The 55,428-nt window shown below is 72.4% G+C and carries 56 protein-coding genes (1 of these 56 only partly in view); 6 read left to right on the forward strand and 50 right to left on the reverse strand.

Annotated elements, in window-relative coordinates; all coding sequences use genetic code 11:
* Positions 1-428: 428 nt before the first annotated feature.
* The 17 genes from tyrS to infC form a co-directional block, all read right to left on the reverse strand.
* Positions 429-1,727 carry a tyrosine--tRNA ligase gene (tyrS, locus tag ABD106_RS13120; RefSeq protein ID WP_343921097.1) on the reverse strand — a complete coding sequence of 433 codons (1,299 nt, stop codon included), beginning with the start codon at positions 1,725-1,727 and terminating at the stop codon, positions 429-431.
* A gap of 19 nt (positions 1,728-1,746) precedes the next feature.
* On the reverse strand, positions 1,747-3,162 hold the full coding sequence (gene argH, locus ABD106_RS13125; RefSeq protein WP_343921099.1) for an argininosuccinate lyase: 1,416 nt from the start codon (positions 3,160-3,162) through the stop codon (positions 1,747-1,749).
* Complete coding sequence (gene argF, locus ABD106_RS13130; RefSeq protein WP_343921101.1) at positions 3,159-4,103, reverse strand: ornithine carbamoyltransferase; 945 nt, start codon at positions 4,101-4,103, stop codon at positions 3,159-3,161. The genes argH and argF overlap by 4 nt, the downstream gene beginning before the upstream one ends.
* The gene (gene argB / locus ABD106_RS13135) at positions 4,100-5,020 is read right to left on the reverse strand and encodes an acetylglutamate kinase (protein WP_343921103.1); all 921 of its coding nucleotides are present in this window, start codon (positions 5,018-5,020) and stop codon (positions 4,100-4,102) included. The genes argF and argB overlap by 4 nt, the downstream gene beginning before the upstream one ends.
* The gene (gene argJ, locus ABD106_RS13140) at positions 5,010-6,173 is read right to left on the reverse strand and encodes a bifunctional glutamate N-acetyltransferase/amino-acid acetyltransferase ArgJ (protein ID WP_343921105.1); all 1,164 of its coding nucleotides are present in this window, start codon (positions 6,171-6,173) and stop codon (positions 5,010-5,012) included. Before argJ ends, argB begins: the two co-directional genes overlap by 11 nt.
* A complete protein-coding gene (argC, locus tag ABD106_RS13145) occupies positions 6,170-7,216 on the reverse strand; it encodes an N-acetyl-gamma-glutamyl-phosphate reductase (protein ID WP_343921107.1) in 1,047 nt (348 codons plus the stop codon). Before argC ends, argJ begins: the two co-directional genes overlap by 4 nt.
* A gap of 9 nt (positions 7,217-7,225) precedes the next feature.
* Positions 7,226-7,909 (reverse strand): SIMPL domain-containing protein, encoded by a 684-nt coding sequence (locus ABD106_RS13150; protein WP_343921109.1) that lies wholly within the window; start codon positions 7,907-7,909, stop codon positions 7,226-7,228.
* A gap of 26 nt (positions 7,910-7,935) precedes the next feature.
* Complete coding sequence (pheT, locus tag ABD106_RS13155) at positions 7,936-10,419, reverse strand: phenylalanine--tRNA ligase subunit beta (protein ID WP_343921111.1); 2,484 nt, start codon at positions 10,417-10,419, stop codon at positions 7,936-7,938.
* Positions 10,419-11,465, reverse strand: coding sequence for a phenylalanine--tRNA ligase subunit alpha (gene pheS, locus ABD106_RS13160; protein ID WP_343921113.1), 1,047 nt, complete (start codon positions 11,463-11,465; stop codon positions 10,419-10,421). The genes pheT and pheS overlap by 1 nt, the downstream gene beginning before the upstream one ends.
* 26 nt (positions 11,466-11,491) lie before the next feature.
* Positions 11,492-12,436 carry an amino acid ABC transporter permease gene (locus tag ABD106_RS13165; RefSeq protein WP_343921115.1) on the reverse strand — a complete coding sequence of 315 codons (945 nt, stop codon included), beginning with the start codon at positions 12,434-12,436 and terminating at the stop codon, positions 11,492-11,494.
* Positions 12,433-13,080 carry an amino acid ABC transporter permease gene (locus tag ABD106_RS13170; RefSeq protein ID WP_343921117.1) on the reverse strand — a complete coding sequence of 216 codons (648 nt, stop codon included), beginning with the start codon at positions 13,078-13,080 and terminating at the stop codon, positions 12,433-12,435. Before ABD106_RS13170 ends, ABD106_RS13165 begins: the two co-directional genes overlap by 4 nt.
* 63 nt (positions 13,081-13,143) lie before the next feature.
* The gene (locus ABD106_RS13175; protein WP_343921119.1) at positions 13,144-14,070 is read right to left on the reverse strand and encodes a glutamate ABC transporter substrate-binding protein; all 927 of its coding nucleotides are present in this window, start codon (positions 14,068-14,070) and stop codon (positions 13,144-13,146) included.
* A gap of 37 nt (positions 14,071-14,107) precedes the next feature.
* Positions 14,108-14,845 (reverse strand): amino acid ABC transporter ATP-binding protein, encoded by a 738-nt coding sequence (locus ABD106_RS13180; RefSeq protein WP_343921121.1) that lies wholly within the window; start codon positions 14,843-14,845, stop codon positions 14,108-14,110.
* A gap of 74 nt (positions 14,846-14,919) precedes the next feature.
* A complete protein-coding gene (locus ABD106_RS13185) occupies positions 14,920-15,735 on the reverse strand; it encodes a TrmH family RNA methyltransferase (RefSeq protein WP_343921123.1) in 816 nt (271 codons plus the stop codon).
* Position 15,736: 1 nt separating this feature from the next.
* Positions 15,737-16,123, reverse strand: coding sequence for a 50S ribosomal protein L20 (rplT, locus tag ABD106_RS13190; protein ID WP_343921125.1), 387 nt, complete (start codon positions 16,121-16,123; stop codon positions 15,737-15,739).
* 33 nt (positions 16,124-16,156) lie between these two features.
* A complete protein-coding gene (gene rpmI, locus ABD106_RS13195) occupies positions 16,157-16,351 on the reverse strand; it encodes a 50S ribosomal protein L35 (RefSeq protein ID WP_306233565.1) in 195 nt (64 codons plus the stop codon).
* Positions 16,352-16,361: 10 nt separating this feature from the next.
* On the reverse strand, positions 16,362-17,567 hold the full coding sequence (gene infC / locus ABD106_RS13200; protein WP_425545759.1) for a translation initiation factor IF-3: 1,206 nt from the start codon (positions 17,565-17,567) through the stop codon (positions 16,362-16,364).
* Positions 17,568-17,708: 141 nt separating this feature from the next.
* Between infC and ABD106_RS13205 the strand changes: the two genes are divergently transcribed.
* Complete coding sequence (locus ABD106_RS13205) at positions 17,709-18,071, forward strand: DUF1844 domain-containing protein (RefSeq protein ID WP_343921131.1); 363 nt, start codon at positions 17,709-17,711, stop codon at positions 18,069-18,071.
* Here ABD106_RS13205 and ABD106_RS13210 read toward each other — a convergent pair.
* From ABD106_RS13210 to ABD106_RS13235, 6 genes are read right to left on the reverse strand one after another with little or no spacing between them, the layout of a single operon-like run.
* Entirely contained in the window at positions 18,068-18,907 is an 840-nt protein-coding gene (locus ABD106_RS13210) for an SseB family protein (RefSeq protein ID WP_343921133.1), read from the reverse strand. The two genes, ABD106_RS13205 and ABD106_RS13210, sit on opposite strands and share 4 nt — an antisense overlap.
* Positions 18,908-18,916: 9 nt before the next feature.
* The gene (priA, locus tag ABD106_RS13215; protein WP_343921135.1) at positions 18,917-19,666 is read right to left on the reverse strand and encodes a bifunctional 1-(5-phosphoribosyl)-5-((5-phosphoribosylamino)methylideneamino)imidazole-4-carboxamide isomerase/phosphoribosylanthranilate isomerase PriA; all 750 of its coding nucleotides are present in this window, start codon (positions 19,664-19,666) and stop codon (positions 18,917-18,919) included.
* Positions 19,667-19,715: 49 nt separating this feature from the next.
* The gene (gene hisH, locus ABD106_RS13220; RefSeq protein ID WP_343921137.1) at positions 19,716-20,351 is read right to left on the reverse strand and encodes an imidazole glycerol phosphate synthase subunit HisH; all 636 of its coding nucleotides are present in this window, start codon (positions 20,349-20,351) and stop codon (positions 19,716-19,718) included.
* On the reverse strand, positions 20,351-20,950 hold the full coding sequence (hisB, locus tag ABD106_RS13225; protein WP_343921139.1) for an imidazoleglycerol-phosphate dehydratase HisB: 600 nt from the start codon (positions 20,948-20,950) through the stop codon (positions 20,351-20,353). The genes hisH and hisB overlap by 1 nt, the downstream gene beginning before the upstream one ends.
* Before the next feature lie 9 nt (positions 20,951-20,959).
* Positions 20,960-22,039, reverse strand: coding sequence for a histidinol-phosphate transaminase (locus tag ABD106_RS13230; protein WP_343921141.1), 1,080 nt, complete (start codon positions 22,037-22,039; stop codon positions 20,960-20,962).
* A 45-nt stretch (positions 22,040-22,084) separates the two neighbouring features.
* The gene (locus ABD106_RS13235) at positions 22,085-22,447 is read right to left on the reverse strand and encodes a hypothetical protein (protein ID WP_343921143.1); all 363 of its coding nucleotides are present in this window, start codon (positions 22,445-22,447) and stop codon (positions 22,085-22,087) included.
* Between the two features lie 249 nt (positions 22,448-22,696).
* Here ABD106_RS13235 and lexA point away from each other — a divergent pair, with 249 nt between their 5' ends.
* Entirely contained in the window at positions 22,697-23,320 is a 624-nt protein-coding gene (lexA, locus tag ABD106_RS13240) for a transcriptional repressor LexA (RefSeq protein WP_343921144.1), read from the forward strand.
* Positions 23,321-23,326: 6 nt separating this feature from the next.
* Here lexA and hflX read toward each other — a convergent pair whose 3' ends face one another.
* The gene (gene hflX / locus ABD106_RS13245; RefSeq protein WP_343921146.1) at positions 23,327-24,838 is read right to left on the reverse strand and encodes a GTPase HflX; all 1,512 of its coding nucleotides are present in this window, start codon (positions 24,836-24,838) and stop codon (positions 23,327-23,329) included.
* 114 nt (positions 24,839-24,952) lie between these two features.
* On the opposite strand from hflX, the gene ABD106_RS13250 reads away from it, so the two are divergent.
* Entirely contained in the window at positions 24,953-25,471 is a 519-nt protein-coding gene (locus ABD106_RS13250) for a class I SAM-dependent methyltransferase (RefSeq protein ID WP_343921147.1), read from the forward strand.
* Here the strand turns inward: ABD106_RS13250 and dapF are convergent.
* The 16 genes from dapF to dapA form a co-directional block, all read right to left on the reverse strand.
* Positions 25,455-26,348, reverse strand: a complete 894-nt coding sequence (gene dapF / locus ABD106_RS13255; RefSeq protein ID WP_343921149.1) for a diaminopimelate epimerase — start codon at positions 26,346-26,348, stop codon at positions 25,455-25,457. The genes ABD106_RS13250 and dapF overlap by 17 nt on opposite strands.
* Positions 26,345-27,253, reverse strand: coding sequence for a tRNA (adenosine(37)-N6)-dimethylallyltransferase MiaA (miaA, locus tag ABD106_RS13260; RefSeq protein ID WP_343921151.1), 909 nt, complete (start codon positions 27,251-27,253; stop codon positions 26,345-26,347). The genes dapF and miaA overlap by 4 nt, the downstream gene beginning before the upstream one ends.
* Complete coding sequence (gene miaB / locus ABD106_RS13265; RefSeq protein WP_343921153.1) at positions 27,250-28,758, reverse strand: tRNA (N6-isopentenyl adenosine(37)-C2)-methylthiotransferase MiaB; 1,509 nt, start codon at positions 28,756-28,758, stop codon at positions 27,250-27,252. The genes miaA and miaB overlap by 4 nt, the downstream gene beginning before the upstream one ends.
* 62 nt (positions 28,759-28,820) lie before the next feature.
* Positions 28,821-29,267 (reverse strand): hypothetical protein, encoded by a 447-nt coding sequence (locus ABD106_RS13270; RefSeq protein ID WP_343921155.1) that lies wholly within the window; start codon positions 29,265-29,267, stop codon positions 28,821-28,823.
* 64 nt (positions 29,268-29,331) lie between these two features.
* Entirely contained in the window at positions 29,332-29,919 is a 588-nt protein-coding gene (locus tag ABD106_RS13275; RefSeq protein WP_343921157.1) for a regulatory protein RecX, read from the reverse strand.
* On the reverse strand, positions 29,916-30,980 hold the full coding sequence (gene recA / locus ABD106_RS13280; protein ID WP_343921159.1) for a recombinase RecA: 1,065 nt from the start codon (positions 30,978-30,980) through the stop codon (positions 29,916-29,918). Before recA ends, ABD106_RS13275 begins: the two co-directional genes overlap by 4 nt.
* A 158-nt stretch (positions 30,981-31,138) precedes the next feature.
* Positions 31,139-31,360 carry a DUF3046 domain-containing protein gene (locus ABD106_RS13285; RefSeq protein ID WP_343921161.1) on the reverse strand — a complete coding sequence of 74 codons (222 nt, stop codon included), beginning with the start codon at positions 31,358-31,360 and terminating at the stop codon, positions 31,139-31,141.
* A gap of 13 nt (positions 31,361-31,373) precedes the next feature.
* The gene (locus tag ABD106_RS13290) at positions 31,374-31,703 is read right to left on the reverse strand and encodes a helix-turn-helix domain-containing protein (RefSeq protein WP_343921163.1); all 330 of its coding nucleotides are present in this window, start codon (positions 31,701-31,703) and stop codon (positions 31,374-31,376) included.
* A gap of 121 nt (positions 31,704-31,824) precedes the next feature.
* Complete coding sequence (locus ABD106_RS13295; protein WP_343921165.1) at positions 31,825-32,379, reverse strand: CinA family protein; 555 nt, start codon at positions 32,377-32,379, stop codon at positions 31,825-31,827.
* A complete protein-coding gene (gene pgsA, locus ABD106_RS13300) occupies positions 32,379-32,978 on the reverse strand; it encodes a CDP-diacylglycerol--glycerol-3-phosphate 3-phosphatidyltransferase (protein ID WP_343921167.1) in 600 nt (199 codons plus the stop codon). Before pgsA ends, ABD106_RS13295 begins: the two co-directional genes overlap by 1 nt.
* A gap of 50 nt (positions 32,979-33,028) precedes the next feature.
* On the reverse strand, positions 33,029-35,917 hold the full coding sequence (locus ABD106_RS13305) for a DNA translocase FtsK (protein WP_425545760.1): 2,889 nt from the start codon (positions 35,915-35,917) through the stop codon (positions 33,029-33,031).
* A 50-nt stretch (positions 35,918-35,967) separates the two neighbouring features.
* Positions 35,968-37,179, reverse strand: coding sequence for an ABC transporter permease (locus ABD106_RS13310; protein WP_343921169.1), 1,212 nt, complete (start codon positions 37,177-37,179; stop codon positions 35,968-35,970).
* Positions 37,176-37,877 (reverse strand): ABC transporter ATP-binding protein, encoded by a 702-nt coding sequence (locus tag ABD106_RS13315; protein WP_343921171.1) that lies wholly within the window; start codon positions 37,875-37,877, stop codon positions 37,176-37,178. The genes ABD106_RS13310 and ABD106_RS13315 overlap by 4 nt, the downstream gene beginning before the upstream one ends.
* Positions 37,874-39,037, reverse strand: coding sequence for an efflux RND transporter periplasmic adaptor subunit (locus tag ABD106_RS13320; protein ID WP_343921173.1), 1,164 nt, complete (start codon positions 39,035-39,037; stop codon positions 37,874-37,876). The genes ABD106_RS13315 and ABD106_RS13320 overlap by 4 nt, the downstream gene beginning before the upstream one ends.
* 120 nt (positions 39,038-39,157) lie before the next feature.
* Complete coding sequence (locus ABD106_RS13325) at positions 39,158-40,831, reverse strand: ribonuclease J (RefSeq protein WP_343921175.1); 1,674 nt, start codon at positions 40,829-40,831, stop codon at positions 39,158-39,160.
* Positions 40,832-40,929: 98 nt separating this feature from the next.
* Positions 40,930-41,901, reverse strand: coding sequence for a 4-hydroxy-tetrahydrodipicolinate synthase (gene dapA, locus ABD106_RS13330; protein ID WP_343921177.1), 972 nt, complete (start codon positions 41,899-41,901; stop codon positions 40,930-40,932).
* A gap of 177 nt (positions 41,902-42,078) precedes the next feature.
* Between dapA and ABD106_RS13335 the strand changes: the two genes are divergently transcribed.
* A complete protein-coding gene (locus ABD106_RS13335; RefSeq protein ID WP_343921179.1) occupies positions 42,079-43,653 on the forward strand; it encodes a cell wall-binding repeat-containing protein in 1,575 nt (524 codons plus the stop codon).
* A 123-nt stretch (positions 43,654-43,776) separates the two neighbouring features.
* Complete coding sequence (locus tag ABD106_RS13340; protein WP_343921181.1) at positions 43,777-45,357, forward strand: cell wall-binding repeat-containing protein; 1,581 nt, start codon at positions 43,777-43,779, stop codon at positions 45,355-45,357.
* Between the two features lie 9 nt (positions 45,358-45,366).
* On the opposite strand, the gene ABD106_RS13345 is transcribed toward ABD106_RS13340, so the two are convergent.
* The 4 genes from ABD106_RS13345 to dapB are packed head-to-tail and all read right to left on the reverse strand — an operon-like array spanning position 45,367 to position 47,868.
* Positions 45,367-45,861, reverse strand: a complete 495-nt coding sequence (locus ABD106_RS13345; RefSeq protein WP_343921183.1) for a dihydrofolate reductase — start codon at positions 45,859-45,861, stop codon at positions 45,367-45,369.
* Positions 45,862-45,869: 8 nt separating this feature from the next.
* Positions 45,870-46,679 (reverse strand): thymidylate synthase, encoded by an 810-nt coding sequence (locus ABD106_RS13350; RefSeq protein ID WP_343921185.1) that lies wholly within the window; start codon positions 46,677-46,679, stop codon positions 45,870-45,872.
* Positions 46,676-47,167, reverse strand: a complete 492-nt coding sequence (locus tag ABD106_RS13355) for a hypothetical protein (RefSeq protein ID WP_343921187.1) — start codon at positions 47,165-47,167, stop codon at positions 46,676-46,678. Before ABD106_RS13355 ends, ABD106_RS13350 begins: the two co-directional genes overlap by 4 nt.
* Positions 47,164-47,868, reverse strand: a complete 705-nt coding sequence (gene dapB, locus ABD106_RS13360) for a 4-hydroxy-tetrahydrodipicolinate reductase (protein WP_343921189.1) — start codon at positions 47,866-47,868, stop codon at positions 47,164-47,166. The genes ABD106_RS13355 and dapB overlap by 4 nt, the downstream gene beginning before the upstream one ends.
* Before the next feature lie 65 nt (positions 47,869-47,933).
* On the opposite strand from dapB, the gene ABD106_RS13365 reads away from it, so the two are divergent.
* The gene (locus ABD106_RS13365) at positions 47,934-48,392 is read left to right on the forward strand and encodes a GNAT family N-acetyltransferase (protein WP_343921191.1); all 459 of its coding nucleotides are present in this window, start codon (positions 47,934-47,936) and stop codon (positions 48,390-48,392) included.
* A 17-nt stretch (positions 48,393-48,409) separates the two neighbouring features.
* Here the strand turns inward: ABD106_RS13365 and ABD106_RS13370 are convergent, their stop codons facing one another.
* The 6 genes from ABD106_RS13370 to ABD106_RS13395 form a co-directional block, all read right to left on the reverse strand.
* The gene (locus ABD106_RS13370) at positions 48,410-49,012 is read right to left on the reverse strand and encodes a histidine phosphatase family protein (protein WP_343921193.1); all 603 of its coding nucleotides are present in this window, start codon (positions 49,010-49,012) and stop codon (positions 48,410-48,412) included.
* 64 nt (positions 49,013-49,076) lie between these two features.
* Positions 49,077-50,450, reverse strand: a complete 1,374-nt coding sequence (locus tag ABD106_RS13375; protein ID WP_343921195.1) for a M16 family metallopeptidase — start codon at positions 50,448-50,450, stop codon at positions 49,077-49,079.
* 89 nt (positions 50,451-50,539) lie between these two features.
* Complete coding sequence (locus ABD106_RS13380; protein ID WP_343921197.1) at positions 50,540-52,825, reverse strand: polyribonucleotide nucleotidyltransferase; 2,286 nt, start codon at positions 52,823-52,825, stop codon at positions 50,540-50,542.
* 288 nt (positions 52,826-53,113) lie between these two features.
* The gene (gene rpsO / locus ABD106_RS13385; protein WP_343921199.1) at positions 53,114-53,383 is read right to left on the reverse strand and encodes a 30S ribosomal protein S15; all 270 of its coding nucleotides are present in this window, start codon (positions 53,381-53,383) and stop codon (positions 53,114-53,116) included.
* A gap of 108 nt (positions 53,384-53,491) precedes the next feature.
* Positions 53,492-54,739 carry a PrsW family intramembrane metalloprotease gene (locus tag ABD106_RS13390; RefSeq protein ID WP_343921201.1) on the reverse strand — a complete coding sequence of 416 codons (1,248 nt, stop codon included), beginning with the start codon at positions 54,737-54,739 and terminating at the stop codon, positions 53,492-53,494.
* Between the two features lie 28 nt (positions 54,740-54,767).
* Positions 54,768-55,428, reverse strand: the 3' portion of a protein-coding gene (locus ABD106_RS13395; protein WP_343921203.1) for an aspartate ammonia-lyase. Its footprint extends 836 nt past the window's final position; only the last 661 of its 1,497 coding nucleotides appear in the window; its start codon lies beyond the right edge, outside the window — the gene reads right to left on this strand; it ends in the stop codon at positions 54,768-54,770.

Below are 55,428 nucleotides of genomic sequence, written 5' to 3' on the forward strand. Positions count from 1 at the left end.
ATTTGGCATTTGACATTGTGCACGCTGTTGAGTTCTCAAGGATCAGACGCTCTCGTGCATCCCCTTCTCAGGTTCTGCGCCGAGGCAACTTCTCTATCGTAACCACTTCTCAGACCGTGTCAAATCGACACGCTGTGCGATTCGGCGTCGTTCGGGCCGGCTGCATGCTGCTGCCGTCCGTCGCGCTGCGCGCTTCGCACTGTCTTCGTTGAAGTGGATTGTCACCGTACTCGCTTCGGGCGGCGACACGCTACTGCGTGCGGCCTTCTTGCGAGGAGGTGGTCCCTCTTGATCCGCTGGCCTGACCGGCTCTGCGTCTTTGGGGTGACGAGTGATTACGTTACACGGGCCTGGGCCCTGCTCCCCAAACCGCGTGCAACCCGGGCGTGTCGCACCGGAATCCCGCGGAAGCAGGGGGACAGCAGGCGTCAGGCGCCGGCGTCGACGCCAGCGAGCGTCTTCTTGCCGCGCCGCAGCACGGCGAAGCGACCGTGCAGCAGTCGACCCTCGAGCGTGGCCGACGGGTCATCGATCCGCTCGTTGTTGACCGACACCCCGCCCTGGGCGATCGCCCGCCGGCCGTCGGAGAGCGAGTCGACGAGTCCGGTCTCCTGCAGCAGCTGCAGCACGGGCGCATCCGGCGTCGCGGTCGCGAGCTTGTCGAGCGACGCGATCGCCGCCGCGAGGGTCTCGGCATCGAGCGCCGAGAGGTCGCCGCTGCCGAAGAGCGCGTGCGAGGCGTCGATCGCCTGCTGCGTCGCGGCCGATCCGTGGATGAACGCGGTGGCCTCGAGCGCGAGCACGCGCTGCGCCTCCCGCCGGAACGGCGCTGCCGCCGTCGCTGCCTCGAGCTCGTCGATCCGCTCCTTCGGCAGGAACGTGAACGACTTGAGCAGCTGGACCACGATCGCGTCGTCCTGGTTGAGCCAGAACTGGTACATCGCGTACGGCGTCGTGAGCTTGGCGTCGAGCCACACCGCGTTGCCCTCGCTCTTGCCGAACTTGCGTCCCTCGGCGTCGGTGATGAGCGGGGTGCCGATCGCGTGCGCGTGCACGCCGTCGGCCTTCCGCAGCAGCTCGGTCCCAGCGGTGAGGTTGCCCCACTGATCGCTGCCGCCGGTCTGCATGAGGCAGCCATAGCGGCGGTGGAGCTCGAGGAAGTCCATGCCCTGCAGCACCTGGTAGCTGAACTCGGCGTAGGAGATGCCCTCGTCCGACTCCATGCGCGCGGCGACCGCGTCCTTGCGGAGCATCGTGCCGACGCGGAAGTGCTTGCCGATCTCGCGGAGGAAGTCGACGGTCGACAGCGGCGCCGTCCAGTCGAGGTTGTTGACGAGCCGCACCGCGCTCTCCCCCTCGTCCGAGAGGAACCGGAGCACTTGCGCCTGCAGGTAGGTCACCCACTCGGCGACCGTCTCGCGCGTGTTGAGCTGCCGCTCGCTCGTCGGCTTCGGGTCGCCGATCAGCCCGGTCGAGCCGCCCACGAGCGCGAGCGGCCGGTGCCCGGCGAGCTGCAGCCTGCGCATGACGATGAGCTGGGCGAGGTTGCCGAGGTGCAGGCTCGGCGCCGTCGGGTCGAACCCGCAGTAGAACGTGATCGGCTCGCCGCCGAGCAGTGCGCGCAGCGCCTCCGGGTCGGTCGAGACGTGCACGCTGCCGCGGTACTGCAGCTCGTCCCACACGTTCTCGAAGGCGGGGTCGAGCTGGATGGGCGCAGGATCGATCACGACTCGAACCTACCGGGGATCAGCGCGCGGCCAGGCGCGCGAGGCGCGCGTCGAGCGAGTCGAGCTGCGCGTCGACCGCGGAGCGAGCGGTGCCGCCGATCCCGTCGCGCGATGCGATGGCGCCGTCGACCGTGAGCACCTCGCGCACCTCCGGAGCGAGGTGCTCGCTCACGCTGCGGTAGTCGTCGTCGGTGGCCTCGTCGAGCTCGATGCCGCGCTCCTCGCACAGCCGCACGAGCGCACCCGAGATCTCGTGCGCCTCGCGGAACGGCACGCGCCGCTTGACGAGCCACTCCGCCACGTCGGTCGCGAGCGCGTAGCCCGCTGCCGCGCCCGAGCGCATCCTCGCCTCGTCGAAGTCGAGCGTCGCGACCATGCCGGCGAACGCCGGCAGCAGCACCTGCAGCTGGTCGACCGCGTCGAAGACGGGCTCCTTGTCCTCCTGCAGGTCGCGGTTGTACGCGAGCGGCAGCGCCTTGAGCGTCGCGAGCAGTCCCGCGTGGTCGCCGATGAGCCTGCCGGCCTTGCCTCGCGCGAGCTCGGCGATGTCGGGGTTCTTCTTCTGCGGCATGATCGACGAGCCGGTCGAGAAGCCGTCGTGGAGCTTCGCGAACCCGACGTCGCGCGTCGACCAGAAGATGACCTCCTCGGCGAGGCGCGAGAGGTCGATCGCCGTCATCGTCAGCACGAAGGTGAGCTCGGCGACGACGTCGCGCGCGCTCGTCGCGTCGATCGAGTTCGGGCTCGGCGCCGCGAGGCCCAGCTCGCGCGCGACGAGCGCGGGGTCGAGGCCGAGCGTCGAGCCGGCGAGCGCGCCAGCCCCGTAGGGCGACTCGCTCGCCCGCACGCGCCAGTCGGCGAGCCGCTCGAGGTCGCGCAGCAGCGGCCACGCGTGCGCGAGCAAGTGGTGGGCGAGCAGCACCGGCTGCGCGTGCTGCAGGTGGGTGCGACCGGGCATCGGGGCGGTCGGATGCGCTGCCGCCTGCATGCGCAGCGCCTCGATCACCGCGCGGATGCCGCGCTCGACCTCGTCGGTCTCCTCGAGCATCCACACCCGCACGAGCGTCGCGATCTGGTCGTTGCGGCTGCGACCGGCGCGCAGCCTGCCGCCGAGCTCGGCGCCCGCGATGTCGATGAGGCCGCGCTCGAGCGCGCCGTGGACGTCCTCGTCCGACTCCGCCGCAGCGAACGCGCCCGTGCGCACCCGCTCGGCGAGCTCGTCGAGCGCCGCGCGCATGGCGGCGAGCTCGTCGTCGTCGAGCAGCCCCGCGGCATGGAGCGCCATCGCGTGCGCCTTCGAGCCGCGGATGTCGAGCTGCGCGAGCCGCCAGTCGAACTGCGTCGACTTCGACAGCCGTGCCATCTCGGGGCTCGGGCCGGAGGCGAACCTGCCGCCCCAGAGCGATCCCTCGTTCGTCGCGTGCTGGTCGCTCATGCTGCGGCCTCCGTCGATCCCGCGCGCTCGAGCAGCCACGCGAGCAGCGCCTTCTGCGCGTGCAGCCGGTTCTCCCCCTCGTCCCAGATGATCGACTGCGGGCCGTCGATGACGTCGGCGGTCACCTCGAACCCGCGGTCGGCGGGCAGGCAGTGCATGAAGACCGCGTCGGGCTTCGCCTGGTCCATGAGCGCCTGGTCGACCTTGAAGCCGCCGAACGTCGCGACGCGCTCCGCCTTCTCGTCCTCCTTGCCCATCGACACCCAGGTGTCGGTGACGACGACGTCGGCGTCGGCGATGGCTTCGGCCGCGCTCGACACGACCGTCGCGCTGCCGCCGGTCGTGCCCGCGATGCGCTGCGCGTCGGCGACGACGCCCGCCTCGGGCGCGTACTCGGCGGGTGCGCCGACGCGCACGTGCATGCCGGCGGTCGCGCACGCGAGCAGGTACGACTGGGCCATGTTGGAGCGGCCGTCGCCGACGAAGCCGACCGTCAGCCCGGCGAGCTCGCCCTTGTGCTCCTGCATCGTGAGCAGGTCGGCGAGCAGCTGGCAGGGGTGGAAGTCGTCCGAGAGCGCGTTGACGACCGGCACCGTCGTGCCGGCAGCCATCTCCTCGAGCCCCGCTTGCGCGTAGGTGCGCCAGACGATCGCCGCCACCTGGCGCTCGAGCACGCGCGCCGTGTCGGTCGCCGTCTCCTTGCCGCCGAGCTGGCTCGACGCGGTGGAGATGATGAGCGGCGAGCCGCCCAGGTCGGAGATGCCGACGTGGAACGACACGCGCGTACGGGTCGACGACTTGTCGAAGATGACGGCGACCGACTTGGGGCCCTCGAGCGGGCGCTCGCCGAAGCGGTCCAGCTTCATGCGCCGCGCTCGCTCGAGCACCTCGCGCTGCTCGGCGGGGCTCAGGTCGTCGTCGCGCAGGAAGTGGCGGGTCATGCGGTCTCCTTGGTGGGATGCGCGGTGCCGGGCACGACCTCGGTGCCCGAGCCCGCGCTCGTGAAGATCTCGGTGAGGATGGAGTGGGGCGAGCGGCCGTCGATGATCGCGGCCTTCGGCACCCCGGCGCGCACGGCGGTCAGGCACGCCTGCATCTTGGGGATCATGCCCGACTCGAGCGAGGGCAGCAGCGCCTCGAGCTCGATGTCGCTGATCTCGCTGATGAGCGAGTCGCGGTCGGGCCAGTCGCGGTAGAGGCCCTCGACGTCGGTGAGGATGACGAGCTTCTGGGCACCGAGGGCCGCGGCGAGCGCCGCCGCCGCCGAATCGGCGTTGACGTTGAGGCTCTCCCCCGGCCTGTCGCCGTCGGGCGCGATCGACGAGACGACCGGGATGAGCCCGGCGTCGAGCAGGCGGTGCACGCCCGCCGGGTCGACGGCCACGACGTCGCCCACCTGGCCGAGGTCGACATCCTCGCCGTCGACGACGGTGCCGCGCCTGCGGCCCGTGAAGAGTCCGGCATCCTCACCGGAGAGGCTCGCCGCGAGCGGCCCGTGCGCATTGATGAGCGAGACGAGCGTGCGCGCCACCTGGCCGGTGAGCACCATCCGCACGACGTCCATCGCCTCGGGGCTCGTCACCCGGTAGCCGCCGCGGAACTCGCTCTCGATGCCGTGGATGCGGAGCGCCTCGTTGATCTGCGGGCCCCCTCCGTGAACGACGACGGGCTGCAGTCCGACGTGGCGGAGGTAGACCATGTCCTCGGCGAAGGCGCGCTGCAGCTCGGCAGACACCATCGCGTTGCCGCCGTACTTCACGACCACGGTCGCGCCGCGGTAGCGCTCGAGCCACGGCAGCGACTCGATGAGCGTCTCGGCCTTCCGCGCGGCTTCGGCCGCCGCTCCCCTAGCTCGCATACGCGGAGTTCTCGTGCACGTAGTCGTGCGTGAGGTCGTTCGTGCGGACGGTCGCGCTCTCGTCGCCCGCGAACAGGTCGATGACGATGCTCGTCGCGCGCGGCGCCAGGTCGACCTCCTCGCGCGGGCGGTCGGGCTCCCCCGCGTGGCAGACGCGCACGCCGTTGAAGTGCACGTCGACCGCATAGGGGTCGAACGCGGCGTCGGTCGTGCCGATCGCCGCGAGGACGCGACCCCAGTTCGGGTCGTTGCCGAAGATGGCCGCCTTGAAGAGGTTGGAGCGGGCGACGGAGCGCGCGACGACGACCGCGTCGTCCTCGCTCGCCGCGTGCCGCACCTCGATGGCGATGTCGTGGGTCGCGCCCTCGGCGTCGCCGTGCAGCTGGCGCGCGAGGCCGTCGCACACCGCGGTCACGGCGGCGGTCAGCGCAGCCTCGTCAGGGCGCACGCCCGCCGCGCCCGACGCGAGCAGCAGCACGGTGTCGTTCGTCGACATGCAGCCGTCGGAGTCGAGCCGGTCGAAGGTGGTGCGGGTCGCGGCGCGCAGCGCGCGGTCGAGCACGTCGGCGTCGGCCTCGGCGTCGGTCGTGAGCACGACGAGCATCGTCGCGAGGCCGGGCGCGAGCATGCCCGCGCCCTTCGCCATGCCGCCGACGGTGAAGCCATCCCCTGCGGCCACCGCTTGCTTGGGCTTCGAGTCGGTCGTCATGATGGCCTCCGCGGCGGCGAGCCCGGCCTCGTCTCCGGCCGCGAGCGCATCCGCAGCGAGGTCGACGCCGTGCAGCACGGCGGCGCGGAACGCCTCGTCGCCGACCCCGATGAGCCCTGTCGAGCACACCTGCACGTCGATGGCTCCGATCCCGAGCCGCTCGGCGACCCGCTCCGCGGTCTGGTGCGTCGTCTGGAAGCCGAACGCGCCCGTGAAGCAGTTCGCGCCGCCCGAGTTGAGGATGACGGCGCGAGCGCTGCCGCCCGCGATCGCCTGCTGGCTCCACAGCACGGGGTTGGCCTTGGCCCGGTTCGAGGTGAAGACGGCGGCGGCGGCGTCGAGCGGTCCGTCGTTGACGACGAGCGCCACGTCGGGCCCGCCGGACGACTTGACGCCGGCGGCGACGCCCGCGGCGCGGAAGCCCGCGGCTGCGGTCACGCTCACGGCGCGACCCCGTCGACCGAGAGGCCCGTGTGCTCGTCGAGGCCGAGCGCGATGTTGGCCGACTGGATCGCGGCGCCCGCCGTGCCCTTGCCGAGGTTGTCGAGCGCCGCGATCGCGACGACGCGACCGGCCGCGATGTCGAGCCCGACGCCGATGTGCACCGAGTTCGAGCCGACGACGTCGGCGGTGCGCGGGAACGAGCCGGCCGGCAGGACGTGCACGAAGCGCTCGTCGCCGTAGGCGGAGAACCACGCGCTCTGCACCTCCTCCGCCGTGGCGTCGCCGACGAGCGGCGCGCTCACGGTCGCGAGGATGCCGCGCGACATGGGCACGAGCACCGGGGTGAAGGAGTGGCGCACGTCGGCGGCACCGACCGCGCGGAGGTTCTGCGCGATCTCGGGCAGGTGCCGGTGCGTGCCGCCGACGCCGTAGGGCGTGGCGGAGCCGGTGAGCTCGGCCGCGAGCAGGTGCGTCTTCGCGGCACGGCCCGCGCCCGAGGAGCCGACCGCGAGCACCGACGTGAGGCCCGTCGGGTCGACGAGTCCCGCCGCGATGCCGGGGGCGATCGCGAGCGTGACCGCCGTGGCGTTGCAGCCGGGCACGGCGATGCGCCGCGCGGCGCGCAGCTCGCGGCGCTGCCTGCCGCCATCGGCGAGGATCAGCTCGGGCATGCCGTAGGGCCAGGTGCCGGCGTGCTCGGTGTCGTAGAACGACTGCCAGTCGTGAGCGTCGAGCAGCCGGTGGTCGGCGCCGGCGTCGACCACGAGCGTCGATTCGGGCAGCTGCGCGGCGATGCCGGCGGAGTGGCCGTGCGGCAGCGCGAGGAAGACGACGTCGTGGCCCGCGAGCACCTCGGCGGTCGTCTCCTGGAAGGTCAGCGAGGCGAGGGAGCGCAGGTTCGGGTGGACGGAGACGAGGGGCTGCCCGGCGTTGGCGTGCGCCGTGACCGTGCGCACCTCCAGCTCGGGATGCTGGGCGAGCAGCCGCAGCAGCTCACCGCCCGCGTATCCGCTCGCGCCTGCGACGGCGACGGAGAGGCTCATGCCTCCAGGCTAGTCGCCCGCCGATCCCCGGTCGTGCCGCAGCGCATCCGCGACGAACCGCACCTCGACCGCGGCGCGCACCTCGAGCTCGCCCGCCTCGAGCGAGACGGCGGGGCCCGCGTCGGCGGCCTCCATCGCCATCGCCGCCATGCGGCCCTTCGGCGCGACGGGCCCGGGCGGCATCGTGCCCGGCTCCTGGATCGCGTCGATGACGGGCGCGCCGAGCCCCGCCGCGGCCGCGTAGTCGCCGGCGCGCTCGACCGCGTCGGCGATCGCGCGCGTGCGGGCAGCCCTCGCGCGCTGCCGCTCGGTCGCGTCGGAGAGCGACCATTGGATGCCGCCCACCTCGTGCGTCTGGTGCAGGCCGACCCGGCCGATCCAGGTGCCGAGCGCCTCGAAGTCGCGGAACCGCACGGTCACCGCGGCGGCCGCCGTGTAGACCGACCGCCGGGGCTGGCCCTCCCCGACCCACTCCTCGTGGTGCGAGATCCACACCCGGTCGGCGTGCCACGACTCGGCGGCACCCTCCGCCTCGTGGGCCTCCGCGTCTGTCACGAGCCGATCGTGGGCCTCGGCGACGGCATGCATCGCCGCCTCGGGGCTCGGTGCGCTCCACCGCGACTGCACCGTGACCGTCGCCCGCTCGGCGGCGGCGCGCTCCACCGCCGAACCGCACACCGTGATCTCGACCATGGCCGGATGCTACCCCGCGCCGGGCGCTACTCGCGGAGCCGCGCTCCGTGCCGCTCGGTCGCGACGGCGAGGCCCGCGAGCTTCGCCTCCGAGGCCTCGGCAGCCGTGAGCGTGCGGTCGGGCGCGCGGAAGCGGAGCGCGAACGTGAGCGACTTCTCGCCCTGTGCCAGCCCGCCGTGGCCGAGCCCGGCTCCGCGGTAGTCGTCGACGAGCGCGATGTGCTCGAGCAGCGCGCCGGCGCCGTCGCGCACCGCGCGGCGCACCTCGCCGGCGGGCACGCCGACGGGCACGACGACCGAGAGGTCCTGCGTCGCCGCCGGCACCGGCGCGATGCGCTGCGTGTCGAGGCTCACGCGGGCCCGCTCGATGAGGAGGCCGAGGTCGAGCTCGGCGACGGCGACGACGCGCGGCAGGTCGGCAGCGGCCGCCACCGCAGGCAGCAGCTCTCCGGCGACGCCGACGACCGTCTCGCCCAGCAGCAGCTCGGCCGTGCGCCCGGGGTGCAGCCACGCGCGCTCCGACTGGCGCAGCTCGAGCTCGAGCCCGAGCGTGCGCGCGATGCGCTCCGCCGCCTCGATCGCGTCGGCGACGCCGTAGCGCGCGGCGGGCGTGCCCGGCTGCTTGCGCACGCGCTCGCCGACGAGCAGCACCGCCGCGTGGTCGGGCTGCTCCGGCAGGCGGTCGAGCTCGGCGAGCTCGACGTCGGAGGGGCGGGCCGCCGCGCTCGGCAGCGTGTCGGTGCCCTGGCCGTCGACGGCGTGGAAGACGCGGCCGAGCTCGAAGAGCGCGAGGTCGGTGAGTCCGCGGCCGAGGTTGCGGTGCGCGGTGTCGAGCATGCCGGGCACCAGCGCGGTGCGCAGCCACGGGCGCTCGCCGTCGAGGGGGTTCTCGAGTCGCACGGGCGCTGCGCCCACCATCGCGGCCTGCCGCTCGGTGACGAACGGCGCGACGAGGACCTCGGTGAGGCCGTTCGAGGCGAGCGCGTCCGCGACGCGGCGGCGCAGCCGCTGGGCGCGCGTGTAGCCGCGGCCGGGGGGCGCGACGGGCAGCACGGAGGGGATGCGGTCGAAGCCGACGATCCGCGCGACCTCCTCGACGAGTCCCTCGCGGTCGACGAGGTCGCGGCGCCACGTGGGCGGCGTCACCGTCCACGCATCCGCGTCCTCGTCGATCTGCGCGCCGATGCGCTCGAGCGCATCGCGTGCTTCGTCGACGGTGTAGTCGGCACCCGTGTGGTCGCTCCAGAAGCCGACCGGGATGCGGATGGGCGCCATCGCGGGCACCTCGCCCACGTCGGTGCCGAGCTCGTCGATCGTGCCGCCGGCGAGCTCGACGAGCAGCTGCGCGACGCGCGCCGCCGCGGCTGCCGCGACGGCGGGGTCGACGCCGCGCTCGTAGCGCTTCGAGGCCTCGGAGAACAGCTTGTGGCGTCGCGCGGTGCGGCCGATCGTGACGGGATCGAACGTGGCCGCCTCGATGAGCACGTCGGTGGTCGACCCATCCATCTCGGTCTCGGCGCCGCCCATGACGCCCGCGAGGCCGATGGCGCCGCGGTCGTCGGTGATGAGCAGGTCCTCGGTCGAGAGCGCGCGGTCGACGCCGTCGAGGGTCGTGAGCCGCTCCCCCGGCGCTGCTCGGCGCACGGCGATGCCGCCCTGCAGCTTGCCGAGGTCGTAGCCGTGGATCGGCTGCCCGAGCTCGAGCATGACGTAGTTCGTGATGTCGACCGGGAGCGAGATCGAGCGGATGCCCGCGAGCCGCAGGCGAGAGGCGAGCCACGAGGGCGTCGGCCGGCTCGGGTCGATGCCGCGCACGACGCGCACGACGAAGCGAGAGCAGCCGTCGCGGCCGCGGATGGGGGCGTCGTCGCGCAGCTCGACCGGGAAGCCGGCCGCGGTGCCGGTCTCGATCGCGGCGGGGTCGCGGAAGGGCTGGCCCGTCGCCGTCGCGACCTCGCGCGCGATGCCGCGGAGCGAGAGCGCGTAGCCGCGGTCGGGCGTGACGTTGATCTCGACCGCCTGGTCGTCGAGGCCGAGGATCGTCAGCGCATCCTCGCCGACCTCCCCGGGGATGCCGAGCTCGTCGAGGCGCATGATGCCGTCGTGGTCGTCGCCGAGGCCCAGCTCGCGCTCGGAGGCGATCATGCCGTCGGAGACGTGGCCGTAGGTCTTGCGCGCAGCGATCTCGAAGCCGCCCGGCAGCGATGCGCCCGGCAGCGTGACGACGACCCGGTCGCCCTCGACGAAGTTGAGCGCGCCGCAGACGACGCCGCGCACGCCCCCGTTGGCCTCGCCGACATCGACCTGCACCCAGCGGATGGTCTTACCGTTCTTCTGCGGCTCCTCCACGAGCTCGAGCACGCGGCCGACCACGATGGGCCCCCGCAGCTCGCCGCCGTGGACGGCCTCCTCCTCGAAGCCGACGCGCACGAGCGTCGCGTGCAGCCAGTCGGCGGTGTCGTCCTTCGGGATCTCGACGAGCTCGCCGAGCCATGACAGCGGGATCCGCATCAGATCACCATCCCGAACTGCTCCGTGAAGCGGACGTCGCCCTCGATCATGTCGCGCATGTCGTCGAGCAGGTAGCGGAACTGGAGGGTGCGCTCGATGCCCATGCCGAACGCGAAGCCGGAGTGGACGTCGGGGTCGATGCCCGCAGCGCGCAGCACGTTGGGGTTGACCATGCCGCAGCCGCCCCACTCGACCCAGCGCGCGCCGCCGCGCATGCCGGGGTGCCACACGTCCATCTCGGCGCTCGGCTCGGTGAAGGGGAAGTAGTTGGGGCGCAGGCGGATCTTCGCCTCCTCGCCGAACATGATGCGCGCGAGGTGCTCGAGCGTGCCGCGCAGGTGGGCCATCGTGAGCCCCTTGTCGACGGCGAGTCCCTCCATCTGCGTGAAGACCGGCAGGTGCGTCGCGTCGATGTCGTCGGTGCGGTAGACGCGGCCGGGCGCGACGACGTAGATCGGCAGCTCTCGGGTCAGCATCGCGCGCAGCTGCACGGGGCTCGTCTGCGTGCGCAGCACCATGTGACGGTCGGCGGGTGCGACGTAGAACGTGTCGGACTCGCTGCGCGCGGGGTGGTCGGGGTCGACGTTGAGCGCGTCGAAGTTGTACCACTCGTGCTCGAGCTCCGGGCCCTCGGCGACCTCCCAGCCCATGCCGACGAAGACATCGCTCATCTCGTCCTTGAGCATCGTGAGCGGGTGGCGGCCGCCGCGCGAGCGGATGCGCGGGAGCGCGGTGACGTCGACGCGCTCGGTCTCGAGCTGCGCGGCCTCCTCGGCGAGCGCGAGCTCGGCCTGCCGGGCGGCGATCGCCTCTGCGACCCGCGAGCGACCGGCGCCGATCGTCTGGCCGGCGGCCTTGCGGTCCTCGGGCGCGATCTCGCGCAGGCTCGCGTTGAGCGACGCGAGCTCGGAGCCCTGCCCGTTGTGGGCGGACTTCGCGGCCTGCAGGTCGGCGGTCGTCGTGGCGGCGTCGATGGCGGCGAGCGCCGCGGTCACCGCGGCGTCGACGCGCGCGCCGAGGCCGGTGGGATCGTCTGGGTTCAGCACCCGACGATCCTACCGAGCCGTCGGCGTCAGCCGCCGCCGCCCGAGCCCATGCCGGCGCCGGGCAGCCGGGTGACGTCGGCCTGCGGGTCGTTGATCTCGCGCAGCGCCTGCGTCGAGACGGGGATCGCGGTGGTCGCGGTGCCGTCGAGGTTCGGCCCGCCACGGCGCGGCCGCTGCATGCGCTTCGCGAGCAGGCGGACGAGCGCGGAGAGGCTCAGGTTGATGGCGAGGAAGATCGCGAGCATGACGAAGAACATCGACAGCGCGTAAGGGCCGCCCTGGCGGTCGTAGAAGTCGACGAGCTGGCGCCCGATGCGGATGATCTCGGGCGAGCCGACGATGTAGCCGAGCGACGTGTCCTTCAGCAGCACGATGAGCTGCGCGAGGATGATCGGCAGCATGATGCGCAGCGCTTGCGGCAGCTCGATCTCGAGCGTCGTGCGCAGCGGCGTCAGGCCGATCGCGAGCCCGCTCTCGCGCTGCCCCTTCGGGAGCGACTTCATGCCGGCGCGGAGCGCCTCGCCGATGATCGCCCCGTTGTAGACGATGAGCGCCCAGACGACGGCCCAGTAGGCGCCGGTGGAGAAGACGATGAGGATGAAGAGCATCATCAGCAGCACGGGCATGCCGCGGAAGAACTCGAGGACGATCGTGGTGGGCACGCGCACCCACGCGGAGGCCGCGTTGCGCATGATCGAGAACACGACGCCGAGGATCATCGCGCCGACGGCCGCGATCGCGGCGATCGACAGGGTCGTACCGAGCCCGACCATGAGCCCGCGCGCTCCGAACCAGAGCTGCGGATCCTGGAAGATGTCCCAGCGATCCTGGTAGAACGCGCCGCCGAGCCAGAGCTGGTAGGCCGCGAGGGCGAGCGCCACGACCGCGACGACCGCGAAGACGATCGAGAGGATGCGCGAGCGCCGGATGGCGTTCGGTCCCGGGGCGTCGAAGAGGACGGAGCCGCTCATCGCTGCACGCTCCACTTGCGCTCGAGGTGGTCGACCAGCTGGCCGAGCGGCACCGTCAGGATCAGGTAGCTGAGGGCGATGCCGACGAAGATCTGGAGGCTCTGGTCGCCGTACACGTTCGAGAGCCGCTGGGCGACCGAGACGAGCACGAAGACGAAGAAGCCCATCGCGACCGAGGTGTTCTTGACGAGCGCGATGACGACGTTGATGACGGGCGGCATGACGCTGCGGAACGCCTGCGGCAGGATGACGAGCCGCATCGTGGCACCGAAGCCGAGGCCGATCGAGCGCGACGCCTCGGCTTGCCCGAGGGGAACGGAGTTGATGCCGGAGCGCACCGCCTCGCCGAAGAACGCGCTCGTGTAGTAGGTGAGCGCGATGACCGCGCCGAGGGTGAAGTCCAGGACGATGCCGAGCTTCGGGAGCACGAAGGCGGTGAAGAAGAACACGAGCGTGAGCGGCGTGTTCCTCGCGACCTCGGTCCAGACCGCCGCGACGACGCGCAGCGCCGCGACCGGCGACACGCGCATGCCGGCGAGCAGGATGCCGATGGGCAGGCCTATGAGCGTCACCACGGCGGTGAGCAGCAGTGTCGCGCCCATGCCCTGCAGCCAGAGCGGCCAGTTCTCGAGAAGTGCTTGCATCAGTCCCTCATCCGGCGGCCGGGTGCGGGAGGAGCTCCTCCCGCACCCGGCTCGGGTGATCGATCAGTAGCGGTCGGGTGCGGGGAACTCGGGCGTCGGCAGGACGGTGCCTGCGGTCTGCTCCCAGAGCGACGCCATGGTGCCGTCGGCGACCGCCTCCTCGAGGACCGTGTTGATCCAGTCGCGGAACGCGTCGTCGCCCTTCTCGAGACCGATGCCGTAGGGCTCCTGCGTGAACGTCTCGCCCTCGTTGACGAGCTCGAACTCACCGGCGTTCTGGTCGACGAAGCCCGCGAGGATCACGTTGTCGGTCGTGACCGCGACGACCTGGCCGTTGCGCAGCGGGTCGAGGCAGTTGGAGTAGGTGTCGGTCGCGCTCAGCACGGCGCCGTACTCGTCGACGATGCGCGCCGCGGGCGTCGAGCCCTCGACGGAGCAGACCGCGAGGCCCGCGACGTCGTCCGGCCCGGTGAGGCCCTCGGGGTTGCCCGCGAGCACCATGAGCGCCTGACCGGCCTCGTAGTACGGGCCTGCGAAGTCGATCTTCTCCTTGCGGGCGTCGTTGATCGTGTAGGTCGCCGCGACGATGTCGACGGTGCCGTTCTCGATGAAGGTCTCGCGGTTGGCCGAGACGGTCTCCTCCCAATCGACGTTCTCGAACGGGATGCCGAGCTCGGCGGCGATGAGCGAGCCGACGGCGACGTCGAAGCCCTCGGGGGCGCCGTCGGGGCCGACGAGGCCGAACAGCGGCTGGTCGAACTTGGTGCCGATCGTGATCGAGCCGGCCTCGGCTAGCTCGGCCATCGTGGTGCCGGCCTCGAACTCGGGCGACTCCGCGACCTCCAGGCCGTACGGGTGGTCGGTCGTGGCGGCGCCCGACTCCGCGGGCTCCTCGGGAGCCTCGGACGACGTCGTGCCGGCGGGGCCGCCGCACGCGGTGAGGGCGAGGACCGCGAAAGCGGCGACGCCCAGCGTCAGCTTGCTGCGCATGGGTGCTTCTCCTTGATTTGGTGTGCTGGGAACAGGGTCAGTGGGTGAGGATCTTCGAGAGGAAGTCCTGCGCGCGCGCGGTCTGCGGGTTCGAGAAGAACGCCTCGGGCGTCGAGTCCTCGAGCACCTTGCCGTCGGCCATGAACAGCACGCGGTCGGCAGCCTTGCGGGCGAAGCCCATCTCGTGGGTGACGGTGATCATCGTCATGCCGCCGTGCGCGAGCTCGACCATGACGTCGAGCACCTCGTTGATCATCTCGGGGTCGAGCGCGCTCGTGGGCTCGTCGAAGAGCATGAGCTTCGGCTCCATGGCGAGCGATCGAGCGATCGCGACGCGCTGCTGCTGACCGCCCGAGAGCTGGGCCGGCATCTTGTGCGCCTGGTTCGCGATCCCGACGCGCTCGAGCAGCACCATCGCCTGCTCCTCGGCATCCTTGCGCTTCTTGCCGCGCACCTTCATGGGGCCGAGCGTGACGTTGTCGAGGATCGACTTGTGGGCGAACAGGTTGAAGGACTGGAAGACCATGCCGACGTCGGCCCGCAGCTGCGCGAGGCCCTTGCCCTCGGAGGGCAGCTTCACGCCGTCGATGCGGATCTCGCCGTCGTCGATGGTCTCGAGCCGGTTGATCGCGCGGCAGAAGGTCGACTTGCCGGAGCCCGACGGGCCGATGACGACGACCACCTGCCCCTTGGGGATCGCGACGTTGATGTCGTTGAGGACGTGGAGGTCGCCGTAGTGCTTGTTGACGTGGTCGAGCTCGACGAGGGGCTGCATGCCGTCATCAAAGCACGACCTATGGGCCAGCCCGACGCACGCTGACCGATCGCAACGAAATGGTTACACGGCGCCTAGCGGAGGGCGCGCTGCGCGAAGGCCGACTGGTACAGGCACACGGATGCCGCGGTGGCGAGGTTGAGCGACTCCGCGCGCCCGTAGACGGGCAGCCGCGCGGCTCGATCCGCGAGCGCGAGCGTGCCGGCGTCGAGACCGCGGGCCTCGTTGCCGAACAGCCACGCCGTGGGTCGCGCGAGCACGCCCTCGGACTGGAGGTCGACGAGGTCCTCCCCCGAGACGTCGGCGGCGAGCACCGAGAGGCCGGCTGCGGCGGCGGCCTCGACGGCGTCGATGGTCGAGGCGCCGACGGCGATGTCGATGTGGAAGAGCGAGCCGGTGGTGGCGCGCACGACCTTGGGGGCGAACGCATCGACGGAGTTGGCGGTGACGACGACCGCGGATGCGCCGGCGGCGTCGGCCGCGCGCAGGATCGTGCCGAGGTTGCCCGGGTCGCGCACCTCGTGGAGGATCGCGACGAGCGGGTGCTCGCTCGCGGCGGCGCGCGCGATGGCGTCCTCGAGCCGCACGGGCGCCTGCTTCGCGACCGCCACGACGCCCTGCGGGTGCACGGTGTCGGCGATGGCTGCGAGCGCGCGCTCCGAGACGTCGGTCAGCTGCGCGTGCTGGGCGGCCCGCTCGAGCAGCTCGGGGTGGCGCTCGCGCGCCGCGTCGGTGACGAACACCTCGACGAGCTGCGCAGGCTGCCAGCGCACGGCCTCGTCGAGGCACGCGGGGCCCTCCAACAGGAACAGCCCGGTCGAAGACCGGGCTGCTCGCTGCTGGAGTCTCGCAGCCTCTCGCACGCGGGGCGCGCGGGGGCTGTCGAGCACGTCAGGCTGCGCTTCGCGGAGCCGAGGTGTCGGCCGGCAGTGCGGCCTTCGCTGCCTCGACGAGCGTCGCGAAGGTGGCGGGCTCGTGCACGGCGAGCTCGGCCAGCATGCGGCGGTCGACCTCGATGCCCGCGAGGCCGAGGCCCTGGATCAGGCGGTTGTAGGTCAGGCCGTTCGCGCGCGACGCGGCGTTGATGCGCTGGATCCACAGGCGGCGGAAGTCGCCCTTCTTCGCCTTGCGGTCGCGGAAGGCATAGACGTGCGAGTGGAGCAGCTGCTCCTTTGCCTTGCGGTACAGGCGCGAGCGCTGGCCGCGGTAGCCCGAAGCCTGCTCGAGGATGACGCGACGCTTCTTGTGGGCGTTGACCGCCCTCTTGACACGTGCCATGAGTCTGTTCTCTCTATCTCTTCGTCGCGCGCGTCAGCGTGCGAGCAGCTTCTTGATGATCTTGGCGTCGGCCGGGGCGAGGACCTTGTCCCTGTTGAGGCGGCGCGTCTGGACCGACGACTTCACCTCGAGGTTGTGGCGCATGCCAGCCCCCTGCTTGCGGATCTTGCCGGAACCGGTGATCTTGAAGCGCTTCTTCGCACCGGAGTGCGTCTTCTGCTTGGGCATTCTTCTTCTCCTACTCGGATGCTGGCTCGCCGGCGGGCGGACCCGCGGGCTTGGCCTTGGGGGCTGCGGGCTTGGTCGCCGCCGAAGGCGTCGCAGGCTTCCCCGCGGGCTTCGGGGCGCCGGGCTTCACAGCGGGCTTGGGAGCTGCCGGGGCGGCAGCGGGGGTGCGGGACGGCGCCGCGGCGGGCGTCGCTCCTGCGGGCCGGGGTGCGCCTGCGGGACGCGGTGCGCCTGCGGGCGTCGGCTGCACGGTGCGCGGCTGCTGGCGCGGACGCGAGTCCGACGAGTCCGACGAGGGACGCGACGAGCTCGACGGGCGCGAGGACGCTGCGCTCGCCGGGCGCGACGCACCGGTCGACGGGCGCGACGAGCTCGACGGGCCGGACGTCGATCGCGACGAGGTCGAGGAGCTCGACGAGCTCGAGGAGCCGGCCGGACGCGAGCGGAGCTCGGCCTCGGCTGCCGCGACCGCGCTGCTCGCGGGCAGCGCCGGACGCTCGGGACGCTCGGCGTCGAGGGCTGCCTGGCGGGCGGCCTGGCGCTCGGCCTCGAGGCGACGCTTCTCCTGGTCGGCGGCGCGCTGCGCGGAGCGGACTGCGTTGAGCTCGGCCTTCGCGTCGGACTTCGAGCGCATCGGGCCCACGATCATGACCATGTTGCGGCCATCGATCATCGGCGACGACTCGACCGAGCCGAACTCGGCGATGTCCTCGGCGAAGCGCTGCAGCAGGCGGACACCCTGGTCGGGGCGCGACTGCTCGCGACCGCGGAACAGGATCATGGCCTTGACCTTGTCGCCGGCCTTCAGGAAGCCCTCGGCGCGCTTGCGCTTGGTCTCGTAGTCGTGCTCGTCGATCTTGAGCCGGAACCGGACCTCCTTGAGGACCGTGTTCGCCTGGTTGCGACGAGCCTCCTTAACCTTCTGAGCCTGCTCGTACTTGAACTTGCCGAAGTCCATGATCTTGACGACGGGCGGGCGCGCCTCGGGAGCGACCTCGACGAGGTCGAGCTCTGCCTCGCGGGCAAGACGGAGGGCATCCTCCACCCGGACGACGCCGACTTGCTCGCCAGCAGGGCCGACCAGTCGGACTTCGGGGACGCGGATGCGCTCATTGGTGCGGGGGTCGCTGATCGCGGGCTCCTTCTCGTTGCGTGCTGTGTGCTGGTGCACGGCGAACGAGGAGCCGAAACGCACATGCTCTGCGCGGCTCAGCACCTGCGACGCAGAGCATCGCGGTGCCGTTGACCCGTTAGCCTGGAACGACTGCGGGTGGGATTGCTCCTCTTTCACCTTCCGGGCGCAATGCCCGAAACCTGCAGAAGCCTACCAGACACCGACCTTCGGGAGAAGAGTGCGATGAGCGACGCGATGCAGCACGACCACGATCACGAGGACGCGATCAACGAGATGCGCGACATCGCGGAGGTCCCGGCGGTCGAGCTCATCAACACCGTCGCGATCCACCTGCTGAGCGCCGCCGCGGTGAAGGTTGGCCTCGCCGACGACCCGGAGCAGCAGCTCGACCTCGACGAGGCGCGGAAGCTCATCAACGCGCTCGCAGGGCTCGTGACCGCCGCCGCCGCGGAGGTCGGCTCGATCCACGCCGCGCCGCTGCGCGACGGCCTCCGCTCGGTGCAGCTCGCCTTCCGCGAGGCGAGCGCGATCCCCGACGCACCGGGCAAGGGCCCCGGCGAGAAGTACACCGGGCCCGTCAACTAGAACCTGCGGCGGGCCTCGGCCTCGGCGCGCGTCACGGCGAGCGTCGCGGGAGCCGCGAGCGGCAGACGCGCAGCGCCCCCGTCCCAGCGGTGCACGCGCACCGCGACGCTGGAGATGCGCGCGCGCACGACCTCGGCCGCGCCGAGCGCCTGCGCCGCCGCCTCGACCTGCCGGGCGGCGTCGGGCGAGGGGTCGACGAGCGCGTGCACCTCGAGCTCGGCGCCCGCGAGCCGGCATCGCGGGTCGCCGGCGGCGATCACGACCGCCTGCACCGCCGGCTGCGCGAGCAGCGCGTCGAGCACCGCGTCGTGCACGGCCGGGTCGTCGACGCCCCACGACCAGGGGGCTTCCGTCAGCAGCGCCTCGAGCATCGAGCGGCCGAGCACGAACTCCCCCTCGCCGCCCGGGTCGACGACGATGCGCGCGGGACCGTCGAGCGCCGCGGCCGCGGCGCGCTGCACGCTCGTGGGCACCGGTCGGGCCCTCGCGTTCCAGGCCTGCATCGCGGCGACGCCCGAGAACATCGGCAGGATGGGTGCGCCGTCGGGACCCTGGACGGTGACGATCGACAGCTCCTGCGTCTTGTCGATCGTCCGCCCTGCCGCGTCGACGCCCGTCTCCCCCGCCGCCGCGAGCAGCGGCACGAGCAGCCGCTCGCCCCGCAGCGCATCGACGACCGCGACCGGTGCCGCCGTGCCGTCGGCGAGCGCGCGCACCGCCGCGAGGTAGCCCTCGGGCGCCGAGCCGTCGTCGCCGGCGTACGCCGTGTCGTGGTGGCCGAACGAGCGCCCCGCCCACGGCCTGCCCGCCGAGTCGGCCTCCCGGCCCGGCGTCATCGCCACGCCTCAGTCGCCCGCGACGTCGAGCGCCGCGGCGAGCGTGAACGCACCCGCGTAGAGCGCCTTGCCGACGATGGCGCCCTCGACGCCGTGCGGCACGAGCTCGCGGAGCGCCGCGATGTCGTCGAGGCTCGCGATGCCGCCCGACGCGACCACCGGCTTCTCCGTGCGCTCGGCGACCTGGCGCAGCAGGTCGATGTTCGGGCCCTGGAGCGTGCCGTCCTTCGTCACGTCGGTGACGACGTAGCGGCTGCAGCCCGCCGCCTCGAGGCGGTCGAGCACGTCCCAGAGGTCGCCGCCGTCCTGCGTCCAGCCGCGGGCGGCGAGCGTCGTGCCGCGCACGTCGAGCCCGACCGCGATCTGGTCGCCGTACTCCGAGATGACCGACGCCGTCCACTCGGGGTTCTCGAGCGCGGCGGTGCCGAGGTTGATGCGCTTCACGCCGGTGGCGAGCGCCGCCTCGAGCGATGCCTCGTCGCGGATGCCGCCGGAGAGCTCGACGTGCACGCGGCCGCGGACGGCCTTGATGACCTTCTTGATGACCGCGCGGTTGTCGCCGCGGCCGAACGCCGCGTCGAGGTCGACGAGGTGCAGCCACTCGGCGCCCTGGCGCACCCAGTCCTCGGCGGCGTCGACCGGGGTGCCGAAGGACGTCTCGGTGCCCGCGCGTCCCTGCGTCAGCCGCACCGCCTTGCCGCCCGCGACGTCGATGGCGGGCAGCAGCTGCAGCTTGGGCGACTGGTTGAAGTCGGTCATGAGGGATCGATGCCTTCCGGTGGGTGCTGGGTGCTCGTGGGTGCCGCGCTCAGAGCCCGCTGACCCAGTTGCGCAGCAGGCGGATGCCCGCCTCCCCCGACTTCTCGGGGTGGAACTGGGTCGCGGAGAGCGGGCCGTTCTCGACGGCCGCGATGAACCGCTCGCCGTGCTGCGCCCACGTCACTCGGGGCTGGCGGATGCGCGGGTGCGGGTCGAGCGACCACTCGGTCGCGGCGTAGGAGTGGACGAAGTAGAAGCGCTCGTCGCGCAGTCCCGCGAAGAGCGCGGAGTCGTCGGGGGCCTCGACCTGCGCCCACCCCATGTGGGGCAGGATGTCGGCCTGCAGCCGGCGCACGGTCCCGGGCCACTCGTCGAGCCCGGCCGTCGGGCTGCCGCCCTCGTCGCCCTCCGAGAACAGCACCTGCATGCCGACGCAGATGCCGAGCACGGGACGGCCGCCCGCGAGCCGACGACCGATGAGCTCTCCGCCGTGGATCGCCTGGATCCCGGCCATGCACGCGGCGATCGAGCCCACGCCCGGCACCACGAGCCCGTCGGCGTCGGCGACGCGAGCGCGGTCGGCCGTGAGGACGACGTCGGCGCCGGCGGCCTCGAGCGCCTTCGCGGCGGAGTGCACGTTGCCGAGCCCGTAGTCGAGCAGCGCCACGGTGGGACGGGCCGCCATCAGAGCGCGCCCTTCGTCGACGGCACGCCGGTGACGCGCGGGTCGCGCTCGACGGCGACGCGCATCGCGCGCGCGAAGGCCTTGAACTCCGCCTCGGCGATGTGGTGCGGGTCGCGCCCCGCGAGCACGTCGACGTGCGCGGTGATGCGCGCGTTGAGCGTGATCGCCTCGAAGACGTGGCGCACGAGCGAGCCGGTGAAGTGGCCGCCGATGCGGTGCAGCTCGAAGCCGGCGGGCTCGCCGCCGTGCATGAGGAAGGGACGGCCCGAGAGGTCGACGACCGCACGGGCGAGCGCCTCGTCGAGCGGCACCGTGGCGTCGCCGTACCGCCGGATGCCCGCCTTGTCGCCCAGCGCCTCGGCCAGCGCGAGCCCGAGCGCGATGGCCGTGTCCTCGACCGTGTGATGCGCGTCGATGTCGGTGTCGCCGCTCGCCTCGACCGTGAGGTCGATGAGCGAGTGCTTGGCGAAGGCCGTCAGCATGTGGTCGTAGAAGGGCACGGTCGTCGAGATCGACGAGGTGCCGTCGCCGTCGAGGTCGAGCGAGAGGCGGATGCTCGACTCGCTCGTCGTGCGCTCGATGGAAGCAGTGCGGGCCATGCGTCGATCCTATTCCGCGCGGAGCTCGGCCATCGCGGCGAGCACCGCGCTCGTCTCCGCCCGCGTGCCTGCCGTGATGCGCAGGGTGCCGGGCAGCCCGACGTCGCGCACGAGGATGCCGCGGTCGAGCAGCGCTCGGAACGTCGCCGGCGGGTCGTCGATCCCTCCCACGAGCACGAAGTTCGCGTCGGACGCGAAGGGGCGGTAGCCGAGCGCCGAGAGCTCGTCGACGATCCGATCGCGCTGCGCCCGCAGCTCGTCGACGCGCGAGAGCATCTCGTCGCTGTGGCGCAGCGCGGCGATGGCCGCCGCCTGGGTGATCGACGAGAGGTGGTACGGCAGCCGGACGAGGCGCAGGGCGTCGATGACGGCCGGGTGGGCGGCGAGGTAGCCGACCCGGATGCCCGCGAACGCGAACGCCTTGCTCATCGTGCGCGACACGAGCAGCCGCGGGAACCGATCGAGCAGCGTGAGCGCCGTCTGGCTGCGGTCGTGCGCGAACTCGGCGTAGGCCTCGTCGACGAGCACGATGCCGCGCGCCGCCTCGGCCGCGGCCTCGACGACGTCGAGGCCGATCGCCGTGCCGGTGGGGTTGTTCGGCGAGCAGAGGAAGACGACGTCGGGGTCGTGCTCGGCGATCGCCGCGCGCACGGCCTCGGGCGTGAGGGTGAAGTCGTCCGCGCGCGGCACGCGCAGCCACCGCATCCCGACTCCCTGCGCGAGCAGCGGGTACATCGAGTAGGTGGGCGTGAACGACAGCAGCGTCCTGCCGGGGCCGCCGAAGGCCTGCAGGACGTGCTGCAGGACCTCGTTCGAGCCGTTGCCCGCCCACAGCTGCTCGGGCTCGAGGCCGTGCCCGAGGTAGTCGGCGAAGGCGCGGCGGAGCACGTCGAACTCGCGGTCCGGGTAGCGGTTCGCGTCGGGCAGCGCCCGCGCGATCTCCTGCACGATGTCGAGCGCCACGGCCTCGGGCACGCGATAGGCGTTCTCGTTGACGTTGAGCCTCACGGGCACGTCGAGCTGCGGAGCGCCGTACGGCGTCAGCCCTCGCAGGTCGTCGCGGATGGGGAGGTCGTCGAGGCTCGTCACCGAACCAGCCTAGGACGACCCGCGACCGCCGCCGCGACCGGCGCGTCAGCGCGAGTAGTGCGCGGGGATGGCGAGCTGCTCGCCGGGCTGGATCGCGCCGGCGATGCCGTTGAGCATCTCGATCTCGGCGACGACGTCGCGCGGGTCTGCCTCGGGGGCGACGTTCGCGGCGATCTGCCACAGCGACTGGCCGGGGAGCACCGTGATGTGCTCGAACTCGGCGGACTGCGCCGACGACGAGGCGACGGCGCCCGTGAGGGCGTCGCCGAGCACGCCTGCACCGGCGAGGGTGCCGGCGGCGAGGACGGGGGCGGCGACCAGCAGCGCGAGGGCACGCCGGCCGCGCGGCGTCATGCGCACGCGGAAGGTCGGGGTGCCGGTGGTCGTTGCGATGGCGATGGCAGTCATGGCCTGCTCCTCTCGTGGGACTCGCGGCCGGTGCTCGGCCGGGAGCACCGGCCACGAATCTCTGTTTCGAACCTATCTTCGACTGGTGGTTCGAGTCAAGCCCCGATGCTGAGGATTCGCTACCCCTGGCGTCGGCGACACGCTCGAACGTCCGTCTGATCCGGGCGCTCCGTCGGATACGCTTTCGAACCAGGACGAGTCCACCAGGCACCACTGACATGGCGTCCCGGGCCAACGAGAGCAGGCATCATGGCGAGGCAGCTGACGGAGAAGCAGCAGGCGATCCTGCAGATGATCCAGAGCGCGGTGCGACAGCGCGGCTACCCGCCGAGCTACCGCGAGATCGGCGACGCCGTCGGGCTCTCCTCGCTCTCGAGCGTCACGCACCAGCTCGGGCAGCTCGAGCTGCAGGGCTACATCCGTCGGGACCCGTCGCGGCCGCGCACGATCGAGGTGCTCGTCGACGACGAGACCGACGAGACCGTCGGCAGCATCCAGCAGGCGTCGTTCGTCCCGCTCGTGGGACGGATCGCGGCCGGGATCCCGATCACCGCCGAGGAGCAGGTCGAGGACGTCTTCCCGCTCCCGAAGCAGCTCGTCGGCACCGGCGACCTCTTCATGCTCAAGGTGGTCGGCGACTCCATGATCGATGCCGCCATCTGCGACGGCGACTGGGTCGTCGTGCGGCAGCAGCGCACGGCCGACAACGGCGACATCGTCGCGGCGATGCTCGACGGCGAGGCGACCGTCAAGGTCTTCAAGCAGCGCGACGGCCACACGTGGCTGCTGCCGCGGAACTCGGCGTTCGAGCCGATCCTCGGCGACGAGTCCGACGTGCTCGGTCGCGTCGTCGCGGTGCTGCGCGCGGTCTAGGAGGAGCTAGACCGCCCGGAACTCGTCGAGCTGCGCGAGCGCCGCCGGCGTGACCTTCGCCTCGACGCGCGTGCCCGCCTCCTCGTAGGCCTCGTGCAGCACCTCGAAGCGGTCGTGCAGCATCGCGATGATGTCTCCCCGGTCGAACGGCACGAGCAGCGACACCGCCACGTCCGGCCGCGGCAGCAGCTCGGCGATCGCGGCGAGGATCGCGTCGATCCCGTCGCCCGTCCTCGCGGAGGCGAAGATGGCGTCGGGCTGCAGGCCCCGCAGCACGAGCCGCTCGTCGTCGCCGATCAGGTCGGCCTTGTTGAACACGACGATCTCGGGGATCGATCGTGCGCCGGTCTCGCCCAGCACGTCGCGGACCGTGGCGATCTGCGCGGCCGGGTCGGGGTGGCTCGCGTCGACGACGTGCACGATGACGTCGGACTCGGTGACCTCCTCGAACGTCGATCGGAACGCCTCCACGAGCTGGTGCGGCAGGTTGCGCACGAACCCGACCGTGTCGGCGATCGTGAACTCTCGGCCGTCGGGCGTGCCCGTGCGCCGCACGGTGGCGTCGAGGGTCGCGAAGAGCGCGTTCTCGACCAGCACGCCGGCGCCCGTGATGCGGTTGAGCAGGCTCGACTTGCCGGCGTTCGTGTAGCCGACGATCGCGACGCCCGGCACCTCGAAGCGATCGCGGTTCGCGCGCTTCGCCTGGCGCGCGGGCGCGAAGCCCTTGATCTGCTTGCGCAGCCGCGCCATGCGCGTGTGGATGCGCCGGCGGTCGAGCTCGATCTTCGTCTCACCGGGGCCGCGCGAGCCCATGCCCGCGCCCTGGCCGCCGACCTGGCCACCCGCTTGGCGCGACATCGACTCGCCCCAGCCGCGCAGGCGCGGCAGCAGGTACTCGAGCTGCGCGAGCTCGACCTGCGCCTTGCCCTCCCGGCTCTTCGCGTGCTGGCTGAAGATGTCGAGGATGACCGCGGTCCGGTCGATGACCTTGACCTTCACCTTGTCCTCGAGCGCGCGACGCTGGCTCGGCGAGAGCTCGCTGTCGGCGATCACGGTGTCGGCGCCGAGCTCCTTGACGATCTCGGCGAGCTCCTCGGCCTTGCCTCGCCCGACGTAGGTCGCGGGGTCGGGGTTCGGACGGCGCTGCAGCATGCCGTCGAGCACGAGGGCGCCAGCGGTCTCGGCGAGCGCCGCGAGCTCGCGCAGCGAGTTCTCGGCGTCCTCGGCGCCGCGGGCGCCACCGGAGTAGACCCCGACGAGCACGACGTTCTCGAGGCGCAGCTGCCGGTACTCGACCTCGGTGACGTCCTCGAGCTCGGTGCGGAGCCCGTCGACCCGTCGCAGCGCCGCGCGGTCCTGGCGCTCGAGCTGCTCGCCGTCGAAGCCGTCGTCGAGCCCGGCGCCGGGGCCAGTCTCGAGGTCGTCGTCCTGGAGCGCCTGCGCGCGCTCGCCCCAGGCCAGGATGCGCTCCGTCGCGCGTCCGGGACCTGTGGCTTCGGTCTCGTGCGGTGCTGCCATGCTGCGTCCTTCGCTACTGTCGTGTCCGTGCCGGACCATTACTTCTCTCCCGATCCTGTGGCTCTCGAGTCCACCCGGTCCATCCGGGTGCCGATCGCCGGCGAGGAGCGGACCATGCTGACGGCGACCGGTGTCTTCTCCGGGGACCGACTCGATGTCGGCACCGCCGTCCTGCTCGACGCCGTGCCGGCGCCGCCCGCCGATGGCGAGCTGCTCGACCTCGGCTGCGGCTGGGGGCCGATCGCCGCGACGCTCGCGCTCCGCTCCCCCGCCGCCCGGGTCTGGGCGGTCGACGTCAACGCCCGAGCGCTCTCGCTCGTGGAGCGGAATGCCGAGCTGCTCAGCATATCGAACATCGTCGCCGCCTCGCCGGAGCTCGTGCCCGAGGACGTGCGCTTCGACGCGATCTGGTCGAACCCGCCCATCCGGATCGGCAAGCCGCAGCTCCACGCACTGCTCGAGACCTGGCTGCCGCGGCTCGCCCCCGGGGCGACCGCGTGGCTCGTCGTGCAGAAGCACCTCGGCGCCGACTCGCTGCTGACGTGGCTCGCGGAGCGCTTCGAGGGCTTCGACGTCGAGCGCGCCGACTCCAAGAAGACGTACCGCATCATCGCCGTCACGGCACCGGACTGAGCGTCTCTCCGCGGAACACGATCTCGGCGGGGCCGGTGAGCCACGCGTGCCCGCGCTCGTCGAGCTCGACCTCGAGCCTGCCGCCGGGCACGTCGATGATCCAGCGGTCGGCGGCGTCGCCCGACCAGTGGCGGGTGGCCATCGCCGCGGCGACGGCGCCCGTGCCGCACGAGAGCGTCTCCCCCACGCCGCGCTCGTGCACGCGCATCCGGATGGAGCCGACGCCGTCGGCGATCACGCCGGGCACGACGAACTCGACATTCGCGCCGTCCGCCGGCACGGGATCGAGCGCCGGCGCGCGCTGCAGGTCGAGGTCGCGCAGCTCGTCCTCGCTCGCGAGGGCGACGACGATGTGGGGGTTGCCGGTCGAGACCGCGAGGCCCGGCCGCGCCACGTCGAGTCCATCGGCCGCGACGAGGCTGTCGCGGCCGAGCTCGAAGCCGCCGAGGTCGGCCGAGAGCAGCGCGCCCCGGCGCACGACGCGCTTGACGCCGGCGCGGGTCGCGATGTCGATCGAGCCGCCGTCGGGCAGCTCGGCGAGCCGCTGCTCGAGCAGGTACCGCACGAAGACGCGCACGCCGTTGCCGCACATCTCGCTGACGCTGCCGTCGGCGTTCCAGTAGTCCATCGCCCAGACCGTCGCGGCCGCGCCGTGGGCCGCGGCGTCGAGCGCGTCGTCGCCCGCCCGACCGGAGGGCACCGCGCGGATGACGCCGTCGCCGCCGATGCCGAAGCGGCGATCGGCGAGCGCCCTGACCCGCTCGGGGGTGAGCGGCGCGCTGCCGTCGACGTCGGCGACCAGCACGAAGTCGTTGCCCGTGCCGTGCCCCTTCGCGAAGGGACCGCTCGAGAAGGCACCGTGCTCGCGCTCCGTCATGCCTCCAGGGTAGCGACCGCGCGCTGGGCGAGCGCGTCGGCGTCGAGCGCGGGGGCCGCCGGGTAGCGCTGGAACCACGACACCTGGCGGCGCGCGTAGCGGCGCGTGAGCGCTTGCGTGCGAGCGATCGCCTCAGCCTCGTCGATGCGGCCGTCGAGCTGGTCGAGGGCCTGCCGGTAGCCGATCGCCTGCTGCGCCGTCGTGCCCCGCTCGATGCCGGCCGCGCGCAGCTCGCGCGCCTCGTCGACGATGCCGCGCTCCCACATCGTCGCGACGCGCGCGTCGAGCCGGGCGACGAGCGCGGCGCGGTCGACGCGCTCGTGCTGGATGAACGTCGGGCGCACGAGCGCCTCCTCCGGCGGCAGCCCGACGCGGAACGGCTCACCGGTGAGCGTCACCGCCTCGAGTGCGCGCACGAGCCGCCTGCCGTTGTGCGGACCGATCGCGGCGGCCGCGGCCGGGTCGACGGCGAGCAGGCGCTCGTGCATCGCGGCGGCGCCGAGCGCGTCGAGCTCGGCCTCGAGCGTCGAGCGCAGCGCGGCGTCGGTGGCGGGGAACGCGAAGTCGTAGAGCACGCTTGAGGCGTACAGGCCGCTCCCGCCCACGAGGATCGGCACCCCGCCGCGCGCCTCGATGCCCGCGATCGCGTCGAGGGCGGCGTCGCGGTACGCCGGCACCGCGGCGTCCTGCCACGGCTCGAGCACGTCGAGCAGGTGGTGCGGATGACCGCGTCGCTCGTCGGCGCTCGCCTTCGCCGTGCCGATGTCCATGCCGCGGTAGAGCTGCATCGCATCGCAGTTGACGATCTCGGCAGCGGCGCCGAGCCGCACGACCGCGTCGGCGATGTCGAGCGACCTCGCCGTCTTGCCGGTGCCGGTGGCGCCGACCACGGCGATCAGCGTCACGCGCGCGACTCGACCGGTCGCAGGGTCGGCAGGCCGAGCGAGACGGCCCGCGGGGCACCGCTGGCCGCCGGCACGCCGCACGAGTCCGCCTGCGCCCGATCCCACGCGTCGCCGGCGCGCGTGCGCCGCAGCGCGATCGGTCCGCCGTCGGCGATCAGGTGGAAGGTCGCGGCGCGCGTCACCTCGACGGTGACGATGTCGCCGGGCCGTGGCGCACCGACGCCCGGGATGTCGCCGGGAGCGAAGTGCACGAGCCGGTTGTCCTCGGCGCGGCCGCTGACGCGGTGCGTCTCGGCGTTCTTCCTGCCCTCGCCGACCGAGACGAGCACGTCGACGCGGCGACCGACCTGCGCCTGGTTCTCCTCGTGCGAGATCCGGTCCTGCAGCGCGACGAGCCGCTCGAAGCGCTCCTGCACGACCTCCTTCGGCACCTGATCGGGCAGCGTCGCCGCGGGCGTGCCGGGCCGGATCGAGTACTGGAACGTGAACGCGGAGGCGAAGCGCGAGGCTTCGACGACCCGAAGGGTCTCGGCGAAGTCCTCCTCGGTCTCGCCCGGGAAGCCCACGATGATGTCGGTCGTGATCGCCGCGTTCGGGATGCGCTCGCGCACCCGGTCGAGGATGCCGAGGAACCGCGTCGATCGGTAGGAGCGCCGCATCGCGCGCAGCACGCGGTCGGAGCCCGACTGGAGCGGCATGTGGAGCTGCGGCATCACGGCGTCGGTCTCGGCCATCGCGTCGATGACGTCGTCGGTGAACGCCGCGGGGTGCGGGCTCGTGAACCGGATGCGCTCGAGCCCGTCGATCTCGCCGGCCGCGCGCAGCAGCTTGCCGAAGGCGAGCCGATCGCCGAACTCGACGCCGTAGGAGTTGACGTTCTGGCCGAGCAGGGTGACCTCGATCGCGCCGTCGTCGACGAGCGCCTGCAGCTCGGCGAGCACCTCGCCGGGTCGGCGGTCGCGCTCCTTGCCGCGCAGCGACGGCACGATGCAGAAGGTGCACGTGTTGTTGCAGCCGACCGAGATCGAGACCCAGCCGGCGTAGGTCGACTCGCGCTTCGTCGGCAGCGTCGAGGGGAAGACCTCGAGCGCCTCGAGGATCTCGATCGCCGCTTCGCCGTTGTGGCGGCTGCGCTCGAGCAGCGTCGGGAGCGAGCCGATGTTGTGCGTGCCGAAGACGACATCGACCCACGGCGCCCGCTCGACGATCGTTGAGCGGTCCTTCTGCGCGAGGCAGCCGCCCACCGCGATCTGGAGGCCAGGCCGCTCGCGCTTCGTCTTCGCCAGCTGCCCGAGGTGCCCGTAGAGCTTCTGGTCGGCGTTCTCGCGCACGGCGCACGTGTTGATGACGACGACGTCGGGCTCGCCGTCGGTCGCCTCGGCGAAGCCGGCCTCCTCGAGCGAGCCGCGGAGCCGCTCCGAGTCGTGCACGTTCATCTGGCACCCGAAGGTCTTGACCTCGTAGGTGCGCACGGCGTGGTCGGTGCGCGGAGCGATGACGGTCATGCACTCAGGGTACGACGCCGAAGGGCGGGCCCTCGCGGGCCCGCCCTTCGGTCGTGGTGGCGTCAGTCCTGCGACGCGACGAGCGTGTGCGAGCTGCCGTCGGTGCCCTCACCGCTCAGGTCCATCTGGCCGCCCTCGGCGGTGCCCGACACGGTGAGGTCGAACGCGCCCTCCTCGAGACCGGTGATGGTCACGGTGAGGTCGGACGCGTCCCCCGACCAGACGTCCTGCGCGAAGTCGTAGGTCTCGTCGGAGTCGCCCCAGGTCGTGATGTCGACGGTGCCGTCCTCGTTGAGCGTGAAGCCGAGCGGGTCGACGACGCCGTCGATCGCACCCATCCACGACGTGCCGGCGAGATCGGTGGACTCGGTGCCGTCGCCGCCGGTGACGGGCGCCTGGGTCTCGGTGGTCGTGCCGCCGCCCATGGGCGGGAGCTGGATGCAGCCGGTGAGGGCGAGCAGCGACGCGGCTGCGAGCGCGGGAACAGCGAGGAACCTGGTCGTCTTCATAGGAGAAACCTAGCCGCGATCAACGTGCTCAACCTGCATGCATCCTGAACGTGCTCGAGCTGCATCAGCGGAAGCGCGGGCCGCGCACGCGCGTGCGCTCGATGGCGATGCGCACGGTGCCGCCCAAGAACCCGCGGCGCTGCAGCCAGCCCGCGAGGCGGCGCTCGGCCGTCTCGTCGTCGAGGCTCCCGAGCCGGCGCCGTCGCTCGGCGGCCGCGTCGATGGCACGCTGCAGCTCGTCGTCGCGGTCGGCGTCGTCGAGCTCGTCGGGATCGAGCCCGCGCTTGCGCAGCTCTGCGGCGATGCCGCGCTCCCCCATGTGCTTGCGCTCACGCAGCCGCTCGGCGGTGTCGCGAGCGAGCTGCGCGTCGTCGACGAGGCCCTCGCCCTCGAGCCTGTCGAGCACCGCGGCGCGCACCTCGGGCTCGACATCGCGTCGCTCGAGCGTGCGGTCGAGCTCGCGCCGGCTCGCGGCCTTACGCCCGAGTGCCCGCAGCGCGATCGAGCGCGCCGACTCCTCGTCGACGGGCTCCGCGGCGTCAGCGTCGTCGTCATCGCTCGAGCCCCCGACCGGGCCGACGTCGTGCCCGGCGTCACGAGCGACCCACGCGGAGAGCTGCGTGACGCCGGCCAGTCGGTCGGGATCGCTCACGCGCCCTGGCGCTCCTGCCGGCGCGCGTCGAGCGATTCGACGGCGGCCTGCGCCTCGGCCTTGCCAGCGCCGATCCCGAGCTTCACCAGGATCTTCTGCTCGATGTCGGCGGCGATGTCGGGGTTGTCGATGAGGAACTGGCGGGCCTTCTCCTTGCCCTGACCGAGCTGGTCGCCGTCGTAGGTGTACCAGGCGCCCGACTTGCGCACGATGCCGTGCTCGACGCCGAAGTCGATGAGGCTGCCCTCGCGGGAGATGCCGACGCCATAGAGGATGTCGAACTCCGCCTGCCGGAAGGGCGGCGCCATCTTGTTCTTGACGACCTTGACGCGCGTGCGGTTGCCGACCGCCTCGGTGCCGTCCTTGAGCGTCTCGATCCGACGGATGTCGAGCCGCACCGAGGCGTAGAACTTCAGCGCCTTGCCGCCGGCGGTCGTCTCGGGGCTGCCGAAGAACACGCCGATCTTCTCGCGCAGCTGGTTGATGAAGATCATCGTCGTCTGCGTCTGGTTCAGGCCACCGGTGAGCTTGCGGAGCGCCTGCGACATGAGCCGGGCCTGGAGGCCGACATGGCTGTCGCCCATCTCGCCCTCGATCTCAGCGCGGGGCACGAGCGCGGCGACCGAGTCGATGACGACGAGGTCGATGGAGCCCGAGCGCACGAGCATGTCGGCGATCTCGAGCGCCTGCTCACCCGTGTCGGGCTGCGAGACGAGCAGCGCGTCGATGTCGACGCCGAGCTTCTTCGCGTACTCGGGGTCGAGCGCGTGCTCCGCGTCGATGAAGGCCGCGATGCCGCCGGCGCGCTGGGCGTTCGCGATCGCGTGCAGCGTGAGCGTGGTCTTGCCCGAGGACTCGGGGCCGTAGATCTCGACGATGCGGCCGCGAGGGAGGCCCCCGATGCCGAGCGCGACGTCGAGCGCGATGGATCCGGTCGGGATGGTCTCGACCGGCGCGCGCTCGTCGCTGCCGAGGCGCATCACCGAGCCCTTGCCGAACTGGCGGTCGATCTGTGCGAGCGCTGCCTCGAGCGACTTCTCGCGGTCTGCGGATGTGGGCATTGCTGGGCCTTCCGTTGGTGGTGCGCTCACGCTACGGCGGGCCGCTGACATGCGTGCGACCCCGGGCGCCGCCTGTGGATGGCGGGCTCGTCGTGCGTGGCAAGCCTACGCTCCGGTCGAACGAGTCTTCGAACGTGGCCCGGCGTGTCGCGCGCGCATCACGCGAGCGGCTCGCGCACCCCTCTGCCGTGCCGACGCTCGATCGGCACGTCCTTCGCGTCGCACAGCGCCTGCCAGATCTGGCGGGCCGGGACGCCCGCCGCCAGCGCCTCGGTGGCCGTGCGGCCCCCGAGGCTCCGGAGCGTCGTATCGGTCATGAGCACCGCGCCGAGCGCGCCGAACTCCTCCGTCACCGCGAGCTGCAGCTCGCTCGTCCTCACGAGGTTCCCCCGGTCAGCGGACGACCGCGTCGAACTCCGCCACGAGCTCGTCGGGCAGCGTGTCGGGCACCGTCGAGCCGATCGCGTCGAGCTCGCCGTAACTGAGCCCCTCGAGGACCGCGAGCCGGTCGCCCACCTCGCGCAGGATCCTCGACAGCGGCACCTCCAGCGCGTCGGCGACCGACGCGAGGATCTCGCTCGAGGCCTCCTTCTGCCCCCGCTCCACCTCGCTGAGGTAGCCGAGCGCGACCGACGCACGTGATGCGACCTGGCGCAGCGTCCTGCCCTGCCGGAGGCGGACGTCACGCAGGACGTCGCCGATCTCCTGTCGTACCAGCACCATGGTCTCCCCCTTCACCGTGGTCGGATGCATCATCCTAGTCGCAGCTTCTCTGCCCTCAGCCGTGCGTCCCACGTCTCCCACAACGTCAGTCTCACACCGGGCATTCCGCGCGGTGCCCAGGTCAGGATGTGGATTCGCTGTGCATCGCGAGATCGGTGCGCTCGAGCGCCGCGTCGAGCGCGTCGAGCGCCGCCCGGAGCGCGGCTCGGCGCACCGCCTCGCGGTCGCCGCGCACGAGGTGCGAGGTCGCGCTCGCGTCGAGCCCGTGCGTCGTCTCGAGCTCGACGCCGATGTGGAACTCGCCCGGGGCGTGGCCGTCCTGCGCGCCCGGACCGGCGACGCCGGTGGTGCCGAGGCCGATCGTGCACGCGGAGCGGTCGAGCGCCGCGAGCTGCCGCACCCCTCGCGCCATCCAGATGGCGACCTCGGGATCGACCGCGCCGCGGTCGGCGAGCAGCTGCGTCGGCACGTGCAGCACGCGCTCCTTCATCTCGGTGGCGTACGCGACGACGCCCAGCCGCAGCACGACGGAGGCGCCGGGCGTGCGCACGAGCGTCTCCGCGACGAGGCCGCCGGTGAGCGACTCGGCGACGGCGATCGTCACGCCTCGAGCGGCAGCCCGCGCGACGATCCGCGCGGCGAGGTCGGCAGCATCCATCGACGTCCTCTGCTCCATCAGCGTCCTCTCATCGCGTGCACCACGAACTCGATCCCGGAGTAGATCGTCAGGGCGACGGCGATCGCCATCGTGACGACGCACACCCACACGGCCCAGTCGCCGAGCCACGCCTGCAGCGGCAGCAGCGCGAGCGGGAGCGCGATCGCCTGCGCCATGGTCTTCGCCTTGCCCGCCCAGTCGGCGGCGATGACGACCTGCTGCGCCACGACGAGCCGATAGACCGTGATGCCGACCTCGCGCACGAGCACGACGATCGTGATCCACCAGTCGAGCTCGCCGAGCAGCGACAGCACGACGAAGGCGCTGCCCGTGATGGCCTTGTCGGCGATCGGGTCGATGAGCTTGCCGAAGTCGGTCACGAGGCCGCGCCCGCGCGCGATCTGCCCGTCGACGAAGTCGGTCGCGATCAGCACCGTGAACAGCACCGCACCGATCGTGCGCGCGAGCCCCGGCTCAGGGTTCGACAGCGCCACCACGATGAAGACCGGCGTCAGCAGGATGCGCGCGACCGAGATGAGGTTCGGCACGCTCGCGACGCTCGCCGGCCCGTCGCCGCGGCGCCACACGCGGCCGCGCCACGGGCTCAGGATCCCCATGCTGCGAGGCTATCGACTCGGCCTGCGACGGCGCTCAATCGCGACGCCGCTCAATCGCGACCGGTGAGCGACCACGCGTCGTCGTCGCCGTCGCCGTCCGCCTCGACGACCTCGAGCCCGTCGCGGTTGGCCTCGTCGAACGGGTCCGCGTAGCGGTCGTCCTGCTCGGTCCACGCGCCAGCCTCGTCGTCGGTCTCGTCGGCGTCGTCGGCGTCGGCGACCGGCGCATCGGAGGGCACCGACGCGGGCGCCGACGCGACCTGCGGCGCCGCGGCGCGTGGCGCAGGGGCCTGCGCCGGGCCCTCGCCGCGCAGCGACGCGAGCACCTGGGCGAGGTTGTCCGGCGGCACGAGCACGTCGCGCGCCTTCGAGCCCTCGGACGGGCCGACGATCTCGCGCGACTCGAGCAGGTCCATGAGCCTGCCCGCCTTCGCGAAGCCGACCCGCAGCTTGCGCTGCAGCATCGACGTCGAGCCGAACTGCGTCGAGACGACGAGCTCGGCCGCGGCGCACAGGTCCTCGAGGTCGTCGCCGATGTCGCTGTCGATCTCGCGCTTCTCGGCGACCTCGGCGACGTCCGGGCGGTACTCGGGCTGCGCCTGGCCTGTGACGTGCTGGACGACGCGCTGGATCTCGGCCTCGTCGACCCAGGCGCCCTGCACGCGCATCGCCTTGTTCGCGCCCATCGGCAGGAACAGCCCGTCGCCCTGGCCGATGAGCTTGTCGGCGCCCGGCTGGTCGAGGATGACGCGGGAGTCGGTGACGCTCGAGACCGCGAACGCGAAGCGGCTCGGCACGTTGGCCTTGATGAGGCCGGTGACGACGTCGACCGAGGGTCGCTGCGTCGCCAGCACGAGGTGGATGCCGGCGGCTCGCGCGAGCTGGGTGATGCGGACGATCGAGTCCTCGACGTCGCGCGGCGCGACCATCATGAGGTCTGCGAGCTCGTCGACGACGACGAGCAGGTACGGGTAGGGCTTGAGCGTGCGCTGACTGCCGGCGGGCAGCACGATCTCGTCGGCGCGCACGGCCTTGTTGAAGTCGTCGATGTGCTTGTAGCCGAACGACGCGAGGTCGTCGTACCGCATGTCCATCTCCTTCACGACCCACTGCAGCGCCTCCGCGGCCTTCTTCGGGTTCGTGATGATGGGGGTGATGAGGTGCGGCACGCCCTGGTAGGCCGTCAGCTCGACGCGCTTCGGGTCGACGAGCACCATGCGCACGTCGGCCGGCGTCGAGCGCATGAGCAGGCTCGTGATCATCGAGTTCACGAACGACGACTTGCCCGAGCCGGTCGAGCCGGCGACGAGCAGGTGGGGCATCTTCGCGAGGTTCGCGACGACGTAGCCGCCCTCGACGTCCTTGCCGATGCCGATCGTCATCGGGTGCTTCGAGTCGGCGGCGGCGCGCGAGCGCAGCACGTCGCCGAGCTTGACGATCTCGCGGTCGGGGTTGGGGATCTCGATGCCGATCGCGCTCTTGCCCGGGATGGGCGAGAGGATGCGGACCTCGTTCGACGCGACGGCGTACGACAGGTTCTTCGACAGCGCGGTCACGCGCTCGACCTTCACGCCAGGGGCGACCTCGACCTCGTAGCGGGTGACGGTCGGTCCGCGCGAGAAGCCGGTGACCTTCGCGTCGACGTTGAACGAGCCGAGCACCTGCGTGATCGCTGCGACGATCTCGTCGTTCGCCGCCGAGCGCGCCTTGGGCGGGTCGCCCTGGCCGAGCGAGGCGATCGACGGCAGCCGGTACGGGCGCTCGCGGGGCACGGGAGCGGGCTGCGCGGCGGGGGCAGCCCCGTCGACGCCGTCGACCTCGCCGGTGTGCTTCCGCATGGCCTCCTCGGCCTGCTCGAGCGACGCGAGCACCGACGTCTCGTAGTCGTCGTGCTCGTCGGCCGCGGGCAGCGGCTCGACGGGGGTCGCGGGCACGGCGGCGAGCGGCGCGGCGCCGAGCGGCATCGTCCCGACGTGCGTCGTCGGCTGCTCGCGGTCGACGACCACCGGCGTGTCGTACGCGGGGTCGTAGTCGGGGTCGATCTCGCGACCGGTGGTGTTGCGCCGCCAGAACGGCAGCGCATCCGGGTCGTCGACGAGCTCGTCCTCGGCGATCTGCGCCGCCTCGGCCTTCGCCAGCTCCTTCGCGTCCCGTCGCTCGCGGCGCGCCGCCTCGCGCTCCTCGGGGTCGAGCGTCTCGACGCCGAAGAGGTAGCCGTACAGGTCGCCGAGGCGCTGCGGGATGCGGTTGGGCGGCGTGCGCGTGATGACGAGCACCGAGAGCGCGGCGAGCAGGCCGCAGACGATGCCGGCGCCGATGCCGGTGATGAGCGCGGCGAGCGGCGCGGCGATGACCCAGCCGAGGATGCCGCCGGCGACCGCGAGCGCGGGCATGCCGAGCGACGCATCCGGCATGCCGAGCACGACGTGGCAGAGCCCGGCGACGGTGGTGAGCAGCATCGCGAGGCCGACGCCGACGCGGCCGTTGTCGCTCACCGACGCGGGGTGGCGGAACATCCAGAGCGCGAGCAGCACGAAGACGACCGGGAGCGCGATCGCGACCTGGCCGAAGAGGCCGCCGAGCGTGTACGCCGAGATCGCCTGCGCGACGGTGTTCGTCGGCAGGATCCACTCGACGATCGCGCCGGCGATCGCGAGCAGGGTGAGCAGGAACGGCACGCCGTCGCGACGCTCGTCCTTCGCGAGCGACTCTCGGCCGAACACGCGCGCGGCGGCGCCGGTCGCGTGCGCGAGCCCCATCCACGCGCGCTGGCCCACGCCGGGACCGTGGTCCTCGAAGACCGGCTGCGCCGCGGCCTGGCGCGTGCGCTGCACCTTCGTCGTCGCGGTGGTCTTGCCCTTCGAGGCCGCTGTGCCGGATGCGGCACGATTCGAGGCTGCGCTGTTCGAGCGCGGGCGCGTCGGCTTGGTGGTGGACATGCGGACAGCGTATTCGTGCGGGCCCACGCGGCCCCGGAGGCGCTCCGGGGTCAGAAGCGGATGGCCTCGATCACCTTCGAGCGGACGGCGATCGCCGCCGGGATGCTGCCTGCGAGCGCGCCGACCGCGGCCGAGACGAGCAACCCCGTGATCGCCGCGCCCATCGGGAAGCCCGGCAGCACGACGCCGCCGATGCCCTGCGTGAGCGTCTCCTGCACGATCGGCAGCCGGTAGGCGAAGATGCACAGCGCGATGCCGATCGCGCCGGCGACCACCGTGCCGACGACCGACTCGAGCATGACCGCGACGAAGATGCGCGAGCGAGAGGCGCCGAACGCGCGGCGGATGCCGAACTCGCGCACGCGCTGCCGTATCGAGACGACCGCGACGGTGACGAGGCCGAGCGCCCCCAGCAGCAGGATGACGACGGCGGTGCCGACGAGCGTCAGCTGCAGCGGCAGCAGCGGGTCGTAGCCGTCGAACGCCTGCCAGTCGGATCGACTGCCGTCCACGGACGACCCGGGCAGCGCCGAGCGCAGGTCCTGCGACAGCATCCTCGTGCCGTCCTCGACCATCTCTTCGGGCAGCCACACCTCGAGGCTCAGCGACGACATCCCGCCCGACTGTCCCGACGCATCCGCGACCCGGATCACGTCGCGCGGGAGCATCCAGGCCTGCGGCCACTGGTCGCCGAGGCCGCGATCGACGACCCCAACGACCACCGCGGTGACGCCGCCGACCTCGACCGTGCGATGGAGCGCCATGTCGCCGCCGCCGAGGGCGTCGAGCATGCCGCGGTTGACGACGATCGCGGGCGCGAGCCTCGCGCGGTCGCTCTCGACGAGGAAGCGGCCCTCCGCGACGCCCAGGTGCCGCATGACGGCGAAGTCGGGGTCGACGCCGCGGATGTCGAGCCCCTCCCCCTGCGCGCCGAGCGGCACGTAGCCGCCGGTCTGCACGCTCGCGTACTCCACTCGGTAGCGCTCGACCGCCTCGTCGACCGCGTCGATCGCGGCGAGCTGGTCGCCGGTCGTGGGCATCCGGTCGGACGCCGGACTGATCCAGAAGGTCACGGTCGCGGGCCTCCCGCCGTTCGCCTCCATCGAGACGAGCAGCGTCGAGCGCGCGAGCTCGCCGACGGCGACGGATGCGGTGAGCGCGGCGATCGCGACCGTCACCCCGATGAGGCTCATGAGCACGCGGCCGCGGTGGATGCGCAGCTCGGTCCAGGCGTCCTGGATCGCCGCGACGACGTCGGTCATGCCGCGACCTCGCTCGGCTCGAGCGCGTGCAGCCTGCCGCCGACGAGCTCGAGCACGCGCCGCGCGCGGCTCGCGACGGCGCGGTCGTGCGTGATCGTGACGAGCGCGGCGCCGGCGTCGGTCGCGACGCGGTCGAGGAGGTCCATCGTGCGCGCACCTGTCTCGATGTCGAGGGCGCCGGTCGGCTCGTCGGCGAGGATGAGCCGCGGCTGCCGCACGAGCGCCCGAGCGATCGCCACGCGCTGCTGCTCGCCGCCCGAGAGGTGCGTCGCCCTCGTGTCGAGCCGGTGCCCGAGCCCGACGCGGTCGAGCATCTCGCGCGCGAGGTGCGCGCGCCGCCAGTAGCGGCGGCCCGCGCCGTAGTGGAGCGGCACCGCGACGTTCTCCGCGGCGGTCAGCCCCTCGATGAGGTTGAACTGCTGGAACACGAAGCCGACGCTCGCGCCCCGCAGCCGGTCGCGACGGCGCGCCGACATCAGCGCGACGGGCTCGCCGTCGAGCTCGATCACCCCGGTCGTCGGCTGGTCGATGAGCCCGAGCAGGTTGAGCAGCGTCGACTTGCCCGAGCCGGAGCGGCCGACGATCGAGACGCGATCGCCGGCGGCGACGTCGAGGTCGACGCCCCGCAGGATCTGGAGCGCCGGCCCGTCGATGGTCGCGAACTGCCGCGTGACGGCGCGCAGGTGCAGGAGCGTCACGGCGCGAACCCGCCGCCGACGCCGCACACCATCGGGTCGGCGGTCGCGGGGTCGGCGCACGGGTCGGCGGCGCCCGGCACGAACTGGAGCACCTCGTCGCCCTCGGCGAGCCCGGCGCGCACCTCGACGCGCGAGCCGTCGGTGAGCCCGAGCTCGATGCGCACCTCCTCGGCCTCACCGCTCGCGCCCGGGCGGTAGACGATGCCGGCGTCGGCGCTGCCGAGCACCGCGGTCGTCGGCAGCAGCAGCACGTCGTCGGCGGCGCCGGCGACGAGCTCGATGCTCGCGGCGAGCCCGACGAAGACGCGCACGTCGTCCGGCACGGTGCAGCTGAGCGTCGCGCTCGCGCCGGTCGCGGCCGCCTCGCCGGTCGGCTGGACGATCCGCACGCCACCGCACTCGAACGGCGCCGGGCCACCCTCGATCGTCACGGTCGCCGTCTCGGGCTGCGAGGTGAGCCGGTACTGCTCCGCAGCGCCGACATCGGCGCGCACGAGGTGCTGCGGCGGCTGGACGGCGCCGGTCTCGGTGGCGATGTCGACGCTCTGGTCGACGAGCAGGGCGAAGCCGGTGAGCGTGCCCGCCGCCGGCGACGTGACGTTGTAGACGCGCGAGGTGGGCGGACCGACCGTGCCGTCGGCCGCGGGCTGCGGCTGCGACTCGACGCGCACCGTGTAGAGCACGTCGCCCGCGGCGACCTGCTGGCCGTCGGCGACGTCGACGCGCGCGACCGTGCCAGCTCTCGTCGAGCGCACCGGCACGGCCTCGACGGGCACGACGGTGCCGTCGACCGAGACGGCGTTCTCGATCGAGCCGCGCTCGACGAGAGCGAGCGGCTCCTCGAAGACGGCGCCGGGGAACGCCTCATCGGCGATCGCCTGCTCCGCCGTCGGGAAGAAGGCGAGCTTGACGAGCGCGATCGCGATCGCCGCGCCGACCGCGAGCTTCAGCATCGGCAGCACCCACGTGCGCCACGCGCCCGGGCCGCGAGCGGCCCGCTCGGCGCGGTGCAGCTGCTTGCGCTCGAGCCGCTCGAGCGCGCCCTGGCGCTTCGCCGCCCGCCGAGCCTCGCGCGGGGAGCGCTCGGCGTGCGCGGGCGGAGCCGCCGGCGCGTCGAGCTGCGCCGGGTCCAGGTGGGCGGTGTGGTCCTGCTCGGGCACGGCGTCGTCCTCTCGGATGCGGCATCAGCAACGTTGCGCGGATGCCCTCGGCCCACCGTAGGCCAGGGCATCCGCTCGACGCACTCATCCCCGAGGATGATCTCCGCGCATCCGCGCGCGCTACGCCTCGATGACGACCGGCACGATCATCGGGCGGCGGCGGATGCGCGTGCCCACCCAGCGGCCGACCGTGCGGCGCACGACCTGCTGGTACTGGTGCTGGTCGCGCACGCCCTGCTCCCCCGCCTCGGCGAGCGCCTTGACGATCTTCGGGCGGATCTCGTCGAAGATCGAGTCCTCCTCGGCGAAGCCGCGCGCGTGGATCTCGGGGCCGACGATGATCTTGCCCGTCTGCGGCTCGAGCGCGATGAAGATGGAGATGAAGCCCTCCTCGGCGAGCGTGCGCCGATCCTTCAGGTCGGCCTCGTCGATGCGGCCGACGGACGAGCCGTCGACGTAGACGAAGCCGATCTCGATCTGGCCGGCGACCGCGACGCGGTGGTCCTTGAGGTCCCAGACCGTGCCGTTCTCGCCCACGAAGGCGCGGTCGCGGGGCACGCCCGTGTCGATCGCGAGCTGCGCGGCCGCGTGCAGGTGGCGGTACTCGCCGTGCACGGGGATGACGTTGGCCGGGCCGACGATGTTGTAGCAGTAGAGCAGCTCGCCCGCCGAGGCGTGGCCCGAGACGTGCACCTTCGACGAGCCCTTGTGCACGACCTTCGCGCCGAGCTGCATGAGCCCGTTGATGATGCGGAAGACGGCGTTCTCGTTGCCCGGGATGAGGCTCGAGGCGAGGATGATCGTGTCGTCCTCCCCCACCTCGATGCGGTGCTCGCCGTTGACGATGCGGCTCAGCACGGCCATGGGCTCGCCCTGCGAGCCGGTCGACATGAAGACGACCTCGTGGCGCGGCAGGTTCTCCGCCTTCTTCTGGTCGATGACGACGCCGTCGGGCACCTTGAGGTAGCCGAGGTCGGCGGCGATGCCCATGTTGCGCACCATCGAGCGGCCGACGAACGCGACCTTCCTGCCGTTCTCGGCAGCCGCATCCAGCACCTGCTGCACGCGGTGCACGTGGCTCGAGAACGACGCGACGACGACGAGGCCGGTGGTCTTGGCGATCACCTGCGAGATGACCGGGCCGATCTCGCGCTCGGGCGCGGTGAAGCCCGGCACGTCGGCGTTCGTCGAGTCGACCAGGAAGGCGTCGACGCCCTCCTCGCCGAGCCGCGCGAAGTGGCGCAGGTCGGTGATGCGGTCGTCGAGCGGCAGCTGGTCCATCTTGAAGTCGCCCGTGTGGAGCACGAGGCCTGCGCTCGTGCGGATCGCGACCGCGAGCGCGTCGGGGATGGAGTGGTTGACGGCGACGAACTCGGTCTCGAACGGGCCGAGCCGCTCGATCTGGCCCTCGCGCACCGTGTGCGTGTAGGGCTTGATGCGGTGCTCCTTGAGCTTCGCCTCGACGAAGGCGAGCGTGAGCTGCGAGCCGAGCAGCGGGATGTCGGCCTTGAGGCGCAGCAGGTAGGGCACGCCGCCGATGTGGTCCTCGTGGCCGTGCGTGAGCACGACGCCCACGACGTCGTCGAGGCGGTCGCGGATGGGACCGAAGTCGGGCAGCACGAGGTCGACGCCGGGCTGGTGCTCCTCGGGGAAGAGCACGCCGCAGTCGACGATGAGCAGCTTGCCGTCGAGCTCGTAGACGGTCATGTTCCGGCCGACCTCGCCGAGGCCGCCGAGCGGGAAGATGCGGAGCGTGCCTGGCTCGAGCGGGGCAGGCTGGATGATGGCCGTCACATGGCCCTCCTTCGTATGGAGCCCGCCTCACGGCGGGCCGATCTGTGGTGTGCGCGCAGCTCGCGCGCTGTGTGGTCTGGGGTTCCGAGCGGTCGGTGCTATCGGGTGGTGCCGTGCACCTTGGGGAGCGCGCCGCCGGCGGCCGCGTTGCGGTCCGGGCGGAAGCGCGAGAGGTCGAGCCCGTCGACGCCTCGGACGAGCGCGATCTCGTCCTCGATGAGCGCGGCCTCGGAGTCCTCCGGCCCGACGAGCGGCAGCCGCACGCGCGGGCTGCCGATTCGGCCGAGGCCGTGGAGGATGTACTTCGTGGCGACCGTGCCGGGCACGTGCGTCATGGTGGCGCGCACGAGCGGCTCGAGCGCCTTGTGCTGCTCCTGCGCGGTGCGCAGGTCGCCGGCGTTGACCGCGTCGATCATCGTGCGGTACGGGCGCGGCGCGATGTTCGCCGTCACGCCGATGAGGCCGGAGGCGCCGACCGAGAGGTGCGGCAGGACGTTCGCGTCGTCGCCCGAGAAGTACAGCAGGTCGGTCTGGTTGAGCACTCGGCTCACCTCGGCGAAGTCGCCCTTGGCGTCCTTCACCGCGAGGATGTTCGGGTGCTTCGCGGCGCGCAGCAGGGTCTCGAAGCGGATCGGGATGCCCGAGCGGCCGGGGATGTCGTAGAGGATGACCGGCAGGTCGGTCGCGTCGGCGATCATCCGGAAGTGCGTGAGGATGCCCGACTGGGTGGGCTTGTTGTAGTACGGCGTCACGATCATGACGCCGTCGGCGCCCGCTCGCTCCGCCTGGCGGTACAGGTCCATCGCGTGCGCGGTCTCGTTGGAGCCGCCGCCCTGGATGATCTTCGCCCGGTCGCCGGCGACCGCCTTCGCGACCTCGACGAGGCGGATCTTCTCCGGGTCGGTGAGGGTGGAGGTCTCGCCGGTCGTGCCCGAGACGACGATGCCGTCGGCGCCGTTCGTCACGACGTCGTCGATGAGCCGCTCGACGTCGTCCCAGTCGACCTCGCCGTCGACGCCCATCGGGGTCACGAGCGCGACGAGCACCTGGCCGAAGGGATTGGGGTCCATCGTGCCAGGGTACCGCGCCGCGCGTGCGGACGCCGCTGATCGCTTGCGCCCGGCACCGACTCGGCAATTTTGCAACGCTGTTTGGGTGGCATGATTGCTATCAGGTCATGCGCAGGTCGCTCCACGCGCGCGCACAGGATCGCCGCAACGCCTCCCCAGCATCTAGGACAGTCAGCCATGCGCCCACTCCTCGCCCTCCCCGCGGTCGTCGCCCTCGTCGTCGCCGGCATCACCACCGCCGCAGCGCCCGCCGAGGCGCTCTCGACGGAGCGCTTCGCAGGCCCCGACCGCTACGCGACGAGCGTCGCGATCTCGCGCGGCACGACCAATCCCGGCACCACGGTGTTCCTCGCGAGCGGCGAGCGGTTCCCGGACGCGCTCTCGGCGGGACCGGTGGTCGCGGCCGAGCGCGGGCACCTGCTGCTCACGCTGCCGGGGCAGCTCCCGGCGGTCGTCGCGCAGCGCATCGCCGAGCTGCGCCCGACCGAGATCGTCGTGGTCGGCTCGACCGCATCGGTGTCGGCGGCCGTCGCGACCGAGGCCGGCGCGGTGAACGGCGCGCGCGTCACGCGCATCGGCGGCGCCGACCGGGTCGCGACCTCCCTGCTGCTGCTCGAGCGCCTCGCCGGGCGAGGCACGGTCGACTCGGTGTGGGTCGCCTCGGGGCAGGACTTCCCCGACGCGCTCGTGGCGGCATCCGTCGCCGGTCGCGACCGATCGGCCGTCATCCTCGACCACCACGGCGCCGATGCCGCCTCGGCACGGGCCTGGGTCGAGCGCGTGCGCCCGCACGTGACCGGCCGCGAGGTGCGCATCGCGGGCGGCGAGCCCTCCGTGAGCGCCGCCGACGCGCAGCTCCTGCGGGGGGCTGGCGCGACGTCGGTCACCCGCTACGCGGGCCAGGACCGCCACGCGACCGCTCGCGTCATCAACGACGCCTTCTCCGCCTCTCCGGCCGAGCCCACCATGCTGCTCACGACGGGCAGCAACTTCCCGGACGCGCTCTCGGGTGCCGTCCACGCTGCCTCGCGAGGCATCCCGATGTACCTGACGAGCGGCTCGTGCGACGCCGGCATCTCGCAGATGCTGCGCGAGGAGGCCGCCCAGCGCGGCATCACGCGCATCGTCGGGCTCGGCAGCGCGGCGTCGATCAGCGACGGCGCCCTCTCGCTCGGACCGTGCGCGAGCACGCTGCAGCAGCAGATCGGCACGGCCTTCGGCACCTTCGCGCCGCGCACCCTGAGCGGCACGGGCAGCCAGACGATCGACCTCGGCACGCCCATCGCCTACGCGCAGCTCCGCGCGAGCATGCCCTCGAGCGCCGTCAACCAGGTGAGCGCGCTCGACGCCGGCCGGCAGATGGTGGCCATGCCGCTGTCGATCACCGGCGCGTACAGCGGCACGACGCTCCTCGCGACCGACAGCGCGAGCCGCCCGGCGCGGTTCCTCGAGGTGCAGTCGAGCGGCGCGTGGACGATCGAGCTGCGCGACCTCACGAGCGCGCCCGTGCTCACCGGCACGGCGAGCGGCAGCGGCGACGCGGTCTACCTCTACGGCGGCGCGGCGCGCACGCTCGCCGCGACGCACAGCGGCACGAGCTACTTCGGCGTGCGCGAGCTCACCGGCTCGGGCGCGAAGCTCACGCCGATCTCGAGCTGCTGCACGGCAGCCAGCCCGACGATGCAGCTCCATGCCGGCCCCTCGGTGCTCAACGTGCTCGGCGAGGCGCCCTGGACGGTCGCGCTGCGCTGACGCGCGGGCGAGCAGCGTGGCCGAATCGTTATCGGTCGCGGTGCTGCGACGGGCGCGCGCCTGCATAGGCTCGCGCTCAGCCCCCACGACGCAGCGCCGCTGCCCGATCCCGTCAGGACCGCCATGCGCGCACCGCTCGCCCTCCTCGCTGCCTCCGCCCTCGTCGCCACCGGACTCGCGACCGCCGCCGCGCCCGCGCACGCGCTCGAGACCCACCGCATCCAGGGCGCCGACCGGTACGCCACCGCCGTCGAGATCGACCGGGCCATGGATGCGGTGGGCGGCCCGGTCTTCCTCGCCAACGGCCAGAAGTTCCCGGATGCGCTCGCGGCCGGCCCCGTCGTCGCGGCGGAGGGCGGGCACCTGCTCCTGACGGGCCCGAACGACCTGCCTGCCGTGGTCGCCGCGCGCATCGAGGAGCTCGCGCCGAGCGAGATCGTCGTGGTCGGCTCCGCCGCCTCGGTCTCGGACGCGGTCGCCGAGCAGGCGGCCGAGGCGGCGCTGCGCGGCGGGACCGAGGCCGTCCTCGACCGGATCGGCGGCGCCGACCGCGTCGAGACCTCGCTGCTGCTGCTCGACCGGCTGCTCGAGAGCGGGCCGGTCTCGCACGTCTGGGTCGCGTCCGGAGCGATGTTCCCGGACGCGCTCGTCGCGGCATCCGTCGCCGGCCGGCACCACCACGCGGTGATCCTCGACCACCACGGTCCGGGCGACGCAGCCGCGCGGGCGTGGCTCGACACCGTCGGCCCGCGCGTCACGGGGCGGCACGTGGAGGTCGCCGGCGGATCGTCGTCGGTGAGCGGCGCCGATGCCGACGGCCTCTGGAGCTTCGGCGCGCGCTCCGTGCAGCGGACCGCGGGTCGCGACCGGTACGAGACCGCTCGGCTCATCAACGAGGTGTGGGGCACGGGCTCGTCGGCGCCGGAGATCCTCCTCGCGACGGGCGAGAACTTCCCCGATGCGCTCGCTGGCGCGGCGCTCGCGGCAGCGTCCGGAGCGCCGATGTACCTGACGCCCAACGGCTGCCACGCCGCGATCACGCCGATGCTGCGCGCCGAGGCGACGAGGCTCGGCGTCGAGGCCGTCATCGGCCTCGGCAGCGCTGCGACGGTGAGCGACGGCGCGCTGCAGCTCGGGCCGTGCACCACCACGCTCCAGCAGCAGATCGGCCAGGTGTACGGCACGTTCGCGACCCAGCGGCACACGGGCCGCGGCACCCGCGTCATCGACCTCGGCCGCGAGATCCCGTACGCGCAGGTGGTGGCGCAGCTCGCGTCGAGCACGTTCACCGGCATCCACGCGCTCGACCGCGACCAGCAGCACATCGACTCCATCGCCTGGGGGTTCCGCTCCTTCGACGGGGCCTCGCTCGTCATGCCGCACGGCTCGGCCGTGACGCGCTACCTCCGCGTGGAGGCCGACGGCGCCTGGTCGATCGAGGTGCGCGACCTCACGAGCGCTCCGGTGCTGCAGGGGACAGCGAGCGGCAGCTCGAACGCCGTGCTGCTCTACGCCGGCCCGGCAGCCTCCGCCTCGAGCACGAACGGCGGCTCAGGCCGAGCCTTCTCCGCCCAGGAGCTGTACGGCTACTGGCAGCACGGGCTGCCCTTCGGGCACGACGCAGCGACCAGGGGCGCGGTGCACCAGGGCCCCTCGGTGATCGGCGTCAGGGCTGCGCAGCCGTGGACCATCCGCGTCGGCTGACGCGGGCGGTCAGCGAGTCGAGCGCTCGAGGGTGCGGTACGCGTAGCGGAGTCCCGTGCGGCTGACGTGCCACCCCTCGGACGGGTCACGCGCGACCTCGCGCCACGAGGCATCCGTCTCGGGTGCCGTCGTGTCGCCGCTCGCGCCGAGGTCGATGTCGGTGATCTCCAGCCGGTCGGCGCGACCCATCGCGTCGCGGTAGACGCGCCCGCCGCCGACGATCCACACCTCACCGTCGAGCGCGAGCGCGGCATCGAGCGCCTCGTCGAGGCTGCGGACGATGGTCGCACCGGCGGCCACGTAGTCGCGGTCGGAGGTGATGACGATGTTGTCGCGGCCGGGCAGCGGCCGGAACCGCTGGGGGAACGACTCCCACGTGCGCCGCCCCATTACGACGGGGTGGCCCATCGTGATCGCCTTGAAGCGCTGCATGTCCTCCGGCAGCCGCCACGGCATGTCGCCGGCCTCGCCGATCACGCCGTCGCGGGCCTGCGCCCAGATCATGCCGAGCATCAGACCGCGACCGGCGCCTTGATGGCCGGGTGGTGCTGGTAGTCGACGACCTCGAGGTCGTCGAACTCGACGTCGAAGACGGAGTCGCGCTGCGTCGTGAGCCGCAGCTGCGGCAGCGGGTACGGGTCGCGGCGCAGCTGCTCGGTGACCTGCTCGACGTGGTTGTCGTAGATGTGGCAGTCGCCGCCGGTCCAGATGAAGTCACCCACCTCGAGGCCCGTCTGCGCGGCGATGAGGTGCGTGAGCAGCGCGTAGCTCGCGATGTTGAACGGCACCCCGAGGAACATGTCGGCCGACCGCTGGTACAGCTGGCACGACAGCCGGCCGTCGGCGACGTAGAACTGGAAGAGCGCGTGGCATGGCGCGAGCGCCATGCTCGGGATGTCGGCGGGGTTCCAGGCCGAGACGATGAGTCGACGGGAGTCGGGGTTGCGACGGATCTCGTCGATCACCTGCTGGATCTGGTCGATCGTCTCGCCGCCGGGCGTCGGCCATGAGCGCCACTGGACGCCGTAGACGGGGCCGAGCTCACCATCCTCGTCGGCCCACTCGTCCCAGATCGTCACCCCGCGCTCCTGCAGCCAGCGCACGTTGGAGTCACCGCGCAGGAACCACAGGAGCTCGAGCGCGATCGACTTGAAGTGCACGCGCTTCGTCGTGATGAGCGGGAAGCCCTCGGACAGGTCGAAGCGGAGCTGGCGGCCGAAGACCGAACGCGTGCCGGTGCCGGTGCGGTCGCTCTTGTGCTCGCCGTTCGCGAGCACGTCGGCGAGCAGCTCCTCGTACGGATGCGTCGCGTGCGTGGTCATGATGCCTCCCTGGACTCAGTCTTCCGCAGCCTCCGCCGCAGGCCGAGCGCGGTGCGTGCGGCGTGCCGCGCTCGCCGCCGGTCGCGCGCGGCGTCGTACGCCATCGAGAGCCGCAGCCACGACTGCCACGACTCGGGGTGGGCCTCGACGTCGGCCTTCGCGACCGGGAACGCCTGCTCCGCAGCATCCTTGTCGGCTCGCCCCGACGGCGTGCCGGGCAGCGGCGCGGGCATGCCGCCCTCTGCCTCGAGCGCCGCGACGGCACCCTCGAGCTGCACGCCGAAGACGACCTCGCGCACGAGCGCCCACGCGCCGACGAGGAACATCACCACGAGCGCGCAGCCGACGGCGACGCCGAGCGGCTCCCCGGTCGCGATGAACCGCACGGCGCGATCGCCCGCGACGATCACGTAGAGCGCGAGCAGGGCCGCCATCGCGAGGGCGGCGGACTTGCGGAACCCGACGCGGACGGCGCGCGGCTGCGTCATGCGAGCCCCAGCAGGTCGCCGATGCCGACTGTGACGCCCGCCTGCGCCTCGGCGCGCAGCGCCAGCAGGATGCCGGCGGCGTACGACTCGCTCGAGGTCGTGTCGTGGCGAATCGTGAGCGTCTCCCCTGTGCCGCCGAAGACGACCTCCTGCCGCGCGACGACGCCCGGCAGGCGCAGCGCGTGGACCGGCACGCCGGCGATGATCGTGCCGCGACCGGGCTCGTCGGGCGTCGCGGGGCGGAAGCCGCGCACGGCGCCGATCGCCTCGGCGGTGCGCGTCGCGGTGCCGCTCGGGGCGTCGCGCTTGCGGTCGTGGTGCGCCTCGACCACCTCGACGGCGGTGAAGTGCCGCGCGGCGATCGTGGCGAGGTGCGTCTCGAGCACGCTGCCGAGCGAGAAGTTGGGGACGATGCGGATGCGCTCCGCGCCGCGGGCGCGGAGGTCGCCGATGCGCTCCTCCGACCATCCGCTCGTGCCGACGACGACGGGCACGCCCGCGGCGACGGCCGCGTCGACGAGCCGCTCGCTCGCGTCGAGGACGGTCGCGTCGAAGATCGCGTCGAGCCCGGTCGGGTCGAAGCCGTGGCGCACGTCGAGCGCGACCGCGTCGAGGTCGGCGGCCTCCTCGACGAGCCGCATCGCGAGCGATCCGAGCCTGCCGGTGGAGCCCGCGATCCCGATGCGCCTCGTCCCTGCCATGCCGTCCAGCCTACGGGCCTCGCCGTGCGGCGTCCGCCGGTGGGACGCGGTCGTAGAGTTGGCGAGTGGCTGTCACGATCGCTCTCGAGGACCCTGCTTCCGCCGTCGCGCGCTCGCTGCTCGAGGCCTACTTCTCCGACCGGGCGATCACGTTCGTCGGCGGGCAGTACACGCCGAAGCCCGCCGACCCCGCGACGCTGCGCGCCCCCGACGGAGCGTTCCTCGTGGCCTGGGCGGAGGGCGAGCCGGTCGGCTGCGGCGCGCTGCGCAGGCTCAGCCCCGAGCGCTTCGAGGTGAAGCACCTCTACGTCGCGCCGGCCGGTCGCGGCATGGGCACGGGTGCGGCGCTCCTCGCGGCGCTCGAGGCGAGGGCCGCCGAGCTCGGTGCGACCGAGGTCGTGCTCGACACGAACAGCGCGCTCGAGGTGGCGAACCGGCTCTACACGACGCGCGGCTACGCATCCGTGCCCGCCTACAACGACAACCCCAACGCGACGACCTGGTTCCGCAAGCCCCTCGGCTGATGCGCCGCGCGTGGCGGCTAGTAGGGCTGCGGGATGGGGAGGCCGGTGCGGTCCTCCGCGGGCAGGTGGCCGAGGTCGTTGTGCACGACGAGCTGCGGCGGCTTGCCCGTGCGGCGGCGGATGATCGTGAGCCCGCAGTTGGCCTGGTTGAGGCTCATCCACTGCCAGTTGGGCGACTGCATGACCTCGCGCACGAACCAGCCGATGACGAAGTTGTGGGTGATGAGCAGCTCGTTCACGTCGCCGCGCGACGGGCGCAGCCAGTGCTGCGCGGCGTCGTGCATCTGCGCAGCACCCGCCTCGGCGTCGACCGGCCGCACGCTCTTGAGGAAGCGCTGGAAGCCGACGGGCGTGTCGGGCTCGAGCCCCGAGGGGATGCAGTCGAGCAGCAGCGACGACGGCTCGAACTCCACCGCGGGCAGCCGCTGCTGCATGATCGCGGCGGTCTCGGTCGCGCGCAGCAGCGGCGACGTCCACGCGTGGTCGAAGTGCACGCCCGAGAGCCGCTGGGCGATCGCCTGCGCCTGCCTGACACCGCGCGGCGAGAGCCTGCCGTCCTCGACGCCGTGCTCCGCGTCGACCTGCTCTCCGTGCCGGATCAGGTAGAGCAGGTGCGCCATGGTTCCTCCACAGGGCGCGTCGATGCGCCGGTCGGTGCAGGGCGCGGTCGAGCCCCGGGCTTCGTCAGGAAGCGGCTGCGGCCGCTCCCTCCACCCTAGTCGAGGCGGCTGACGCGAGCCGCTCGTCGAGCCCCGCCGGCACCTGGCCGACCGCCGCGATCGAGCGCGGCCCTGAGGCGAGCTCGGCGGCGAGCGCGCGCACGTCGGCGTCGGTGACGCCGTCGATGCGCTCGAGCGTCGCGTCGATGTCGAGGAACTCGCCGAGCGTGAGCTCCGCGCGGCCGAGCCGCGACATCCGCGTGTCGGAGTCCTCGAGGGCGAGCGCGGAGCCGCCGGCGAGCTGGCCCTTCGCGCGCCGCAGCTCCTCGTCGCTCGCGCCGTCGGCGAGCCGCTCGAGCTCGTCGAGCATGAGGTGCGCGACCTCGAGCGTCTTGCGTGGCGCGCAGGCGGCGGCCATGCCCATGATGCCGGCGTCGGCGTAGCCGCCCGCGTAGGAGTAGACGGAGTAGGCGAGGCCGCGCTTCTCGCGGATCTCCTGGAAGAGCCGAGACGACATGCCGGCGCCGAGCACCGCGTTGAGCACGGCCATCGCGCCGCGGCGCGGGTCGGTCGCGGTGATGCCCGGCGTGCCGATCATGAGGCTGACCTGCTCGAGCGGCCGCTGCACGACGGTGAGGCCGCCGGAGCCGTAGGGCTGCGCGGCGGTGCCGCGGCGCGGCGCCGGGCTCGCGGCGTCGAGCGACCAGCCGTAGCGGACGAGCGCGTGCTGCAGCTGCTCGACGACGACGTCGTGGTCGACGGCGCCCGCGACGGTGACGACGAGGTTGCCGGCGCCGTAGTGCTCGCGGTAGTGCTCCGCGACGCGGTCGCGCGAGACCTCGCCGATGGATGCCGGGGTGCCGCCGATGGGTCGCCCGAGCGGCGCCTCGACGCCGTGGACGAGCTCGCTGAGCCGCTCCCCCGCGACGTCGCCCGGGTCGTCGTCGGCCATCGCGAGCTCCTCGAGGATGACGTCGCGCTCGCGCTCGAACTCATCCGCGTCGAGCAGCGACGACGTCACCATGTCGGCGAGCACGTCGACGGCCATCGGCAGGTCGCGGTCGCGCACCTTCGCGTAGTAGCAGGTGTGCTCCTTGGCGGTGAGCGCGTTGTGCTCGCCGCCGACCTCGTCGAACGCGACCGCGATGTCGAAGGCGGTGCGCGAGCGCGTGCCCTTGAAGAGCAGGTGCTCGAGGAAGTGCGTGGCGCCGCGGGCGTCGTCGCGCTCGTCGCGCGAGCCGACCGGCACCCAGAAGCCGACGGTCGCGCTCAGCGCCCCCGGCACGCGCTCGGTGAGCACGCGCACGCCGCTCGGCAGCAGGCTGCGGCGCACGAGCGCGCCGCTCGCGGTGGCGATGGCGACCTCAGGGGTCTCGAGGGGGAGCTGGACTGCGGGCATCCGTCCAGCCTAGGACAGTCGGCCCTGCAGAGGCGGTGCAGACGACGGATGCCCCCACCCGGTCGGGTGGGGGCATCGGTCGTTCGCGACTACTCGGCCGAGTCGGCCGAGTCCGCCGAGTCGGCGGAGTCCGCGGACGCCGCCGCGGGCGGGGCTGCGGGAGCCGAGTCGTCCACGATCTCGAGCGAGAGCTTGCCGCGGTCGTCGATCTTCGTGATCTCGACCTGGATCTTCTGGCCGATCGACACGACGTCCTCGACGCTCTCGATGCGCTTGCCGCCGTTGAGGGCGCGCATCGCGGTCACGTGGAGCAGGCCGTCGCGACCCGGGAGCAGCGAGACGAACGCGCCGAACGACGCCGTCTTGACGACGGTGCCGAGGTAGCGCTCGCCGAGCTCCGGGTTGAGCGGGTTGGCGATCGAGTTGACCGCGGCGCGCGCGGCCTCGGCCGACGGGCCGTCGACGGCGCCGATGTAGACGGTGCCGTTGTCCTCGATCGAGATCTGAGCGCCCGTGTCGTCCTGGATCTGGTTGATCGTCTTGCCCTTCGGGCCGATCAGCTCGCCGATCTTGTCGACCGGGATCTGCACGCTGATGACGCGGGGCGCGGTGGGCGCCATCTCGTCGGGGGCGTCGATGGCGGCGTTGAGGACCTCGAGGATCTTCGTGCGCGCCTCCTTCGCCTGCGTCAGCGCGCTGCGGAGCACCGAGGCCGGGAGGCCGGAGAGCTTCGTGTCGAGCTGGATGGCCGTGATGAACTCGGGCGTGCCGGCGACCTTGAAGTCCATGTCGCCGAGCGCGTCCTCGGCGCCCAGGATGTCGGTGAGCGCCGCGTAGCGGGTCTCGCCGTCGACCGTGTCGCTCACGAGGCCCATCGCGATGCCCGCGACGGGCGCCTTGAGGGGCACGCCGGCGTTGAGCAGCGCGAGCGTCGAGGCGCAGACGGAGCCCATCGACGTCGAGCCGTTGGAGCCGAGCGCCTCGGAGACCTGGCGGATCGCGTAGGGGAACTCGTCGCGGCTCGGCAGCACGGGCATGAGCGCCCGCTCGGCGAGCGCGCCGTGGCCGATCTCGCGGCGCTTCGGGCTTCCCACACGGCCGGTCTCACCGGTCGAGTACGGCGGGAAGTTGTAGTTGTGCATGTAGCGCTTCGACGTGACAGGGCTGAGCGAGTCGATCTGCTGCTCGAGCTTGAGCATGTTGAGCGTCGTGATGCCCATGATCTGCGTCTCGCCGCGCTGGAAGATCGCGGAGCCGTGCACGCGCGGCACGACCGCGACCTCGGCGTCGAGCGGACGGATGTCGGCGAGGCCGCGGCCGTCCATGCGGATCTGGTCGGTGAGGATGCGGCCGCGGACGACCTCCTTCGTCACCGCCTTGTAGGCGCCCGAGACCTGCGTCGCGATGACGGCCTCGAGCTCGCCGCGCTCGATGCGCTCGTTGATCTGCTGCTTGACCTGCTCCTTGAGCTGGTCGTCCGCGTCCTGGCGCTCGAGCTTGCCGGCGATGCGGTAGACCTCGCCCAGGCGGTCCTTGGCGATGCTGCGGACGGCCTCGAGGGCCTCGTCCGAGTAGGGCGGGAAGAGCGGGTACTGCTGCGTCGGCTTGGCGGCGGTCTTCGCGACCTCCGCCTGGGCTGCGACGAGCTGCTTGATGAAGGGCTTCGAGGCCTCGAGGCCCTCGGAGACGATCTCCTCGGTCGGCTTGACGGCGCCGCCCTGGATGAGCTCCCACGCGTTGTCGGTGGCCTCGGCCTCGACCATCATGATCGCGACGTCCTCGACGCCCGCGGCGTCGGTGACCACACGGCCGGCGACGACCATGTTGAACACGGCCTGCTCGAGCTGCGAGTGCTTGGGGAACGCGACCCACTGGCCGTCGATGAGGGCGACGCGGACGCCGCCGATCGGCCCGTCGAACGGCAGGCCGCTCAGCTGCGTCGACATGGACGCGGCGTTGATGGCGAGCACGTCGTAGAGCTCGTCGGGCTCGATCGCGAGCACGGTGACGACGACCTGGACCTCGTTGCGGATGCCCTCCACGAACGACGGGCGCAGCGGCCGGTCGATGAGGCGGCACGTGAGGATCGCGTCGGTCGAGGGGCGGCCCTCGCGACGGAAGAACGAGCCGGGGATGCGACCCGCGGCGTACATGCGCTCCTCGACGTCGACCGTGAGGGGGAAGAAGTCGAAGTTGTCCTTCGGGTGCTTCGAGACGCTCGTGGCGCTCAGCAGCATCGTCTCTTCGTCGATGTACGCGACCGCGGCGCCCTGGGCCTGCTGCGCGAGGCGGCCGGTCTCGAAGCGGACGGTGCGCGTGCCGAAGCGGCCGTTGTCGATGACAGCCTCGGCGAATGTGATCTCGGGACCTTCCATGAAGGTCACTCCTCTCCTGTGCCCGTGAGGGCACGACATGGGAGACGTGCGCCGATCGCGGCACGGAGTGGTCATCAGTGGAGGGCGCCGAAGGCGACTTCGGCACCCTCCACCAACGACCAGCTCTCGAGCAGGTGCGAATCGGGCGCACGACGGCCGCAGACGCGGCCTCCGACAGACTATCAGCCCGGGTCCCGGAACCCCAGGAGGCCGGGCTGCGAGATGGCGCCTGGACAGACGACGGAGGGCCGCCCCCGTGGGGACGGCCCTCCAGAACGCTTCGGAAGACTAGCGGCGCAGGCCGAGGCGCTCGATGAGCGCGCGGTAGCGGGCGATGTCGATCTCCTGGAGGTAGCCGAGCAGGCGGCGACGCTGACCGACGATGAGCAGCAGTCCACGACGCGAGTGGTGGTCGTGCTTGTGCTCCTTCAGGTGCTCCGTGAGGTCCTTGATGCGGCGCGACATGAGCGCGATCTGCACCTCGGGGCTCCCGGTGTCGCCCTCGTGCGTGGCGTACTCCTCGATGATGGTCTTCTTGATCTCTGCGTTCAGACCCATGGTCGAACCCCTCTCTCCTCGCAGCGCGGTGCCCCCGCCGAATGCTGGGGCGCTCTCTGTCCGCGGCCGGTCTACGGCAACCGCACTACTCTACCAGGTCACGGCGCCTCAGCGGCGTGGCGGCCAGCCGGCGTCGAGGTCGCCGAATCGCTGCACGCGCGCGCCGGCGGGCGTCAGCACCGGAGCGCCCTGCGCCATGGTGACCGGCTGCCCGATCGCGGCCGTCGCCATCCCCCGGCGGTGGTGCATGAGCTCCGCGAGCAGGGTCGCCTCGTCGGCGACCACGCGGGTGCGGTCGCGCCCGACGAGCGCGCGCTGCCGGTGGTTCGCGAGCTTCGTCGCGGTGACGATGTACTCGCGCATCGGGCGGCGGAGGCTGCGCTTCCTCGCCCAGTCCATGAGGGATGCGCGGCCGTCGCCGGTCGAGAGGCGCTCGACCTCCTCGGCAGTGAACCAGCCCGCGCGGCCGTAGTCGTGCAGCCGGGCCCGCGTGATGCGGATCTCCTGCCGCAGCAGCAGCCACACGAGCGCCGCGGCGAGCACGCACAGCGGCACCTGCACCACGAGGTAGTAGACGAAGAAGCCGATCGTGCCGCCCGGCACCCACCAGCTCGCCGAGTTCCAGAGCGCGTGCAGCAGCGCAGAGACGAGCCAGCCAGCAGGGAACGCGAGCAGGATCCACCAGCGCGATCGCAGCCGCGCCGCGAGCCCGAGCGCGAGGCCGATGCCGACGGCCGTGAAGATCGCGTGCGTCAGCGGGCTCATGATGCCGCGCAGGAAGAAGATGAACGAGCCGTCGCCCGACTCCGCGAGCGACGTGCCGAAGTAGAGGATGTTCTCGGTGAACGCGAACCCGGCAGCCGACAGCGCCGCGAAGACGACGCCGTCGACCGGCCCGTCGAACGTCTTCCGGAAGAACAGGAACATGATGACGACCGGGATGCCCTTCCACAGCTCCTCGGTGACGGGCGCCTGGATCACGGTCTGGTAGAACTCGAGCTGCTCCTGCGACTGCAGGAATCGGACGACGATCGGCTCGAGCACGAACGAGTTGAGCGCGAGCGTCAGCAGCACCGCGGCCACGCCGCCCCAGAGCGCCGCGAACCACATCGCGATGCGGGGCTCAGGCTCCCAGCGGTCGATCGCGAGCACCGCCCACACGACGAACGCGAGCGGCACGAGCGCCATGAGCCCCGAGGTCGCGACGACGAGCGGGTTGCCGATCGCACCGCCCAGGAAGAGGATCACCCCGAACGAGGCGAGCGCGAGCACGACGATGCCGATGATCCCGGCGATCATGCCGACGTTCGGGCCGTCCTTGCGCACGAGCGGCGACAGTGGTGCGGTGGCGGTCACCTCAGGAGCGTACCGACTCCCCGTCGCATCACGGCAGGTCGTCGGGCGAGATCACCGGGATCGCCTGCGTGACCGGCTGCAGCCCCGAGAGCCTCGCGGGCGCGAGCAGCTTCTCGACGCGCTCGCGGTCCATGAGGCCCGCCTCGACGACGAGGTCGGCGATCGACTTGTCGGTCGTGAGCGCCTCGTGCGCGAGCTTGGCCGAGTCGGCGTAGCCGAGGTAGGGCGTGAGCGCGGTGACGACGCCGACCGAGGTGCCGACCATCATGCTGAGCCGCTCGCGGTTGGCCTCGATGCCGTCGATGCAGTTGACGCGGAGCGTGAGGCACGCCTGCGTCATCCAGTGGAGGCTCTGCAGGATCTGGTGCGCGATCACGGGCTCGAAGGCGTTGAGCTGCAGCTGGCCCGCCTCCGATGCTGCGGTGACCGTCGCATCCGAGCCGATGACCGCGAAGGCGACCTGGTTCACGACCTCGGGGATGACCGGGTTGACCTTGCCGGGCATGATCGACGAGCCGGCCTGCTTCGGCGGCAGCGTGATCTCGCCGAGGCCTGCCTGCGGGCCTGACGAGAGCAGGCGCAGGTCGTTGCAGATCTTCGACAGCTTGACGGCGCAGCGCTTGAGCGTGCCCGAGAGCGTCATGAACACGCCCGTGTCGCTCGTCGCCTCGATGAGGTCGGCGGCGGCG

The sequence above is a fragment of the Agrococcus citreus genome, from assembly GCF_039527715.1.
GTDB classification, from domain to species: Bacteria; Actinomycetota; Actinomycetes; order Actinomycetales; family Microbacteriaceae; genus Agrococcus; species Agrococcus citreus.

Coding starts and splice junctions, on each gene's coding strand:
- argH (WP_343921099.1), bottom strand. CDS start 3,162: ATGAGCGACCAGCACGCGACGAACGAGGGATCGCTCTGGGGCGGCAGG.
- argF (WP_343921101.1), bottom strand. CDS start 4,103: ATGACCCGCCACTTCCTGCGCGACGACGACCTGAGCCCCGCCGAGCAG.
- argB (WP_343921103.1), bottom strand. CDS start 5,020: ATGCGAGCTAGGGGAGCGGCGGCCGAAGCCGCGCGGAAGGCCGAGACG.
- argC (WP_343921107.1), bottom strand. CDS start 7,216: ATGAGCCTCTCCGTCGCCGTCGCAGGCGCGAGCGGATACGCGGGCGGT.
- ABD106_RS13150 (WP_343921109.1), bottom strand. CDS start 7,909: ATGGTCGAGATCACGGTGTGCGGTTCGGCGGTGGAGCGCGCCGCCGCC.
- pheT (WP_343921111.1), bottom strand. CDS start 10,419: ATGCGGATCCCGCTGTCATGGCTCGGCGAGCTCGTCGAGATCCCGAAG.
- ABD106_RS13165 (WP_343921115.1), bottom strand. CDS start 12,436: ATGAGCGGCTCCGTCCTCTTCGACGCCCCGGGACCGAACGCCATCCGG.
- ABD106_RS13170 (WP_343921117.1), bottom strand. CDS start 13,080: ATGCAAGCACTTCTCGAGAACTGGCCGCTCTGGCTGCAGGGCATGGGC.
- ABD106_RS13175 (WP_343921119.1), bottom strand. CDS start 14,070: ATGCGCAGCAAGCTGACGCTGGGCGTCGCCGCTTTCGCGGTCCTCGCC.
- ABD106_RS13180 (WP_343921121.1), bottom strand. CDS start 14,845: ATGCAGCCCCTCGTCGAGCTCGACCACGTCAACAAGCACTACGGCGAC.
- rplT (WP_343921125.1), bottom strand. CDS start 16,123: ATGGCACGTGTCAAGAGGGCGGTCAACGCCCACAAGAAGCGTCGCGTC.
- rpmI (WP_306233565.1), bottom strand. CDS start 16,351: ATGCCCAAGCAGAAGACGCACTCCGGTGCGAAGAAGCGCTTCAAGATC.
- ABD106_RS13205 (WP_343921131.1), top strand. CDS start 17,709: ATGAGCGACGCGATGCAGCACGACCACGATCACGAGGACGCGATCAAC.
- ABD106_RS13210 (WP_343921133.1), bottom strand. CDS start 18,907: ATGACGCCGGGCCGGGAGGCCGACTCGGCGGGCAGGCCGTGGGCGGGG.
- priA (WP_343921135.1), bottom strand. CDS start 19,666: ATGACCGACTTCAACCAGTCGCCCAAGCTGCAGCTGCTGCCCGCCATC.
- hisH (WP_343921137.1), bottom strand. CDS start 20,351: ATGGCGGCCCGTCCCACCGTGGCGCTGCTCGACTACGGGCTCGGCAAC.
- hisB (WP_343921139.1), bottom strand. CDS start 20,950: ATGGCCCGCACTGCTTCCATCGAGCGCACGACGAGCGAGTCGAGCATC.
- ABD106_RS13235 (WP_343921143.1), bottom strand. CDS start 22,447: ATGACTGCCATCGCCATCGCAACGACCACCGGCACCCCGACCTTCCGC.
- lexA (WP_343921144.1), top strand. CDS start 22,697: ATGGCGAGGCAGCTGACGGAGAAGCAGCAGGCGATCCTGCAGATGATC.
- hflX (WP_343921146.1), bottom strand. CDS start 24,838: ATGGCAGCACCGCACGAGACCGAAGCCACAGGTCCCGGACGCGCGACG.
- ABD106_RS13250 (WP_343921147.1), top strand. CDS start 24,953: ATGCTGACGGCGACCGGTGTCTTCTCCGGGGACCGACTCGATGTCGGC.
- dapF (WP_343921149.1), bottom strand. CDS start 26,348: ATGACGGAGCGCGAGCACGGTGCCTTCTCGAGCGGTCCCTTCGCGAAG.
- miaB (WP_343921153.1), bottom strand. CDS start 28,758: ATGACCGTCATCGCTCCGCGCACCGACCACGCCGTGCGCACCTACGAG.
- ABD106_RS13270 (WP_343921155.1), bottom strand. CDS start 29,267: ATGAAGACGACCAGGTTCCTCGCTGTTCCCGCGCTCGCAGCCGCGTCG.
- recA (WP_343921159.1), bottom strand. CDS start 30,980: ATGCCCACATCCGCAGACCGCGAGAAGTCGCTCGAGGCAGCGCTCGCA.
- ABD106_RS13290 (WP_343921163.1), bottom strand. CDS start 31,703: ATGGTGCTGGTACGACAGGAGATCGGCGACGTCCTGCGTGACGTCCGC.
- ABD106_RS13295 (WP_343921165.1), bottom strand. CDS start 32,379: ATGGAGCAGAGGACGTCGATGGATGCTGCCGACCTCGCCGCGCGGATC.
- pgsA (WP_343921167.1), bottom strand. CDS start 32,978: ATGGGGATCCTGAGCCCGTGGCGCGGCCGCGTGTGGCGCCGCGGCGAC.
- ABD106_RS13305 (WP_425545760.1), bottom strand. CDS start 35,917: ATGTCCACCACCAAGCCGACGCGCCCGCGCTCGAACAGCGCAGCCTCG.
- ABD106_RS13310 (WP_343921169.1), bottom strand. CDS start 37,179: ATGACCGACGTCGTCGCGGCGATCCAGGACGCCTGGACCGAGCTGCGC.
- dapA (WP_343921177.1), bottom strand. CDS start 41,901: ATGGACCCCAATCCCTTCGGCCAGGTGCTCGTCGCGCTCGTGACCCCG.
- ABD106_RS13335 (WP_343921179.1), top strand. CDS start 42,079: ATGCGCCCACTCCTCGCCCTCCCCGCGGTCGTCGCCCTCGTCGTCGCC.
- ABD106_RS13340 (WP_343921181.1), top strand. CDS start 43,777: ATGCGCGCACCGCTCGCCCTCCTCGCTGCCTCCGCCCTCGTCGCCACC.
- ABD106_RS13345 (WP_343921183.1), bottom strand. CDS start 45,861: ATGATCTGGGCGCAGGCCCGCGACGGCGTGATCGGCGAGGCCGGCGAC.
- ABD106_RS13350 (WP_343921185.1), bottom strand. CDS start 46,679: ATGACCACGCACGCGACGCATCCGTACGAGGAGCTGCTCGCCGACGTG.
- ABD106_RS13355 (WP_343921187.1), bottom strand. CDS start 47,167: ATGACGCAGCCGCGCGCCGTCCGCGTCGGGTTCCGCAAGTCCGCCGCC.
- dapB (WP_343921189.1), bottom strand. CDS start 47,868: ATGGCAGGGACGAGGCGCATCGGGATCGCGGGCTCCACCGGCAGGCTC.
- ABD106_RS13370 (WP_343921193.1), bottom strand. CDS start 49,012: ATGGCGCACCTGCTCTACCTGATCCGGCACGGAGAGCAGGTCGACGCG.
- ABD106_RS13375 (WP_343921195.1), bottom strand. CDS start 50,450: ATGCCCGCAGTCCAGCTCCCCCTCGAGACCCCTGAGGTCGCCATCGCC.
- ABD106_RS13380 (WP_343921197.1), bottom strand. CDS start 52,825: ATGGAAGGTCCCGAGATCACATTCGCCGAGGCTGTCATCGACAACGGC.
- rpsO (WP_343921199.1), bottom strand. CDS start 53,383: ATGGGTCTGAACGCAGAGATCAAGAAGACCATCATCGAGGAGTACGCC.